This window comes from Streptacidiphilus neutrinimicus, from assembly GCF_000787815.1.
Classification (GTDB): Bacteria; Actinomycetota; Actinomycetes; order Streptomycetales; family Streptomycetaceae; genus Streptacidiphilus; species Streptacidiphilus neutrinimicus.
Genome location: NZ_BBPO01000027.1, coordinates 15,281 through 71,643 on the forward strand (window position 1 = coordinate 15,281; position 56,363 = coordinate 71,643).

At 71.1% G+C, this 56,363-nt stretch carries 54 protein-coding genes and 1 tRNA gene (1 of these 55 cut by a window edge); 29 read left to right on the forward strand and 26 right to left on the reverse strand.

Features of this window, described 5'->3' with window-relative positions:
- The coding region (locus TR48_RS40605; RefSeq protein WP_161789858.1) for a glycosyl hydrolase family 18 protein at positions 1 to 2,084 on the reverse strand (2,084 nt) is incomplete at its 3' end.
- Between the two features lie 175 nt (positions 2,085 to 2,259).
- Positions 2,260 to 2,607 carry a tetratricopeptide repeat protein gene (locus TR48_RS18590; RefSeq protein ID WP_042368653.1) on the reverse strand — a complete coding sequence of 116 codons (348 nt, stop codon included), beginning with the start codon at positions 2,605 to 2,607 and terminating at the stop codon, positions 2,260 to 2,262.
- 258 nt (positions 2,608 to 2,865) lie between these two features.
- On the opposite strand from TR48_RS18590, the gene TR48_RS18595 reads away from it, so the two are divergent.
- Positions 2,866 to 3,843, forward strand: a complete 978-nt coding sequence (locus TR48_RS18595; protein WP_042368655.1) for an isopenicillin N synthase family dioxygenase — start codon at positions 2,866 to 2,868, stop codon at positions 3,841 to 3,843.
- 75 nt (positions 3,844 to 3,918) lie between these two features.
- Here TR48_RS18595 and TR48_RS18600 read toward each other — a convergent pair whose 3' ends face one another.
- Complete coding sequence (locus tag TR48_RS18600; protein ID WP_042368658.1) at positions 3,919 to 4,644, reverse strand: MgtC/SapB family protein; 726 nt, start codon at positions 4,642 to 4,644, stop codon at positions 3,919 to 3,921.
- 69 nt (positions 4,645 to 4,713) lie between these two features.
- Entirely contained in the window at positions 4,714 to 5,133 is a 420-nt protein-coding gene (locus TR48_RS46595) for an ArsR/SmtB family transcription factor (protein WP_369405588.1), read from the reverse strand.
- A gap of 49 nt (positions 5,134 to 5,182) precedes the next feature.
- Here TR48_RS46595 and TR48_RS18610 point away from each other — a divergent pair, with 49 nt between their 5' ends.
- Positions 5,183 to 6,004 (forward strand): hypothetical protein, encoded by an 822-nt coding sequence (locus TR48_RS18610; RefSeq protein WP_201777132.1) that lies wholly within the window; start codon positions 5,183 to 5,185, stop codon positions 6,002 to 6,004.
- 94 nt (positions 6,005 to 6,098) lie between these two features.
- The gene (locus TR48_RS18615) at positions 6,099 to 6,869 is read left to right on the forward strand and encodes a CDP-alcohol phosphatidyltransferase family protein (protein ID WP_042368676.1); all 771 of its coding nucleotides are present in this window, start codon (positions 6,099 to 6,101) and stop codon (positions 6,867 to 6,869) included.
- Between the two features lie 103 nt (positions 6,870 to 6,972).
- Here TR48_RS18615 and TR48_RS18620 read toward each other — a convergent pair whose 3' ends face one another.
- From TR48_RS18620 to TR48_RS18630, 3 genes are all read right to left on the reverse strand, one after another.
- A complete protein-coding gene (locus tag TR48_RS18620; protein ID WP_042368791.1) occupies positions 6,973 to 7,605 on the reverse strand; it encodes a VOC family protein in 633 nt (210 codons plus the stop codon).
- A 114-nt stretch (positions 7,606 to 7,719) separates the two neighbouring features.
- Entirely contained in the window at positions 7,720 to 8,688 is a 969-nt protein-coding gene (locus tag TR48_RS18625) for a pirin family protein (protein ID WP_042368678.1), read from the reverse strand.
- An 88-nt stretch (positions 8,689 to 8,776) separates the two neighbouring features.
- Positions 8,777 to 9,733: a LysR substrate-binding domain-containing protein gene (locus tag TR48_RS18630; RefSeq protein ID WP_063771011.1), complete on the reverse strand. Its 957-nt coding sequence runs from the start codon at positions 9,731 to 9,733 to the stop codon at positions 8,777 to 8,779.
- A gap of 108 nt (positions 9,734 to 9,841) precedes the next feature.
- On the opposite strand from TR48_RS18630, the gene TR48_RS18635 reads away from it, so the two are divergent.
- A complete protein-coding gene (locus TR48_RS18635; protein WP_042368680.1) occupies positions 9,842 to 10,396 on the forward strand; it encodes a peroxiredoxin in 555 nt (184 codons plus the stop codon).
- Positions 10,397 to 10,405: 9 nt separating this feature from the next.
- Entirely contained in the window at positions 10,406 to 10,936 is a 531-nt protein-coding gene (locus TR48_RS18640; RefSeq protein WP_042368682.1) for an alkyl hydroperoxide reductase, read from the forward strand.
- Between the two features lie 228 nt (positions 10,937 to 11,164).
- Here TR48_RS18640 and TR48_RS18645 read toward each other — a convergent pair whose 3' ends face one another.
- The 4 genes from TR48_RS18645 to TR48_RS18660 form a co-directional block, all read right to left on the reverse strand.
- The gene (locus TR48_RS18645) at positions 11,165 to 12,448 is read right to left on the reverse strand and encodes an AI-2E family transporter (RefSeq protein ID WP_236652211.1); all 1,284 of its coding nucleotides are present in this window, start codon (positions 12,446 to 12,448) and stop codon (positions 11,165 to 11,167) included.
- Positions 12,449 to 12,754: 306 nt separating this feature from the next.
- Positions 12,755 to 13,414 (reverse strand): aggregation-promoting factor C-terminal-like domain-containing protein, encoded by a 660-nt coding sequence (locus TR48_RS18650; protein ID WP_042368684.1) that lies wholly within the window; start codon positions 13,412 to 13,414, stop codon positions 12,755 to 12,757.
- A 374-nt stretch (positions 13,415 to 13,788) separates the two neighbouring features.
- Positions 13,789 to 15,111, reverse strand: a complete 1,323-nt coding sequence (phoH2, locus tag TR48_RS18655; protein ID WP_042368686.1) for an RNA 5'-3' helicase PhoH2 — start codon at positions 15,109 to 15,111, stop codon at positions 13,789 to 13,791.
- A 262-nt stretch (positions 15,112 to 15,373) separates the two neighbouring features.
- Positions 15,374 to 16,165, reverse strand: coding sequence for an isoprenyl transferase (locus TR48_RS18660; protein WP_042368689.1), 792 nt, complete (start codon positions 16,163 to 16,165; stop codon positions 15,374 to 15,376).
- Between the two features lie 125 nt (positions 16,166 to 16,290).
- Here TR48_RS18660 and mgrA point away from each other — a divergent pair, with 125 nt between their 5' ends.
- The 4 genes from mgrA (at position 16,291) to TR48_RS18680 (ending at position 22,111) form a co-directional block, all read left to right on the forward strand.
- The gene (mgrA, locus tag TR48_RS18665) at positions 16,291 to 17,331 is read left to right on the forward strand and encodes an L-glyceraldehyde 3-phosphate reductase (RefSeq protein ID WP_304941224.1); all 1,041 of its coding nucleotides are present in this window, start codon (positions 16,291 to 16,293) and stop codon (positions 17,329 to 17,331) included.
- Positions 17,332 to 17,511: 180 nt separating this feature from the next.
- Positions 17,512 to 19,077 carry a chitinase gene (locus TR48_RS18670; RefSeq protein WP_042368691.1) on the forward strand — a complete coding sequence of 522 codons (1,566 nt, stop codon included), beginning with the start codon at positions 17,512 to 17,514 and terminating at the stop codon, positions 19,075 to 19,077.
- A 120-nt stretch (positions 19,078 to 19,197) separates the two neighbouring features.
- Positions 19,198 to 20,460, forward strand: coding sequence for an alanine racemase (locus TR48_RS18675; protein WP_042368693.1), 1,263 nt, complete (start codon positions 19,198 to 19,200; stop codon positions 20,458 to 20,460).
- Positions 20,461 to 20,476: 16 nt separating this feature from the next.
- Entirely contained in the window at positions 20,477 to 22,111 is a 1,635-nt protein-coding gene (locus TR48_RS18680; RefSeq protein WP_042368695.1) for an N-acyl-D-amino-acid deacylase family protein, read from the forward strand.
- Here the strand turns inward: TR48_RS18680 and TR48_RS18685 are convergent.
- Positions 22,077 to 23,531, reverse strand: coding sequence for a cellulase family glycosylhydrolase (locus TR48_RS18685; protein WP_042368696.1), 1,455 nt, complete (start codon positions 23,529 to 23,531; stop codon positions 22,077 to 22,079). The two genes, TR48_RS18680 and TR48_RS18685, sit on opposite strands and share 35 nt — an antisense overlap.
- Before the next feature lie 127 nt (positions 23,532 to 23,658).
- Between TR48_RS18685 and TR48_RS18690 the strand changes: the two genes are divergently transcribed.
- The 3 genes from TR48_RS18690 (at position 23,659) to TR48_RS18700 (ending at position 25,973) form a co-directional block, all read left to right on the forward strand.
- Entirely contained in the window at positions 23,659 to 24,279 is a 621-nt protein-coding gene (locus TR48_RS18690; protein WP_052442770.1) for a hypothetical protein, read from the forward strand.
- Between the two features lie 11 nt (positions 24,280 to 24,290).
- On the forward strand, positions 24,291 to 25,505 hold the full coding sequence (locus tag TR48_RS18695) for a pyridoxal phosphate-dependent aminotransferase (RefSeq protein WP_042368697.1): 1,215 nt from the start codon (positions 24,291 to 24,293) through the stop codon (positions 25,503 to 25,505).
- 66 nt (positions 25,506 to 25,571) lie between these two features.
- A complete protein-coding gene (locus TR48_RS18700) occupies positions 25,572 to 25,973 on the forward strand; it encodes an SCO4983 family protein (RefSeq protein ID WP_042368698.1) in 402 nt (133 codons plus the stop codon).
- Between the two features lie 21 nt (positions 25,974 to 25,994).
- On the opposite strand, the gene TR48_RS18705 is transcribed toward TR48_RS18700, so the two are convergent.
- Positions 25,995 to 27,830, reverse strand: a complete 1,836-nt coding sequence (locus TR48_RS18705) for a phosphoenolpyruvate carboxykinase (GTP) (protein ID WP_042368699.1) — start codon at positions 27,828 to 27,830, stop codon at positions 25,995 to 25,997.
- A gap of 200 nt (positions 27,831 to 28,030) precedes the next feature.
- On the opposite strand from TR48_RS18705, the gene trhA reads away from it, so the two are divergent.
- The 3 genes from trhA (at position 28,031) to TR48_RS18720 (ending at position 30,961) form a co-directional block, all read left to right on the forward strand.
- A complete protein-coding gene (gene trhA, locus TR48_RS18710; RefSeq protein WP_174501718.1) occupies positions 28,031 to 28,675 on the forward strand; it encodes a PAQR family membrane homeostasis protein TrhA in 645 nt (214 codons plus the stop codon).
- 82 nt (positions 28,676 to 28,757) lie between these two features.
- Positions 28,758 to 30,320, forward strand: coding sequence for an MFS transporter (locus TR48_RS18715; RefSeq protein WP_236652212.1), 1,563 nt, complete (start codon positions 28,758 to 28,760; stop codon positions 30,318 to 30,320).
- Positions 30,317 to 30,961: an acyl-CoA-like ligand-binding transcription factor gene (locus tag TR48_RS18720; RefSeq protein ID WP_063771012.1), complete on the forward strand. Its 645-nt coding sequence runs from the start codon at positions 30,317 to 30,319 to the stop codon at positions 30,959 to 30,961. The genes TR48_RS18715 and TR48_RS18720 overlap by 4 nt, the downstream gene beginning before the upstream one ends.
- A 23-nt stretch (positions 30,962 to 30,984) precedes the next feature.
- Here the strand turns inward: TR48_RS18720 and TR48_RS18725 are convergent, their stop codons facing one another.
- Entirely contained in the window at positions 30,985 to 33,000 is a 2,016-nt protein-coding gene (locus tag TR48_RS18725) for a thioredoxin domain-containing protein (protein WP_042368701.1), read from the reverse strand.
- Positions 33,001 to 33,123: 123 nt separating this feature from the next.
- Here TR48_RS18725 and TR48_RS18730 point away from each other — a divergent pair, with 123 nt between their 5' ends.
- Positions 33,124 to 33,426 (forward strand): hypothetical protein, encoded by a 303-nt coding sequence (locus TR48_RS18730; protein ID WP_042368702.1) that lies wholly within the window; start codon positions 33,124 to 33,126, stop codon positions 33,424 to 33,426.
- A 346-nt stretch (positions 33,427 to 33,772) separates the two neighbouring features.
- Positions 33,773 to 35,182, forward strand: a complete 1,410-nt coding sequence (gene gad / locus TR48_RS18735) for a glutamate decarboxylase (RefSeq protein WP_042368703.1) — start codon at positions 33,773 to 33,775, stop codon at positions 35,180 to 35,182.
- A gap of 13 nt (positions 35,183 to 35,195) precedes the next feature.
- Here the strand turns inward: gad and nicT are convergent, their stop codons facing one another.
- The 3 genes from nicT to mca all read right to left on the reverse strand — a co-directional run bounded on the left by nicT (position 35,196) and on the right by mca (position 37,503).
- On the reverse strand, positions 35,196 to 36,314 hold the full coding sequence (gene nicT, locus TR48_RS18740; RefSeq protein WP_170183542.1) for a Nickel transporter NicT: 1,119 nt from the start codon (positions 36,312 to 36,314) through the stop codon (positions 35,196 to 35,198).
- 91 nt (positions 36,315 to 36,405) lie between these two features.
- Positions 36,406 to 36,603, reverse strand: coding sequence for a hypothetical protein (locus tag TR48_RS18745; protein ID WP_439654479.1), 198 nt, complete (start codon positions 36,601 to 36,603; stop codon positions 36,406 to 36,408).
- Between the two features lie 12 nt (positions 36,604 to 36,615).
- Entirely contained in the window at positions 36,616 to 37,503 is an 888-nt protein-coding gene (gene mca, locus TR48_RS18750; RefSeq protein ID WP_042368705.1) for a mycothiol conjugate amidase Mca, read from the reverse strand.
- Between the two features lie 106 nt (positions 37,504 to 37,609).
- On the opposite strand from mca, the gene TR48_RS40610 reads away from it, so the two are divergent.
- Positions 37,610 to 38,059, forward strand: a complete 450-nt coding sequence (locus TR48_RS40610) for a DUF4307 domain-containing protein (RefSeq protein ID WP_052442772.1) — start codon at positions 37,610 to 37,612, stop codon at positions 38,057 to 38,059.
- Between the two features lie 173 nt (positions 38,060 to 38,232).
- Positions 38,233 to 38,730 (forward strand): transcription elongation factor GreA, encoded by a 498-nt coding sequence (gene greA, locus TR48_RS18760; RefSeq protein ID WP_042368706.1) that lies wholly within the window; start codon positions 38,233 to 38,235, stop codon positions 38,728 to 38,730.
- Between the two features lie 113 nt (positions 38,731 to 38,843).
- Here the strand turns inward: greA and TR48_RS18765 are convergent, their stop codons facing one another.
- The 3 genes from TR48_RS18765 to ilvA all read right to left on the reverse strand — a co-directional run bounded on the left by TR48_RS18765 (position 38,844) and on the right by ilvA (position 42,039).
- A complete protein-coding gene (locus TR48_RS18765; RefSeq protein WP_042368707.1) occupies positions 38,844 to 39,644 on the reverse strand; it encodes an ABC transporter permease in 801 nt (266 codons plus the stop codon).
- Positions 39,641 to 40,702, reverse strand: a complete 1,062-nt coding sequence (locus TR48_RS18770) for a daunorubicin resistance protein DrrA family ABC transporter ATP-binding protein (protein WP_042368708.1) — start codon at positions 40,700 to 40,702, stop codon at positions 39,641 to 39,643. The genes TR48_RS18765 and TR48_RS18770 overlap by 4 nt, the downstream gene beginning before the upstream one ends.
- A 119-nt stretch (positions 40,703 to 40,821) precedes the next feature.
- Entirely contained in the window at positions 40,822 to 42,039 is a 1,218-nt protein-coding gene (ilvA, locus tag TR48_RS18775) for a threonine ammonia-lyase (protein WP_042368709.1), read from the reverse strand.
- Between the two features lie 71 nt (positions 42,040 to 42,110).
- On the opposite strand from ilvA, the gene TR48_RS18780 reads away from it, so the two are divergent.
- Positions 42,111 to 42,581: a MarR family winged helix-turn-helix transcriptional regulator gene (locus tag TR48_RS18780; protein WP_042368710.1), complete on the forward strand. Its 471-nt coding sequence runs from the start codon at positions 42,111 to 42,113 to the stop codon at positions 42,579 to 42,581.
- 45 nt (positions 42,582 to 42,626) lie between these two features.
- On the opposite strand, the gene TR48_RS18785 is transcribed toward TR48_RS18780, so the two are convergent.
- A complete protein-coding gene (locus tag TR48_RS18785; protein ID WP_042368711.1) occupies positions 42,627 to 43,784 on the reverse strand; it encodes a cystathionine gamma-synthase in 1,158 nt (385 codons plus the stop codon).
- A 119-nt stretch (positions 43,785 to 43,903) separates the two neighbouring features.
- Between TR48_RS18785 and TR48_RS18790 the strand changes: the two genes are divergently transcribed.
- Both TR48_RS18790 and TR48_RS18795 read left to right on the forward strand, forming a co-directional pair.
- Positions 43,904 to 44,632: a nucleotidyltransferase domain-containing protein gene (locus TR48_RS18790; protein WP_152628035.1), complete on the forward strand. Its 729-nt coding sequence runs from the start codon at positions 43,904 to 43,906 to the stop codon at positions 44,630 to 44,632.
- 40 nt (positions 44,633 to 44,672) lie between these two features.
- On the forward strand, positions 44,673 to 45,734 hold the full coding sequence (locus TR48_RS18795; protein ID WP_042368712.1) for a septum formation family protein: 1,062 nt from the start codon (positions 44,673 to 44,675) through the stop codon (positions 45,732 to 45,734).
- Positions 45,735 to 45,768: 34 nt separating this feature from the next.
- Here TR48_RS18795 and TR48_RS18800 read toward each other — a convergent pair whose 3' ends face one another.
- Together TR48_RS18800 and TR48_RS18805 are read right to left on the reverse strand one after the other, a co-directional pair.
- A complete protein-coding gene (locus TR48_RS18800; protein WP_042368713.1) occupies positions 45,769 to 46,971 on the reverse strand; it encodes a L,D-transpeptidase in 1,203 nt (400 codons plus the stop codon).
- Between the two features lie 177 nt (positions 46,972 to 47,148).
- Complete coding sequence (locus tag TR48_RS18805; protein ID WP_042368715.1) at positions 47,149 to 47,472, reverse strand: hypothetical protein; 324 nt, start codon at positions 47,470 to 47,472, stop codon at positions 47,149 to 47,151.
- A 98-nt stretch (positions 47,473 to 47,570) separates the two neighbouring features.
- Between TR48_RS18805 and TR48_RS18810 the strand changes: the two genes are divergently transcribed.
- Positions 47,571 to 47,822, forward strand: coding sequence for a hypothetical protein (locus tag TR48_RS18810; protein WP_042368717.1), 252 nt, complete (start codon positions 47,571 to 47,573; stop codon positions 47,820 to 47,822).
- A gap of 366 nt (positions 47,823 to 48,188) precedes the next feature.
- On the opposite strand, the gene TR48_RS18815 is transcribed toward TR48_RS18810, so the two are convergent.
- A complete protein-coding gene (locus TR48_RS18815; RefSeq protein WP_042368724.1) occupies positions 48,189 to 49,580 on the reverse strand; it encodes a cystathionine beta-synthase in 1,392 nt (463 codons plus the stop codon).
- Between the two features lie 350 nt (positions 49,581 to 49,930).
- Here TR48_RS18815 and TR48_RS18820 point away from each other — a divergent pair, with 350 nt between their 5' ends.
- From TR48_RS18820 to TR48_RS44390, 3 genes are all read left to right on the forward strand, one after another.
- Positions 49,931 to 50,995, forward strand: a complete 1,065-nt coding sequence (locus tag TR48_RS18820; protein ID WP_084729551.1) for an SGNH/GDSL hydrolase family protein — start codon at positions 49,931 to 49,933, stop codon at positions 50,993 to 50,995.
- Positions 50,996 to 51,103: 108 nt separating this feature from the next.
- The gene (locus TR48_RS18825; protein WP_042368726.1) at positions 51,104 to 52,324 is read left to right on the forward strand and encodes an acetyl-CoA C-acetyltransferase; all 1,221 of its coding nucleotides are present in this window, start codon (positions 51,104 to 51,106) and stop codon (positions 52,322 to 52,324) included.
- Between the two features lie 289 nt (positions 52,325 to 52,613).
- Entirely contained in the window at positions 52,614 to 53,354 is a 741-nt protein-coding gene (locus TR48_RS44390) for a hypothetical protein (RefSeq protein ID WP_042368734.1), read from the forward strand.
- A gap of 254 nt (positions 53,355 to 53,608) precedes the next feature.
- On the opposite strand, the gene TR48_RS18835 is transcribed toward TR48_RS44390, so the two are convergent.
- A complete protein-coding gene (locus TR48_RS18835; RefSeq protein WP_042368736.1) occupies positions 53,609 to 53,899 on the reverse strand; it encodes a hypothetical protein in 291 nt (96 codons plus the stop codon).
- Between the two features lie 141 nt (positions 53,900 to 54,040).
- Here TR48_RS18835 and TR48_RS18840 point away from each other — a divergent pair, with 141 nt between their 5' ends.
- A complete protein-coding gene (locus tag TR48_RS18840) occupies positions 54,041 to 54,259 on the forward strand; it encodes a DUF4287 domain-containing protein (RefSeq protein WP_439654480.1) in 219 nt (72 codons plus the stop codon).
- Between the two features lie 58 nt (positions 54,260 to 54,317).
- Here the strand turns inward: TR48_RS18840 and TR48_RS18845 are convergent.
- Positions 54,318 to 54,399, reverse strand: a tRNA-Leu gene (locus tag TR48_RS18845).
- Positions 54,400 to 54,737: 338 nt separating this feature from the next.
- Here TR48_RS18845 and TR48_RS18850 point away from each other — a divergent pair.
- Together TR48_RS18850 and TR48_RS18855 are read left to right on the forward strand one after the other, a co-directional pair.
- Positions 54,738 to 55,496 (forward strand): ABC transporter ATP-binding protein, encoded by a 759-nt coding sequence (locus TR48_RS18850; RefSeq protein ID WP_042368740.1) that lies wholly within the window; start codon positions 54,738 to 54,740, stop codon positions 55,494 to 55,496.
- Positions 55,497 to 55,520: 24 nt separating this feature from the next.
- Positions 55,521 to 56,363 carry the start of an ABC transporter permease gene (locus TR48_RS18855; RefSeq protein WP_042368742.1) on the forward strand. The gene runs 1,710 nt beyond the window's last position, so 843 of the gene's 2,553 nt are visible here — the first part of the coding sequence; the start codon lies at positions 55,521 to 55,523; the stop codon falls past the right edge of the window.

Sequence of the window (56,363 nt, forward strand, 5' to 3'; positions counted from 1 at the left end):
GTCCACGGGCTGAGGCTGCCGCTCTCGAAGCCGCCGTTGGTGAGCGCGCCGGAGCCGCCGCTCGCGTTGACGGTCCAGGTGAAGGACGTCGACCCCGACGCGGTCCCGGACGAGGCCGTGACCGTCACATTCGACGTCCCCGCCGTCGTCGGCGTACCCGAGACCAGACCCGACGACGAGATGCTCAACCCCGCCGGCAGACCCGTCGCCGTAAACGTCAACGACTTCCCCGCCGAATCCGAACCGGACACCTGCACCGACGCAGCCGTCCCCACCGTCCCCGTCTGATTGCCCGGGTTGGTGACCGACACCGTCTCCGAACCGCCGCCGCTGGAGTTCACGGTCCAGGTGAAGGACGTCGACCCCGACGCGGTCCCGGACGAGGCCGTGACCGTCACATTCGACGTCCCCGCCGTCGTCGGCGTACCCGAGACCAGACCCGACGACGAGATGCTCAACCCCGCCGGCAGACCCGTCGCCGTAAACGTCAACGACTTCCCCGCCGAATCCGAACCGGACACCTGCACCGACGCAGCCGTCCCCACCGTCCCCGTCTGATTGCCCGGGTTGGTGACCGACACCGTCTCCGAACCGCCGCCGGTCGGGCAGGAGCCGGCGGAGCCGCTGATGTCGTTGACGGCCGCGTTGAAGAGCGTGGCGGCCGGGTCGAGGTCGTACAGGGAGAACATCATGAACCCGGCCAGGCCGTGGCAGTGCGCGTAGTCGGCGCGAGCCTGGATGGACTGGGAGGACTCCCCGCCGTAGAAGTTGTTGCCGTCGTAGAAGTAGGCCGAGTCGGTCACCGGATCCCAGAAGGTGTCCGACGCGTTGTTCACGACGCCGCTGAGCTCCTTGTACATGGCCACGCCCGGCACGTCACCCGAGTCGGTCTGGCCTGGTGAGCCGCCGGTCGCCGTCTGGTAGAGCCCGTGGTTGGAGCCCGCGGGCACGCCTGTCCAGCCGCGGTAGTAGAACGGGATGCCGACCGTGAGCTTGTTGGCCGGGAACCCGCCTGGGATGCCGTAGGCGCTGTCCCCGACGGTCCAGGCTCTGATCGCGTTGTCGATGCTGTACGTCTCGTTCCCGGGGGCGATCTTCGACTCCGGCGAGTTCGGGTTCGCGTAGAGCGGGTCCTGTTCGTCCGTCGGACCGGTCGCGTTCCACGCCCCGTACATGTCGTACGTCATCGCGTCGGCGAAGTTGAGGTACTGGCCGATCTGGTTCGTCTGGATCTTGCTGATCTTGTCCTGCCCGGACGGCACCGCGGCGGAGAGGGCGTAGGTGTGGCCGTCGGCCGCGCCCTGTGCGCTGAGCTCGCTGCGGAACTCGGCCAGCAGCGCGGTGTAGTTCGCCGTGTCGGCCGCCGAGTAGTGGTTGCCGAGGTGCCCGGCCGCGCCCGGGTACTCCCAGTCGATGTCGAAGCCGTCGAAGATGCCGGCGCCGGTGCCCGTGCCGCCGTAGCCGCCCTGCGAGGGCAGGTTGCCCTTGATGAACATGTCGATGCAGGAGGAGACGAACTTCTGCCGCGAGGCGGCCGTGGCGGCCACGTCGGAGAAGTACTTGGAGTAGGTCCAACCGCCGATCGACAGCAGGATCTTGAGGTTCGGGTACTTCTTCTTCAGCTCCTGCAACTGGTGGAAGTTGCCGGCGATGGGCTGGTTGTAGACGTCGGAGGTGCCGTCGACGCTGATCGAGGAGTCGAAGCTCTTCTGGTAGTCGGCGAAGCTGTCTCCGGCGCCGTCGCCCGCGTTCGGATCGTTCTCACCCGCCGGGTCCGGGTCGGTGGCCTTGGTGGTCTCGAAGCAGGTCAGGTTGCTTGGATCGATGTTCTCGAAGTCGTAGATCAGGTAGTTGAGCTTGCCCGCGATCCCCTCGGTGTCGAGGTTCTTGAGGTAGAAGGCGTTCTGGTAGATCGACCACTGGTCGAAGTAGGCGACCTTGATCCCCCCGCTGGTCGCCGCGGCGCCCGTGGTGTTGCCCGCCGCGGCCGCGCTGGCGGGCGCGCCGAGCAGCGAGGCGGCCAGGCCGAGCACGGCCGTGGCCGCCCCCGCGAGTGTGAGTCCGAACCGTCTGGAGCGTGGCATGTGCAACCTCCGTGTGGACGTGTACCCGACAGTCCATCACGTTGGTATATACCAATCCGGCCGTCAAGGGTCTGGACCAATTTGACCTGACGTTAAGTCAGAGTTAGGGAACCACTCGTCGGTTCGGCCGCCGGAGACATCAAGGGGCGCCGTCGGGCGAGGCGTCGGCAGGGGGTCAGAGCAGACTCTGGCCCATCGCCTCGGCGAGCCGCAGCTGTGTGGCCGCCTCCTCGGCTCGGCCGCCCTGACGCTCCAGCGTGCGGCCCAGCATCAGGCGCGCGTAGCCGTCCACCGGGTCCGCGTCCAGCACCCGCCGCAGCTCCTCCTCGGCGCGGCGCAGCTGCGCGGAGTGGTAGTACGCGCGGGCCAGCAGCAGCCGCGCCGCGCCGTGCGCGGGCTCCGCCTCGACGATCGGCGCCAGGATCAGCGCGGCGTCGCTGTAGGCCTTGGAGTCGAAGAAGAGCTGAGCGCGGGCGTACTCCTCGGCGAGCGCGTAGGTCTCGGTTCCAGCTTCGTAGGTCACGGGCGTCGCCTTTCACTTCTTCGAATCACGGCCCGGGTGGCTTGTTGGCCCCTGTAACGCAGGATCACACGGGGGCATTCCCTGAGAAATGTTGGCCTGATCACGTGCTGCCACACGTCGCGGTCGCGTTACGCTCGAAGCATGGTCTTGCTCGTCTCCCGTCGCCACGTGGACTTCGTCCGCGTCACGAGCATGTCCTGTCGCGCCGAGAACTGACCCCAGCGTCCCTCTGTCCCTCCGCGCTTTCCGAGGACCCTCATGTCCGTCGCCACGATCGAAGCCCTCCCCGTCATCGACCTCGCGCACGTCGACCGCGAGGCGCTGCACCGCGCCGCCCGCGACGTCGGTTTCTTCCAGCTCACCGGCCACGGCGTCAGCCAGGCCGAGATGGACGAGCTGCTCCGCGTCTCACGTGCCTTCTTCGCCCTGCCCGAGGAGGACCGGCTCGCTCTCGACAACCGCAACTCCCCGCACTACCGCGGCTACACCCGCGTCGGCACGGAGCTGACCCGCGGCACCCGCGACTGGCGCGACCAGCTGGACATCGGCGAGGAGCTGCCGCCGCACGTCCCGGGCCGGGGCGAGCCCGCCTACTGGTGGCTGGAGGGCCCGAACCAGTGGCCGACGGCCCTGCCGGAGCTGCGCACCACCGCGCTCGACTGGATCGCCCGCCTCAGCACCATCGCCGACCACCTGCTGCACGAGCTGCTGGCCGCGATCGGCGCCCCGCCGGACTTCTACGACGACGCCTTCGCGGGACATCCGCGCAGCCATCTGAAGCTGATCCGGTATCCCGGGCGGGCTCCCCAGGGCGACGACCAGGGCGTGGGCGTCCACAAGGACTACGGTTTCCTGACGCTGCTGCTCACGGACGGTGTGAGCGGACTGCAGGTGGAGGACCCGTCGGGTGAGGGCTACCTGGATGTGCCGCACATCCCCGGCGCCTTCGTGGTGAACCTGGGCGAGCTGCTGGAGGTCGCCACCAACGGGTACCTGAAGGCGACCAACCACCGCGTCGTCGGCACTCCGAGCGAGCGTTACTCCGCGCCGTTCTTCTACAACCCGCGCCTGGACGCCCGGATCGAGCCGGTGCCCTTCCCCCACGCGGCACAGGCCACCGGCGTCACCCAGGACCCGCGCAACCCGCTGCACGCGGAGTTCGGCTTCAACGAGTTGAAGGGGTGGGTCCGGGCGCACCCGGAGGTCACCTCCAAGCACCACCCCGAGCTGCTCTGATCCGACCGGCTTCGGAGCCGGCCAGAGCCCCGAAGTCGATCAGGGCGTCGAGGTCGGTCACGGCATCGGAGCCGGTCAGGCGAGAGCGGGCTGCTCGGCGTTGTCGCCGTCCGCGGTGTGCCAGTGCAGGTCGCGGACACCCGGCTCCAGCGAGAGCCGGGTGACCACCGGCTCCAGCGCCTTCCCCACCTCGCCGTCGACGTCCACCGTGGCTCGCAGGCTCGTGGTGTCCTCGCCCTCGCGGCTGGCCCGCAGCCCGGTCGGGGTGAAGCCGGCGGCGGACAGAGCCTGGAGCAGGAGCGCCCTGATGTGCGCCTCGTCGCGCCGCGCACAGCGCAGGTGGACGGTGGCGCGCACGGTGGTGTCCGGATCGCTGCCCGCAGCGGGGGCCCGGTCGAGCAGGCGTCCGGCCGGGCGCAGCACCAGGTGCACCGCCAGGACGCAGAACGTGCCGAGCCAGGCCAGCTCGAGTCGTCCGCTGGCGGCCAGGACCCCGACCGCCGCCGAGCACCACAGCGTCGCGGCCGTGTTCAGCCCGCGCACGCCGCCGCGGTCACGCAGGATCACCCCACCGCCCAGGAAGCCGATGCCGGAGACGACGTACGAGGCGACCCGGGTGGCGCTGCTGTCCCCCGCCGACACGCTGTACAGGACGAAGAGCGTGGCGCCGGTGGCGACCAGCGCGTTGGTCCGCAGTCCGGCCATCCTGGCCCGCCACTGACGTTCGACGCCGATCAGCGCACCGCAGCCGACGCCGGTGGCCAGGCGGATCAGGAAGTCGGCGGTGGTCAGGGTCTGCACGGCGCAGTCCTCCTTCGGCGTTCACACAGCGAGCGGCACCAGCCTCTCGCGTCAATGTGAACAGACCGGTCACGCGTGCGGCGGCAGGCCGCGCAGGGTGTGGTCCGCGTGGGCAGCCACCTCGTCCAGCAGTCGCCGCAGGTGCGCGCCGCGGAGTCGGTAGAGCCGGGCGCGCCCCTGCGCCCGCTGGTCGACCAGCCCGCTGATCCGCAGCTTGGACAGGTGCTGGCTCGCCGCGGTCGGCGAGCAGCCCGCCGCCTCGGCCAGCGCCGTCACCCCGAGCTCCCCCTCGCGCAGCGCCCACAGCAGCCGCAGCCGGGTGGGCTCGGCGAGCATGGCCAGGTCGGCGACAGCCGTGCTGACCTGCGCGTCCGAGAGCGGCTCGCCCGGCACGGTGTGCGCGGCATGGTGGGGCGGGTCCTGGTCGATCGGGTCCATGGGCGTCATCTTCCCACCTGCGAAGACGTCGCAGGTGGCAGTCGTGGGCATCTACCTTCCCATCTTCACGCATGCGCAGATGAGACGTTACGGTGGGAGGGTGAACACGCTTCCCGCGCTGGTCCTCGCCGCCGCCGGGGTCGGCCTCGGCCACGCCGTGATGCCGGACCACTGGCTCCCTCTCGCCGTCCTCGCCCGCACCCGCCGGTACCGGACGCGGCAGATCCTCCGCCTCTCGTTGGCCGCCGGCCTGACCCACGTCCTGGTCTCCGTCGCACTCGGCGCCGTCCTCATGCTCGTCGGGATGCAGTTCCGCACCACGGTCGCCCGCCACACCGACCTCGTGGTCGGCGGCCTCCTGCTCGCGACGGGCGTGGTGTTCCTGGTGCTGGAGCTCCTGGGCAAGGGCCACGGCCACGGCCACGGCCACTCCCACCACGAGCACGGGCACGGGCACGGTCATGGGCATCACCACCACACCCACGACGTCGACCACGGACACGCGCGCGAGCGCGAGCACCGGCACGACGACACGCACGAGCACGACCACGGGCCCGGACACAGACACGGACACGACCACAGCGCCACCGCCGTGCTGGACCGGCCGCGCACGGCGGCCATGGCCGAGCAGGGGCGCGGCCGCCGACTCGCCGGACTCCTCATCCCGTTCGGCGCCGCCGCCTCGCCCGATCTGACGATCCTGCCGGTGTTCCTGGCCGCCGGAGCCCTCGGCACCACCGCCGCGCTCGGCTCCCTCGCCGCCTTCACCGTGGCCACGGTCGGCACGATCGTGGGGCTCACCACGGCCACCGCGCTCGGGGCGCGCCTGCTCACGGCCCCGTGGATCGAGCGACGCGCCAACCTGATCACCGCGCTCACGCTGATCGGCATCGGCATTCTGGTCGCGACCGGCACCGTCTGAGAGCCGCCCGGAGGACACCCGGGCGAACAGAGCGCACCCGATCCGGAGTACGCTCACGCCCTTGTCGGACAGGACGATTCCAGAAGGGCACCCCATGTCGGTCGCCACCCCCACGCTCACCGAACTGCGGGACGTCTGCCAGCCGCAGGCAAAACTCGGGAGCCGCAACGGCGAACACTGGGCCGGGCGCCTCTACATGCGGCGGCTTTCCCTGCGCGCGACGCGCTACCTGGTCCGCACCTCCGTCACGCCCAACACGCTGACCTGGGCCATGGTCGTGGCCGGCGTGGGCGCGGGCGCGGCCCTGCTGATCCCGGGCGTCGCCGGGCCGCTGCTGGCCGCGCTGCTCTTCCAGGCGTTTCTCTTCTTCGACTGCGTGGACGGCGAAGTCGCCCGCTGGAAGCGGCAGTTCAGCCCGGTCGGCGTCTACGTGGACCGCCTCGGCGCCTACCTGGCCGACGCGGCCCTGCTGATCGGTGCGGGATTCCGGGTGGCCGAGAACGCCTCCGTCGCCTGGGTGTCCGTCGGGCTGGCCGCGGCGCTCGGCATCGTGCTGCTCAAGGCGTCCACCGACCTCGTCGACGTGGCCCGCACCCGCAGCGGTCTGGAGGCGGTGACCGAGGACGCCACCGAGGTGCGCTCGGCGCGTGTGAACTCGGTGCGGCGGCTGGCCGCCGCGTTCAAGGTTCACAGGATCGCCAACGGCATCGAGGCGTCGCTGCTCTTCCTGGTGGCTGCCCTGGTCGAGCTGGGCACCGGCGGCCACGCGCCGACCGAGTGGGCCGTGGCCGCGGTCGCGGTCGTCGCGTGGCTGATGGTGCCCGCGCACCTGGTCTCGATCCTGTCCTCGTCGCGTCTGCGCTGAGCGACCAGCCGTTGGCTGAGCGACCAGCCGTTGAGGGTCCGCGGGCCGAGGGACCAGCCGTTGAGGGTCCGCGGGCCGAGGGACGGGCGCTGAGCTTGCCTGATCAGGCGGCGGCGACCGCCGTCGACGAGGCCTCCCAGGCGAAGCCGTCCGGGTCGGTGAACGGCCCGGCTGTGCCGCCGATCGCGAGGCGGTGCGAGCCGTCGCCCTCGGGAGCGACGCCGGCGTCCTTGGCCAGCGCACGACGGCGGTAGAGCGCGAGCCTGACGGCGTTCGAGTCCCCGGCGAACTCGACGTACATGGGCCCGAAGCTCTTGCCCACGGTGAGGCCGTGCTCGACGTAGAACCGCTTGCTCGCGGAAATGTCCGCGACGCCGAGCAGCAGCACGATCGAGTCGATCCGCCGCGCGGCCGGGCCGGAGTCCTTCTTCGCGGAGGTCGCGATCTTCCAGACGGTCCCGTCGGGAGCCTGGACGACGCCGCCGTAGCCCCAGAGCGACTTGGTGACGGGCTTGAGCTGCGTCGCGCCGGCTTGCACGGCGGCGTCGAAGAGGGCGCGGACATCGGCCGGCTGGGCCACGACGAGCGACAGCGTGAACCCGCGGAAACCGCTCGTCGCGGCGTCCGAGGCGCGCAGCCGCAGCCGGTCGTCGCCCAGGCCGAAGGCGGCGGTGTAGAAGCGTTCCGCGGCCGAGAGGTCGGCCACGTCGAGAGTGACGGATTCGATGGAGGTCATGGCCGCCACGCTAGTGACGGCACGGCGGTCGGGGCTTCTCGAATCCTGCTCGATCCCGCCCCGGCGACGCCGTGCCGTATATCCGCCCTTCCGCCTACCGCCTACCGACGCGCGTCAGCGCTCGCGGCCCCGGGGCTTCAGGCGCAGGGCGGGCAACTCCGGGGCGGGAATCGGCCCGCCGTCGTAGCCGTGGACCTCGCCGAAGCGGTCGCCGGTCATCCAGTCCTCGCGGGCCTGGGCGATCTCCTCGTGGGTGCGGCCGACGAAGTTCCACCACATGACCAGCTTCTCGGCGAAGGGCTCGCCGCCCAGCAGCATCACCTGGGCCGGGCCGTCGTCCGCGCGGAGCGGCAGTTCGCGGCGGCCGCAGCCGAGGTAGAGCAGGGAGCCGACCTCCACGCGCACGCCGTCGACCGTCGCGGCGCCGCTCATGGCCAGGACGGCGTACTCGAAGTCGGGGTGCAGCGGGAGGCGGGCGTCGGCGCCGTCCGCGAGCGAGAGATCCGCTCCGACGAGCGGGGTGAAGGTGCGGCCCGGGGACGCGGCGCCGTCCAGGCTGCCGAGGATGACCGTCGCGTCCACGCCCTGGCCCTGGACCCGCGGCAGCTCCGGGTGGTGCTCGAAAGTCGGCTCGGTGAACCGGTGCTCGTCGGGGAGCGCGACCCACAGCTGCGCGCCGTGCAGCCACTTGCCGTGCGCGCGCGGCGACTGCTCCGAGTGGGAGATGGCGCGACCGGACGTCATCAGCCCGAGCTGGCGCGGGCGGACCGTCTGCACCGTGCCGAGGCTGTCCCGGTGCTCGATGAAGCCGTCGTGGAGCCAGCTGACGGTCTGCAGACCCATGTGCGGATGCGGCGCGACCTGCATGCCGGGCTCGCGCTCGATGTCGTCGGGGCCGTAGTGGTCAACGAAGCACCAGGCGCCGATCATCCGCCGGCCCAGGTTGGGCAGCAGGCGCCGGACGACGGTGCTCTCGCCCAGCTGCACGTCACGCCCGGTGAGGAGTTCACGGACCGGCTCGGCGACGACGTCCTCCCGGCCGCCGCACACGCTCGGTTGGGGCTTCAGGTCCAGGTTGCTCATGCCCGCCAGGGTATGCCGCAGGGCGTCCGACCGGGGATCACACGCCGGGGTCGGGCTGCGGGGGCAGAGGCCGGGTCAGGCGCCAGGGTCAAACGCCGGTGCCGTTCACCGCCCCCAGCACCCTGACCGGGAGTTCGCACACCGCGTCACGCAGTGACTCGGCGAAGCGCCGGTACTCCGCCGTCCTGGGCGAGGAAGGACGGTGGGCGAGGCCGACCCGACGGCCCGGCGCCGGGTCCGCGAAGCGGGTGACGGTGAGCGCGGAGGCGCGCCCGGCCTCGACGGGCACGGCCGTTGCGGGCAGCAGGGTGACCCCGAGCCCGCCCGCGACCAGCTGGACCAGCGTGGACAGGCCCGCCGCCCGGGTCGCGCCCGGCTCGGCGCCCACCTCGCGACACAGGTCGAGCGCCTGGTCGCGCAGGCAGTGGCCCTCCTCCAGCAGCAGGACGTCCAGGTCCAGCAGCACGTCACGCGGCACGTCCACGCGTCCGGCCAGCTCGTGGTCGGAGGGCGTGACCAGGACGAAGTCCTCGTCGTAGAGGGGGATGTCGACCAGCCCTCCGCCCGCCGGGAGGGCGAGCAGCAGCAGGTCGAGCCGGCCTGTGCCGAGGCCGTCCAGCAGCTGGTCCGTGCGCTCCTCGTGCACGTGCAGCTCCAGGTCCGGGTACCGGTCGCGGGCCAGCCGCAGCACCGTGGGGAGCAGGTAGGGTGCGATCGTCGGGATCACCCCGAGGTGGAGCGGCCCGGTGAAAGGCCGCCGGGAGGCCTCGACCTCCTCCGTCAGCGCGTGCAGCGCGCCGAGGACGGACTGTGCGTGCCGCGCCACGCGCTCCCCCACCGGCGTCAGCAGCACCTTGCGCGTCGTCCGCTCGACCAGCTGGACGTCGAGCGACTCCTCGAGCGCGGCGACGGCGCCGGACAGCGCCGGCTGGCTCATCCGCAGCGCGGCGGCCGCCTCCCGGAAGTGCAGGTGCTCCGCGACGGCCACGAAGGCTCGAAGCTGGGAAACACTGGGCGGGCGGCTGGTGGTGCGGGCCTTACTGATAACTTCCTCCGATCAACTCCTTCGATTCTAGCTATTTCACTGATCAATGTCCGACATGCGAGATTGACGGGGCACACCGCACGCACCGGATCCCGGAGGACACCCCTCATGCTCACCATCGGTGACCAGTTCCCCGCCTTCAAGCTCAACGCCGTCGTCGGCCCCTCCGCCGACAAGCTGGAGTTCAAGGAGATCTCCGGTGAGGACCAGAAGGGCTGGAAGGTCGTCTTCTTCTGGCCGATGGACTTCACCTTCGTGTGTCCGACCGAGATCGCCGCGTTCGGCAAGCTGAACGAGGAGTTCACGGACCGCGACGCGCAGATCCTGGGCGTCTCCGGCGACTCCGAGTTCGTGCACCACGCCTGGCGTCGTGACCACAAGGACCTGGCCGAGCTGCCCTTCCCGATGCTGGCCGACATCAAGCACGAGCTGATGAGCGCCTGCGGCGTCGAGAACGCGGACGGCACCGCCCAGCGCGCCGTCTTCATCGTCGACCCGAACAACGAGATCCAGTTCGTGATGGTCACCGCCGGCTCCGTGGGCCGCAACCCCAAGGAGGTCCTGCGGGTCCTCGACGCCCTGCAGACCGACGAGCTGTGCCCGTGCAACTGGAACAAGGGCGAGAACACCCTCGACCCGGTCGCGCTGCTCGCGGGCGAGTGAGCTGATCGCATGGCACTCGACGAACTGAAGGCGGCTCTGCCGGAGTACGCCAAGGACCTCAAGCTCAACCTGGGCTCGGTCATCGGCAACAGCGAGCTGCCGCAGCAGCAGCTCTGGGGCACCGTCCTGGCCTGCGCGATCGCCTCGCGCAGCGAGCGGGTCCTGGCGGAGCTGGAGCCGGAGGCGCGCGCCAACCTCAAGCCCGAGGCGTACGACGCGGCGAAGGCCGCGGCGGCGATCATGGCGATGAACAACGTCTACTACCGGACGCTGCACCTGCTCTCCGACAAGGAGTACGGGACCATGCGCGCCGGCCTGCGGATGAACGTCATCGGCAACCCGGGCGTGGAGAAGGTCGACTTCGAGCTCTGGTCCCTGGCGGTCTCGGCCATCAACGGCTGCGGCCAGTGCCTCGACTCCCACGAGCAGGTGCTGCGCAAGGCGGGCGTGGACCGCGAGGTCATCCAGTCCGCGTTCAAGATCGCCGCGGTCGTCCAGGCCGTCGGCGTCACCCTCGAAACCGAGGGCCGCCTGGCCTGAGGCTTTCACCGCAGCAGCCAGCTGCAGCGCGCAAGGGGCGGGGCTGTGCCGACCTGCGGCTCCGCCGCCTGGGCGCGACCAGCCCCACGGCACTCCCGCGGCCAGTTGCACCGCCCGGGGGCGCGGGGCACTGCGCGACAAGCCACGCCGAGTGGTGAGTCGCCCAGCGAGCAGGGCCACCCGCACAGGGTGCTTGCCCGCGCAGTTCCCCGCGCCCCTTTCGGTTCGCTACTCGCTTGCCGCGGCCGTCAGTGCGGCGCGAATGTCCTCGTCGACCGCGTGCCGGGCACGCAGGTAGCCGACGACGGTGTTGGTCACCGCGACCAGCGGGACCGCCACCACCGCGCCGCCGATGCCGCCGATGATGGAGCCGGAGGCCACCGCCAGGATGACCGCGAGCGGGTGGACCCGCACGGCGCGGCCGAGGATCAGCGGCTGGAGCAGGTGGCCCTCGATCTGCTGGACCCCTAGCAGCACCGCCAGCACCAGCAGCGCGGTGACCGGCCCGTGCGTCACCAGGCCGATGAGGACCGCGATGGTGCCGGTGATCAGCGCCCCGACCAGCGGGACGAACGCGCCGAGGAAGATGATCACCGCGATGGGCATGGCCAGCGGCACGCCCAGCAGGTAGATGCCGATGCCGATCGACAGCGAGTCGATGAAGGCGACGACGACCGTTCCGCGCACGTACGCGGTCAGCGTGGACCAGGCCCGCGGACCCGCGCCCGCCGCGGACACGCGGGAGCGGACGGGTAGCAGCCGCAGGCACCAGCCCCAGATGCGCTCGCCGTCGTACAGCAGGAAGTACGTGCAGAACGCGGCCAGGAACACCCCGGTCACGATCTCGACCACGACGCTGACGGTGTCGAAGCCGAAGGACGCGATCTGGTCGCTGTTGGTGCCGACGACCTTGGTGAGCTGGTTGGCGAACTGGTTGATCTGCGTGTCGGTGAGGTGCATCGGGCCGGTCTCCAGCCAGTGGCGGATCTGGCCGATGCCCTTCTGCACCTGGTCGGTCAGCTGGTTGAGATGGGTGCTGACCTGCCAGAACACGAACCAGGCGACCAGCCCGATGCTGGCCAGGCCGCCGAGGAAGGTCAGGGCCGTCGCGAGGCCGCGCGGGACGCCGTGGCGCTTGAGCCAGTGGACCGTGGGCTGCAGCAGCGCGCTGATCAGCAGGGCGGCGACGAAGGCCAGGGCGACGATCCGCAGCGTGCCGATGATCTGCAGCAGCACGTACAGGCCGGCGCCGACCAGCAGCAGCCGCCACATGCCCTCCGCGGCCACCCGCAGGGTCCACGGGACCGCCTCCGCCGGATGCGCGGGACGGGCCGGGTAGGGAGGGAGGTCCGACCGCGCCGCGACGGGCATCACCTGGGGCGGGACGACCGGGGTCGTCGTCTCGGGCGCGTGCACGTGCACGACCCGGTCGGGGGCCTTGGCCGACTCGGACTCGGCCTCGGCGCGCCGATGGGCCAGCCACCCTCGAAACGCCTGCCATGCGTTGCCCACGCCCGCCATCCCGTCCGCCCTCGCCTCCGCGACCATTCCGGCTGTGAACGCTACCTGGTGCGTGTGGCTGCAGGGCGCTCGCCCACGGGAAAGCCGTGCGACCGACCGCGGAACGGCGATGGAGGTATCAGATTTTTTTGGGCAAATCAGGAGAAAGAGGTTTAGCCCCGGAAGGCCCCGGGGACTGTCCACCACGAGGCCGTCCCGCACACGCGGCCTCTCCGTGGGAGAAGTAGGAAGCCCCCGATCGGACAGGGATCGGGGGCTTCCGCGCGTTCGTCGCGAACCGTGTTCGTCGTGAACGGCTCAGTACCAGCTGTTGGCCTGCCAGAACGACCAGGCGCCGCAGGGGCTGCCGTAGCGGGAGTTCATGTAGTTGAGGCCCCAGCGTATCTGCGTCGCGGGGTTGGTCCGCCAGTCGGCGCCGGCCGAGGCCATCTTGGAGCCCGGCAGGGCCTGCACCAGGCCGTACGCGCCGGAGCCCGGATTGGTGGCCTGGTAGTTCCAGCCGCTCTCGCGCGTGACGATGTGGCTGAAGCAGGAGAACTGCGTGGCGTTCCCGATGATCGACGCGGCGAGCGCCTGCACCGACCCGGGGCTGTAGGAGACCAGCTGCTGCCGCTGCTGGGCCGCGGCGGCACGCGAGGCCGCCTGCTCCTTGGCGCGCTGCTCGGCCGCGGCCTTGGCACGCGCCGCGTCGGCGGCCTTGGTGCGGGCCTCCTGAGCGGCGGCCTTCTGCGCGGTCACGAGCGCAGCGGACTGCTGCGCGTCACTCTGGCGGGTCAGATTGTCCGCGACAACCTGCGCCGAGCCGCCCATGGGGACTTCGGCAAGAAGGGTCGAGCCTGCGACGTCGGACACCTGGGCCGGCTTCGTCTCGCCAGAGGCGACACCGACGACCGCACCGACAGCAGTCACAGCAGTGGCGGAGGCCACTGCCATCCCCCGAACCGAGATCCGGTTCACATGGTTTCCTTCCAGCGTCGCCCGTATGGTGACCGAACGGACGAACCCCGCCCCTGACGCTGGCCTCCCCCATGCTCTGGTCACGGAAGACGCGGGCCCGTTGCTCCCCGGTCTCCCGGATCGCGATCTGCTCGGGCGGCGTGCGGCGCCATGCATGCTGCACGCGGGGCCTGACAGATCCCACACACTGCCGCACCGCAACGCGCAAGCGCAATTCTCGTTTGCGTGGCGAAGCTCACACGGCCCATACGGGCGTCAATTCTCGCCAGAACCTGGCCCACGGTCTGACGAATCGTTACGCTGCTGTGCCCTCCCGCGCCGTGGGCTCGCCACGGTGGTGCGGAAGGGCACAGTTACGAGGGATTTCGCCCGTTTCAGGGCTGGATGTCCTCCAGCATCTCGGTCACCAGTGCGGCAATCGGAGAACGCTCCGAGCGGTTGAGCGTGACGTGAGCGAAGAGGGGATGCCCCTTCAGCTTCTCCACGACCGCCACCACACCGTCGTACCGACCCACCCTCAGGTTGTCACGCTGGGCGATGTCGTGGGTCAGCACGACCCGCGAACCCTGCCCGATCCGGGACAGAACGGTCAGCAGCACGTTGCGCTCCAACGACTGCGCCTCGTCGACGATCACGAAGGCGTCGTGCAGCGAGCGGCCACGGATGTGGGTGAGCGGAAGGACCTCCAGCATCCCGCGGGAGAGCACCTCCTCGATGACGTCCGGGGTGGTCACCGCGGAGAGCGTGTCGAAGACGGCCTGGGCCCACGGGCCCATCTTCTCCGCCTCGCTGCCCGGGAGGTAGCCCAACTCCTGCCCGCCGACCGCGTACAACGGCCGGAACACCATCACCTTGCGGTGCTGACGCCGCTCGAGCACCGCCTCCAGGCCGGCGCAGAGCGCGAGCGCGGACTTGCCGGTGCCGGCCCGTCCGCCGAGGGACACGATGCCGACCTCCTGGTCGAGCAACAGGTCCAAGGCCACCCTCTGTTCGGCGCTGCGTCCGCGCAGCCCGAAGGCCTCACGGTCTCCGCGCACCAGGCGCACCCGCTGGTCGGCCGTCACCCGGCCGAGCGCCTTGCCCCGCTCCGAGGTCAGCACGAGGCCGGTGTGAACCGGGAAGTCGCGCGCCTCAGGGACGTCGAGCGGGTCGCCTGCGAACAGGCCGTCAACCTCCTCGGCACTGACGGCCAATTCAGACATTCCGGTCCAGCCGGAGGTGATCGCCAGCTCGGCCCGGTACTCCTCGGCCAGCAGGCCGACGGAGGAGGCCTTGACCCGCAGCGGCAGGTCCTTGGAGACGACGGTGACGTCGTACCCCTCGGCCTGCAGGTTCCTGGCCACGGCCAGGATCCGGGTGTCGGCGTCGCCCAGCCGGTAGCCGGCGGGGAGGACGGAGGGATCGGTGTGGTTCAGCTCGACCCTGATCGTGCCGCCCAGCTCGCCCACGGGGATGGGCGTGTCGAGGCGGCCGTAGCGGACCCGGTAGTCGTCCAGCAGACGCAGGGCCTGCCGGGCGAAGTAGCCGAGCTCCGGGTGGTGTCGCTTGGCCTCCAGCTCGGTCACCACGACCACGGGCAGCACGACCTCGTGCTCCTCGAACCTGGTCATGGCACTCGGGTCAGCCAGCAGGACACTGGTGTCGAGGACGTACGTGCGCCGGTCGTGCAAGCTCCGGCGGCTCTTGGAACTGACCACAGGGCCTCCCGGGCGAGTGGCCCCGTGCCACCCGCAGTCGCCGCGTCCTCCGGCCCCGTTGGCCGAGGTCGCGGTCTGACTGCGGTATTCCCCAGGTGTCCCATTCCATGCAGCCGGCGACATCGTGACGACCAAGATTCACCTGGCGGTGACCTTGCCCACCTGCTGTGAACCGGACGTCCACATCCGTCCCGAGGAGCTCGCGCCGAGCGGACCCCGGCCCGGGTAGGCCTTCTGGAGCCCCGTCAGCCTTCTGCGGCCGCTATCCGCCGTATCTGCGGTTGCGGGCGGCGTAGTCGCGCAGGGCGCGGAGGAAGTCGACCTTGCGGAAGGCCGGCCAGTAGGCCTCGCAGAAGTAGAACTCCGAGTGCGCCGACTGCCACAGCAGGAAGCCGGAGAGACGCTGCTCCCCCGAGGTGCGGATGACCAGGTCCGGGTCCGGCTGCCCGGAGGTGTAGAGGTGGCGCGAGATCTGCTCGATGTCGATCATCTCCGCCACCTGCTCCACCGGCTTGCCCGCGGCCCCCTGCTCACGCAGCAGCTTGCGGACGGCCTCGACGATCTCGTGGCGCCCGCCGTAGCCGACGGCGACGTTCACCACCAGCCCGGGGTTGTCCGCGCTGGCCTGGTCGGCCTCCTTGAGCACGGTGGCGGTGGAGGCCGGCAACAGGTCGAGCGCGCCGACGGGGTGGACCCGCCACCGGCCCGTCGCGGCCAGGCCGCGCACGGCCTCCTCGATGATGCCGAGCAGCGGCACCAGCTCCTCGGCCGGACGGTTGAGGTTGTCCGTGGAGAGCAGCCACAGGGTGACCACCTCGACGCCGGTCTCCTCGCACCAGCCGAGGAACTCCGGGATCTTGTCCGCCCCGGTCTGGTGGCCGTCCGCCGTGGACATGCCCGCGGCGCGGGCCCAGCGCCGGTTGCCGTCGAGCATCACGCCGACGTGCCGAGGCGCCCGGGCGCGGTCGAGGTGGGCCTCGACTCGGTGGCCGTACAGCCCGTAGACGGCACTCCGGAGCAGCGGCGTGCGCCGGACCAGCCTTCCGATGTCCATGACGACGGCCCCTCCATGTGCTCGCGCGTGCGGGGGCCACCCTACTCCGCGCCGGTTAATGTTCAGTCTGGAGACAAAACCCCGGAGCCGCCTCCCTCCCCGGACCACCCCTGGAGTACGCCCCCGTGATCCCCGCCCCCTACCAGCCCGCCGAGTCCCGGTACGACGGATCGATGCGCTACCGCCGGACCGGGCGCAGCGGACTGAAGCTGCCCGAGATCTCTCTGGGCCTGTGGCACAACTTCGGCGACGACAAGACGCTGGAGGTGCAGCGCGCCATCCTGCGCCGCGCGTTCGACCTCGGCGTCACGCACTTCGACCTGGCCAACAACTACGGTCCGCCCTACGGCGCCGCCGAGGCGAACTTCGGCCGGCACCTGGCCGCCGACTTCCGCCCGTTCCGGGACGAGCTGGTCATCTCGACCAAGGCCGGCTACGACATGTGGCCCGGCCCGTACGGCGAGTGGGGTTCGCGCAAGTACCTGACCGCGAGCCTGGACCAGTCGCTCAGGCGGATGGGCCTCGACTACGTCGACATCTTCTACTCGCACCGCTTCGACCCGGAGACGCCGCTGGAGGAGACCATGGGCGCGCTCGCGTCCGCGGTCCAGCAGGGCAAGGCGCTGTACGTCGGCATCTCCTCCTACAGTGCGGAGAAGACGCGCGAGGCGGCGGCGATCCTGCGCGACCTGGGTGTGCCGCTGCTGATCCACCAGCCGTCCTACTCGATGCTGAACCGCTGGATCGAGGACGACTCGCTGCTCGACGTGCTGGAGGCCGAGGGCGCCGGCTGCATCGGCTTCGCGCCGCTGGCGCAGGGCATCCTGACCGACCGCTACCTGAACGGCATCCCGGCGGACTCGCGCGCGGCGCAGGGCAAGTCGCTCGACCCGGACTCGATCACCGAGCAGACGCTGGCCAAGCTGCGCGGGCTGAACGAGGTCGCGGCGGCGCGCGGCCAGTCGCTGGCGCAGCTCGCGCTCAGCTGGCTGCTGCGCGACCCGCGGATGACCTCGGCGCTGATCGGCGCCTCGTCGGTGGCCCAGCTGGAGGCCAATGTGGCGGCGGTGCAGGGCGCTCCGCTGACCGAGACGGAGTTGGCCGAAATCGATCGCTATGCGACCGACGCGCACCTCAACCTCTGGGCGAAGTCCAGCGAGGGGTGACCAGGGAACCGCTGACGCGGTGACAGGTGATGCCGTGGTGGTCTGGACCACGGCATCACCTTAACCAGCCCTTAAGTCATCGGCGACACCCTTGACATGACTAATGGTCTAGTCCAACTTGTGTGGCGGGCTTCACATCCTGTCTTTCCCCGCTTCCCCCACAGTTGAGGACAGACCCCTATGCCTTCTCCCCGTACGGTCAACGCCGCGCTGGCGACCGTGGCCGCGCTTGGCCTCGGCCTGACCGGCCTGGTGGCGATCAGCGGCGGCGCGAGCGCCGACACCACCAACCTCGTGGTCAACCCCGGTTTCGAGACCGGCTCCCTGACCAACTGGAACTGCGACCCCGGAACGCCGACGGTCACCACGACCACCGTCCACTCCGGCTCCCACGCGCTCGCGGCCACCCCCACGGCCTCCGACGACGCGCAGTGCACGCAGACCATCAGCGTCCAGCCCAACTCCTCGTACACACTGAGCGCCTGGGTCAACGGCCCGTACGTCTACCTGGGCACCCAGGGCGACGGCACCACCGACGTCAGCACCTGGTCCAGCAGCAGCTCCTGGAACCAGCTGTCCACCAGCTTCAAGACCGGCGCCTCCACCACGAGCGTCACGATCTACCTGCACGGCTGGTACGGGCAGTCCACCTACTACGCGGACGACGTGGCGCTGAGCGGCGCGGCCGGCTCCAGCCCGAGCCCGACGCAGACGCCGACGCAGAGCGCGTCCCCGACGCCGACGGCCAGCTCCACGCCGACGTCGAGCCCGACCCCCACGGCCTCCTCCACGCCGACCAGCTCCCCCACCCCGACGGCCACCTCGACCGGCGGCAGCGGTGGCGGCGGCAACCCGAAGCACTGGGTGACCGGCTACTGGCAGGACTTCGACAACGGCGCGACCGACCAGAAGATCAGCGACGTCAGCTCGCAGTACAGCATCATCGCGGTCGCCTTCGCCAACGCCGACTCCGCCGGTGACGGCGGCATCACCTTCTCGCTCGACCCGACCCTGCAGAGCAAGCTCGGCGGCTACACCGACGCGCAGTTCAAGGCGGACATCGCCGCCAAGCAGGCGCAGGGCAAGAAGGTGATCCTCTCGGTCGGCGGCCAGAACGGCACCATCTCGATCACCAGCGCCGCACAGGCCACGGCCTTCGCGAACAGCGCGTACTCGATCATCCAGCAGTACGGCTTCAACGGCGTGGACATCGACCTGGAGAACGGGATCAACCCGACTTACATGGCCTCCGCGCTGCACCAGCTGGCGTCGAAGGTCGGCTCAGGCTTCATTCTGACCATGGCCCCGCAGACCATCGACGTGCTGAACTCCTCGTCCGACTACCTGGCCACCGCGCTGCAGGTGAAGGACATCCTGACGATCATGAACACCCAGTACTACAACTCGGGCTCCATGAACGGCTGTGACGGCGGTGTCTACAGCGAGGGCAGCGTCGACTTCATCACCACGCTGGCCTGCACCGCGATCCAGGCCGGCCTCAGCCCGAACCAGGTCGGCATCGGCGTCCCCGCGTCGAGCAGCGCGGCCGGCAGCGGCTACGTCTCGCCGACCGTCGTCGAGAACGCCCTGAACTGCCTGGCCAAGGGGACGGGCTGCGGCACCTTCAAGCCCAGCACCACCTGGCCGACCATCGGCGGCGTGATGACCTGGTCGACCAACTGGGACGCCAGCAACGGCAACCAGTTCGCGAACAGCGAGGGCGCGTTCACCAACGCGATGCCCTGACCGGTGGGAGCCGAGAGGCCCGGCGCTCCGAGGGGGAGCGCCGGGCCTTTCCGCGCCCGCGGCACGCTGGCAGGATGGGCGAGCACCGTTGCAAGGCGTGCAACCGAGAAGGAGCCGTTCATGGACCAGGCCGCGCTCGACGCGCTGGGCGAGACCGTCGTCGACTGGCGTTTCAAGGGCATGCCGATGGGCGTGGACCCGACCGTGAACCAGATGCGCGACGCGAAGCTCGATCTCTTCGAGGACGGTTTCGTCACCCCGCTGCTCACCCTGGACGCGGCCGCGCTCGGCCACAACCTGGAGCTGATGGCCTCCTGGGCACGGACCCACGGCCTCGCCCACGCCCCGCACGGCAAGACGCCGCTCGCGCCGCAGCTGTTCCAGCGGCAGTTGGAGCTGGGCGCGTGGGGCATCACCGCCGCGACACCGAGCCACATGCAGATGTACCGGCACTTCGGCGTGAACCGGATCTTCCTCGGGAACGAACTCGTCGACGCCGCCGCGCTGCGCTGGCTCAGCGCGGAGCTGGAGCGTGATCCCGAGTTCCGCTTCGTCTGTTATGTCGACTCGGTTCACGGGGTAGAGCTGATGGACGCGGCGCTCACGCACCGCGTCGACGTCGTGGTCGAGCTCGGAGCGGTCGGTTCACGCACCGGGGTGCGGTCCTGGGCCGAGGCGGACGAGGTGGCCAGGGCCGTCCGGGGCTCTCAGCGGCTGCGCCTGGTCGGCGTCGCGGGCTACGAGGGCACCCTGGCCGGCGTGGACGAGACGCGCGCCGCCGTCCGGGACTGGCTGCAGGAGCTGGTGAACACCGCGCACCTCTTCGACGCGCACGGGTACTTCGCCGACGCCGAGGAGATCGTCGTCAGCGCGGGCGGCAGCGAGCACTTCGACCTGGTCGCGGAGGCCCTCACCGAGAACGCGCTGGAGCTGTCCCGCCCGGTGCTGCGGCTGCTGCGCGCGGGGGCCTACGTCACTCACGACCATCTCCACTACGCGAAGATCACCCCGTTGACGGAGGAGACAGAACGCTTCCTCCCGGCGCTGAAGCTGTGGGCGCAGGTCGTCTCCCGGCCGGAGCCCGGCCTCGCGCTGCTCAACGCGGGCAAGCGGGACGTCCCCTACGACCTCGGCCTGCCGATCCCACTGCAGGTGCGCGACGCCCAGGACGGCCTGCTGCGCCGGGCCGAGGGCTTGAGCGTGACCAAGCTCTCCGACCAGCACGCCTTCGTAGCCATCGCTCCGGAGGCCCGGGTCGAGGTCGGCGACTGGGTCGCCCTCGGGCTGTCGCACCCGTGCACCGCCTTGGAGAAGTGGCCGCTCATCCCCGTCGTGCAGCCGGACGGCCGGACCGTCGTCGACTACATCCGCACATTCTTCTGATGAACCAGGAAGGCTGATGCCCTCACCCCGGACCGTCCTGCGCGGCGCGCTCGTCGTCGACGGCAGCGGCGGCGCGCCCTACCGCGCCGACGCCGTTCTCGACGAAGGCCGCGTCTCCGCGCTGCACCGTGAGGGCGATCCGGGGCCCCGGCCCGGCGGCGGCCGGGTCCTCGACGTGGACGGGCTGGCGCTCACGCCCGGCTTCGTCGACATGCACGCGCACTCCGACCTGGCCCTGTTGACCGACCCGGGCCACGAGGCGAAGGTCGCCCAGGGCGTCACCCTGGAGGTGCTCGGCCAGGACGGGCTCTCGTACGCGCCCGTCGACGACACGACCCTGGCCGGTCTGCGCCGTCAACTCGCCGGCTGGAACGGGGACCCGTCGGACGCGGACTTCGACTGGAACTGGCGCAGCGTCGGCGAGTACCTGGCCCGACTCGACGCCCGGGGCATCGCCGTCAACGCCGCCTACCTGGTTCCGCAGGGGACGCTGCGCGCGCTGGTGCTCGGCTGGGAGGACCGCCGGGCCACACCCGGCGAGCTGGACCGGATGCGGCGGCTTCTCGCGCAGGGCCTCGACCAGGGCGCGGTCGGCATGTCCTCCGGGCTGACGTACACACCGGGCATGTACGCCGACGCCGCCGAACTCACCGCGCTGTGCGAGGTGGTGGCGGCCCACGGCGGCTACTGGTGCCCGCACCACCGCTCCTACGGAGCGGGCGCGCTGGAGGCCTACGCGGAGGTCGTCGCCATCGCCCGCGCCTCCGGCTGCGCGCTGCACCTGGCCCACGCCACGATGAACTTCGAGGTCAACCGCGGTCGCGCCGGCGAGCTGCTGTCCCTCGTCGACGCCGCCCTCGCCGACGGCGTCGACCTGACCCTGGACAGCTACCCCTACCTCCCCGGCTCGACCACCCTCGCCGCGCTGCTCCCGGGCTGGGCGGCCGCGGGCGGACCGGCGAGGACGCTGCGCCGTCTCGCGGATCCCGCGGCACGGGCGCGCATCCGCGCCGACCTGGAGGTGCACGGCTCCGACGGTTGTCACGGCGTCATCGCCGACTGGGACACGGTGCAGGTCAGCGGCGTCCGCGAGCCCGCACTGCGCTCCGCGGTGGGCCTGACGGTCCGGCAGCTCGCACAGCGGGACGGCGTCGAGCCGTTCGAGGCGTTCGCAGGCCTGCTGCTCGACGACGGCCTCGGCACGACGATCCTGCAGCACGTCGGCCACGAGGAGAACGTCCGCGCCGTCATGCGCCATCCGGCGCACTGCGGCGGCAGCGACGGCCTGCTGACCGGCGACCGCCCGCATCCGCGCGCCTACGGCACCTTTCCCCGCTATCTCGGCGCCTACGTCCGGGAGGAGGGGGTCCTCTCCCTCCCGGAGGCCGTGCGCCACCTGTCCGCCAACCCGGCCCGCCGCCTCGGCCTCCCCGACCGCGGCCAGGTGCGCGAGGGCTGGGTCGCGGACCTGGTCCTGCTCGACCCGGGGACCGTCGCCGCGGAGGCGACGTTCGAGGATCCGCGCAGGACCCCGAGCGGGATCCCGTACGTGTTCGTGGGCGGCGTCGCGGTGATGGACGACGGACGACGGACCGACGCGCTGCCGGGCCGGGCGATCACCCGACGTTCGTCGACTGGGACGCCGGCGTGAGCCGCAGCGTGTGAACCGTCCCCGGCACGGGATGGGTGACCGTCAGGGCGAGGATGTGACGCGCTGGATCCCAGATGCCGGTGTACTCCGTGTCGAAGTCGATCTGCGGGCCGAACGGGAAGTCCGACGGCGGGAGATAGACCTCCGTCGGGCCGGTGACCCCGGCCTCGTCGCGGAACTGGAGCGTGAACGCGAGAATGCCCTTGTCGTAGTCGAAGGCCACCGGCGTTCCGGCGATCACCCGCGGGTACGCGGTCTGCAGGACGTCCGCGATGTCCGCGCCCTTGCCGGGCCGCTGCCAGGGCGACCACGGGCCCGGCGCGGCCGTGCAGCAGGCCGAGCCCGCCATCAGGCTGTCGAGCAGCGCCTGCACGTGGTCGACGAAGAGGTGCGCGCCGGGTGCGGTGAAGTCCGCACCCCAACCGCTCACCAGGACCGGAGCGTTCAGGCGCTTGGCGGTCCGGGTGATCTGGATGGCCCAGGAGTTGAGGAAGCGGTCGGTCCAGAAGGCGCCGGTGCCGGTGTAGTTCCCGTTCGGGTCGACCGGTGCGGGGTAGAGCTGCGGGGCGTAGCCGATGCGGGCGTCGCCGTGGCGCGGGTCCGGCAGGTAGGGCAGGGCGCTCGGGAGCCCGGTGTCCGCGGACGCGGCCTCCGGCTCGACGAAGAGCCAGTGGCCCTGGTCGACGGCGCGGACGCGGGCGATGACGCGCTCGTAGAAGGCGGCCAGCGCACCCGTCTCGAAGCCAGGCCCCTGGAGGGATCCGCCCCAGGGGCGGTCCAGCAGGTCGAACCCCACGACGGCGTCGGCGGGCGGGAGCAGTCCGCCGCTGTGCGGGAGGTGCGCGGCCAGGTAGCTCGCGATGTGCGCCCAGGCCGCGGCGTAGCGGTCCTGGAGGTCGGGGGCGTCGTCGCGGGTGTGCCAGAACTCGTCGGCCGCGTGGATCCGGGCGGCGTCCACCGCGACCGGGGCGGACGCGGTGCCGGGCGGCGGACCGTAGGCGTCCTGGGTCATCGCGAGTACCACGTGGTCGCCCACGGCGGTGTCCTGCTCGACGCGCCGGACGAGCCCGGCGAGGTAGGCGTCGTCGTAGTGGCCCGGGCTCGGCTCGACGCCGCTCCAGTGCAGCAGGATCCGGGAGAAGTCGTCCCCGAGCAGCCCGTACTCGTCGGCTGCTTCATCCGCCGGCGACGCGCTCGCGGACGCCGACGCGGACGCCGACGAGGCGGGCGCGCCGGGCGCGGACGCGGGGGCGTCGTCCGTGTTCAGGCCGTAGAGGATCAGCGCCCGGCCCCGGGCGTCCGTCAGGAAGCGCGGCGTCGTCGCCCCGACCGCCGCGGGCGTGCCGAGCCGCACCAGCAGCCCCGCCGCGCAGGCCAGGACCGCCAGTCCCGTGAGCCATCGACGCGCACGTCCGCGCACCCCTCACCCCCGTGCAGTCATGGTGATCGTAGATCCACTACCTGGAAGCGCGCAGGGAGTCGTCCTGATTCTGTATCAACATCGACGCGCACCGGCCGGTGCGCGTGCGCACGGGTAAAGTCCGGCCATGACCCCGCGCCTGGACCGGCCCCGTTCCGTGCTGCTCGCGGGCCTGGCCGCGGCCCTGCTGCTGGTGCTGGCCCTCGGCACGGGCACGGTGTGGCTGCGGCTGACGGACGCGTTCCCCTCGGTGCTGCGCGACGCGGCCCTCGGGGTGCCGCCGTTCCTGCCGGGGCTGCGCCCGGATCCGCGCGGGGACAGCACCTGGGCGTTCACCCTCTCGGAGGATTTCGCGGCACTGCTGCTGGTCGGCTCCGTCGCGCTGCGGCTCCGTCGCCACGTGGTGCGCCATCCCTACGCGGGCGCGCTGCGGCGGTTGGGCGCGGCCTGGTCCGCGGTAGTGCTGGGCGGGGCGGTCGCCGGGGTGTTCCGTGGGCTCGCGCTGGCGCGGATGACCGGCGCGGCGCCGCTCGGCTGGACGGTCCATCCGCTCGCCGGAGCCGTGGCGGGTGCGGTCTGGGGCGTGCTGCTGGGCTGGACGGTCGGCCTGGCCGCCGCGCTCGTCGGCAACCGCCGACTGCGGCAGCTGCGGCCGTCGGGCACGGCCGCCGCGCCGGCGGCGCGCCTCTCCCACGTCCCCCTCCCACATGGTGAAAATCACCGCGCGGCGGGTATGGCGAGGCACTAGGCTGCATCGGTATGCAGGTGATCCAGTCCAGCAAGCTCGCCAACGTCTGCTACGACATCCGCGGCCCGATCCTCGACGAGGCCATGCGGCTTGAGGACGAGGGCCACCGCATCCTGAAGCTGAACACCGGGAACCCGGCGCCGTTCGGCTTCGAGGCGCCGCCGGAGATCCTGCAGGACATCCTCCGCAACCTCGCCGGGGCGCACGGCTACGGCGACTCCAAGGGCCTGCTCTCCGCCCGGCGCGCCGTGGTGATGCACTACGAGGAGCGCGGCCTGCACGGCCTGGGCGTCGAGGACGTCTACATCGGCAACGGCGTCTCCGAGTTGATCCAGATGGCCATGCAGGCGCTGCTGGACGACGGCGACGAGATCCTCGTCCCCTCCCCCGACTACCCGCTGTGGACGGCGTCGATCAGCCTGTCCGGGGGGACGGCGGTGCACTACCGCTGCGACGAGCAGTCCGACTGGTTCCCCGACCTCGCGGACATCGAGTCGAAGATCACCGACCGCACCCGCGGCATCGTGATCATCAACCCGAACAACCCGACCGGCGCGGTCTATCCGGTCGAGCTGCTGGAGGGCCTGGTCGGCATCGCCCGCCGGCACAACCTGATCGTCTACTCGGACGAGATCTACGACAAGATCCTCTATGACGACGCCGAGCACACCTCCACCGCCGTGCTCGCCCCCGACCTGCTCTGCCTGACCTTCAACGGCATGTCCAAGGCCTACCGGGTGGCCGGCTTCCGCAGCGGCTGGATGACCATCTCCGGCCCGAAGGAGGAGGCCCGCAGCTACATCGAGGGCCTGACCACGCTGGCCACCATGCGCCTGTGCGCCAACATGCCCTCGCAGCACGCGATCGCCGCCGCGCTCGGCGGGCGTCAGTCGATCAAGGACCTGATCCTCCCCGGCGGCCGGCTGCGCGAGCAGCGCGACATCGCCTGGAAGATGCTGAACGACATCCCCGGTGTGTCCTGCGTCAAGCCCAAGGGCGCGCTCTACGCCTTCCCACGGCTGGACCCGAAGGTCTACAAGATCAAGGACGACGCCCAGATGGTGCTGGACCTGCTCAAGCAGCAGCACATCTACGTCGTCCAGGGCACCGGGTTCAACTGGCCCGACCCGGACCACTTCCGCCTGGTCACGCTGCCGCACGCGGAGGATCTGAGCGAGGCGATCGAGAAGATCGGCGTCTTCCTGTCGACGTACGCGCAGCCCTAGGGGCCGGGGCGTCCACGCCTCAAAACGGAATCTTCTTTTAGACAAAGTCTAAGTTATGCTGTTCGCATGTACGAGCAGCCCAAGACCCGTCCTGTCGTACGTCGGTCGCGGCAGTCCCAGACGCCGAGCACGCCCGTGCCTGCTCTCAGCGGGCTGCGCGGACAACTGGCGGGCCACCTGGCGGCGCTCCTCGACGTCACGCGCGAGCTGCACACGCGCACCGGCGACCGCGCGCTGGAGGACGCCGCCGCGGCACTGACCACGCGCATCGCCGAGATCGGCGCGTGTCTTCCGCAGCGCGCCGCCGTCGCCTACCCCGCCGGGCTCCCCGCCCTGCACGCGCAGGCGTTCGACCTGGCCGGACGGGTGCTGGTGGTGGCCGCCGCCCAGCAGGACACCCGGACGGCGATACTCGCGTGCCGCCGTATGGACTTCCATACGGCGGCACGCGAGTCGGTGATCTCCTGAGCCTCGGCTCAGGCGCTCACCTCAGCCCAGACGCTGGGTCAGCTTCTCGTACTCGTCCCACAGAGCCTTCGGCGTGTGCTCGCCGAACAGCTCCAGGTGCTCGGGGATGAGCGCGGCCTCCTGCTTCCAGATGTCACGGTCGACGGTGAGCAGCAGGTCCAGGTCGGCCTGGTCGATGCTGAGACCGTCCAGGTCGAGCGCGTCCTCGGTCGGCAGGATGCCGATCGGCGACTCGACGCCCTCGCCGGTGCCCTCCAGGCGCTCGACGATCCACTTCAGCACGCGGCTGTTCTCGCCGAAGCCCGGCCAGACGAACTTGCCGTCGGCGTTCTTGCGGAACCAGTTCACGTAGTAGATCTTCGGCAGCTTGGCGGCGTCGGCGTTCTCGCCGATCTCCAGCCAGTGGGCGAAGTAGTCGCCCATGTTGTAGCCGCAGAAGGGCAGCATCGCGAACGGGTCACGGCGCAGCTTGCCGACGGTGCCCTCGGCGGCGGCGGTCTGCTCCGAGGCCACGTTGGCGCCGAGGAAGACGCCGTGCTGCCAGTCGAAGGACTCGGTCACCAGCGGAACCGCGCTGGCGCGGCGGCCGCCGAAGAGGATGGCCGAGATCGGCACACCCGCCGGGTCCTCCCACTCCGGGGCGATGGTCGGGCACTGGGCGGCCGGGACGGTGAACCGGGCGTTGGGGTGCGCCGCCGGGGTCTCCGACGCGGGCGTCCAGTCGTTGCCCTTCCAGTCGGTGAGGTGCGCGGGCTTCTCCTCGGTCATGCCCTCCCACCACACGTCGCCGTCGTCGGTGAGCGCCACGTTGGTGAAGACCGTGTTGGCGTACATCGAGTCGATGGCGTTGGCGTTGGTGTCACGACCGGTGCCGGGCGCGACGCCGAAGAAGCCGGCCTCCGGGTTGATCGCGTAGAGGCGGCCGTCCGCACCGAACCGCATCCAGGCGATGTCGTCGCCGATGGTCTCGACCTTCCAGCCCGGGATGGTCGGCTGGAGCATGGCCAGGTTGGTCTTGCCGCAGGCGCTGGGGAACGCGGCGGCGACGTACTTGGCCTCGCCGGACGGCGGGGTGAGCTTCAGGACGAGCATGTGCTCGGCCAGCCAGCCCTCGTCGCGGGCCATCGTCGAGGCGATGCGCAGCGCGTAGCACTTCTTGCCGAGCAGGGCGTTGCCGCCGTAGCCCGAACCGTAGGACCAGATCTCCTTGGTCTCCGGGAAGTGCGAGATGTACTTGGTCTCGTTGCACGGCCACGGGACGTCGGCCTCGCCCTCTGCGAGCGGGGCGCCGAGGGTGTGCACGGCCTTGACGAACTCGCCGTCCTCACCGAGGTAGTCCAGCACGGCCTGACCCATGCGCGTCATCGTGCGCATCGACACGGCGACGTAGGCGGAGTCGGTGATCTCGACGCCGTAGGCGGCCAGCGGTGAACCCACGGGACCCATGGAGAACGGCACCACGTACATGGTGCGGCCCTTCATGGAGCCCTTGAAGATGTCACCGAAGATGGCACGCATCTCGGCGGGGGCCTTCCAGTGGTTGGTCGGGCCCGCGTCCTTCTCCTGCTCGGAGCAGATGAACGTGCGGTCCTCGACGCGCGCCACATCGCGCGGATCGGAGGCGGCGTAGTACGAGTTCGGCCGCTTCTCCTCATTGAGCTTGCGGAAGGTGCCCTTCTCGACAAGCAGGTCGCACAGACGCTGGTACTCGGCTTCAGAGCCGTCGCACCATTCGATCCGATCCGGCTGGGTGAGCTCTGCGATCTCCTGGACCCACGCCAGCAGCTTCTTGTGCCGGGTCGGGGCAGCGTTGACCTGGGCAGAGTTCTCGTTCGGCACGATCGCTCCGTTTCCCATCCGGTCGTCCTTGAACGGATGGTGAGGGGTTGAGGGTCTTCGCAGCGTATCCCCGATGTCCGAGAAGTGACACACCGCGGCCATGTGAGAACGACAACATCGCAGGTCAGCGTCACTTTGACGAGAATTCAAGCAGACCTACCAGTAGGTAACCTACGGTGCCGTAGGTATGCTTCGGAAACATGACTCCAGGGGTGGAAATGAGTGAGCTGAATTTCCCGCTGAAGCCGGCCATGCGCGGCTGGCTGCATGCCGGAATGTTTCCGGCGACGGTGGCGGCCGGCATCGTGCTGATCTGTCTGGCCACGACCCCCGCCGCCCGCGCGGCCTGCGCGGTCTACGCCGTCAGCGCATGGATGCTGTTCGGCGTCAGCGCGCTGTACCACCGCTTCACCTGGGGCCCCCGCGGCGAGGCCGTCCTGCGGCGGCTCGACCACAGCAACATCTTCCTGATCATCGCCGGCACGTACACGCCCGTCACCATCCTGCTGCTGCACGGGGCGCGGCAGCAGGTGCTGCTCTGGCTGGTCTGGGCGGGGGCGCTGGCCGGGATCGCGTTCCGGGTCTTCTGGGTCGGCGCGCCGCGCTGGCTGTACACGCCCTGCTACCTGGCCCTCGGCTGGGCCGCGGTCTTCTTCCTGCCCGACTTCTTCCGCACCGGGGGCGTCGCGGTGACGGTGCTGATCATCATCGGCGGCGCGCTCTACAGCGTCGGCGGCGTCATCTACGGCCTCAAGCGCCCGAACCCCTCGCCGCGCTGGTTCGGCTTCCACGAGGTCTTCCACGCGTGCACGCTCGCCGCCTTCATCGTGCAGTTCGTGGGGGTCTCGCTGGTCGCGATGTAAGCCGCTAGAGGCTGTCGATTGACAGCTCCTAGATTTTGAGAGTTACTGTCAGAAGACTGGGGGAACTCTCTAGGGGGCTGCCATGAGCACGGACCGGACCGTGGGCACCACAGCACCATCAGACCTCGCACCACCCGCCGGGGGCATCCAGACCAGCAGCCGCCGCTGGTGGGCGCTGGCCGCCGTCTGCCTGAGCGTGTTGGTGCTCGGCTTCGACGGCACGATCCTCAACGTCGCCCTGCCCGACATGGCGGTGCAGTTGCACGCCACCACGGGCCAGCTGCAGTGGATCGTCGACGCGTACCTCGTCGTCTTCGCCGCCGCGATGCTCCCCGCCGGGCTGCTCGGCGACCGCTTCGGACGGCGTCGGCTGCTCATCGGCGGGCTGGTGCTCTTCGGCGTCGCCTCGCTGATCGGCACGCTCGCGGACTCGCCGAACACGCTGATCGCGGTCCGCGCCGTGATGGGCCTCGGCGGCGCGCTCATCATGCCGCTCGGCATCGCGATCCTGCCGAGCCTCTTCTCCCCCGCCGAACGACCGCGCGCCATCGCCGTGATGACGGCGGGCATGGCCGTCGGCATGCCGCTCGGCCCGATGCTGGGCGGGCTGCTGCTCAACCACTTCTGGTGGGGCTCGATCTTCCTGATCAACGTCCCGCTGATCGCGATCGGCATCGCCGCCTGCCTGTGGCTGGTGCCCGAGTCGCGCGACCCGTCCGTACCCCGGGTCGACCCGCTCAGCGCCGTCGTCGGCGTGCTCGGCCTCGGCGCGCTCACCTTCGGCATCATCCAGGGCCCGACCGACGGATGGGGATCCGCCCGGGTCGTCGCCCCGCTGGTGGCCTCCGTGCTGCTGCTCGGCCACCTGGTCCGGCGCGAGCGCACGCTGCCGCACCCGATGGTCGACTTCACGCTGCTCGCCGACCGCGTCTACCGCTGGAGCACGGCCGCCTCGGTGCTGGTCTCCTTCGTGCTGATGGGCGGCCTGTTCGTGTTGCCGCAGTACCTGCAGTCGGTGCTCGGCTACGACGCCCTCGGCACCGGCGTCCGGCTCATGCCGATGATGGCCGGCCTGCTGCTCGCGGCGCGCGTCGCGGAACGGCTGGTCGCAAGGCTGTCGGTCCGCTGGGTCGTCGCCTCGGGCATGCTCGTCGTCGCCGCCTCGATGCTGCTCGGCGCCTCGACCACCACCGGCGACGGCTACGGCCGTACGGCGCTGTGGCTGGGCGCGCTCGGCCTCGGCATGGGCTTCACCATGGTCCCGGCCATGGGCGCGGCCATGGCGGCGCTCCCGGACGACCGGGCCGGCGTCGGCTCCGGGCTGCTCCAGACGCTGCGACAGTCCGCCAGCGCGATCGGCGTCGCCCTGCTCGGCAGCCTTCTGGCCGGCGGCTACACCGCGCGGCTCGACACCGGCAGCCTGCCGGAGCCCCTGGCCCGCACCGCGCGCGGTTCGGTCTCGGCCGCCCAGGCGATCGCGGAACAGCTGCACGACACGGCGCTGGCCGCGTCCGCGCACGCCGCGTTCGTCCACGGCATGGATCTGGTGCTGCTCGCGTGCGGCATCGGATCGGCCCTCTCGGCGGCGTTGATCGCCTGGCGGATGCCCAGCTCTGGGGGCGGTGCGGGAGAATCCCAGGCATGACCCCCGGCAACTCCTCCACCCCGACTACCGCCGGCGCCGAGCTCGAAGAACTCCTCGCCGCCCCGCTGGGCCTGCGGGAGCGCAAGAAGCTGAAGACCCGCCGCGCGATCCGCTCGGCGGCCTTCGGCCTGTTCACCGAGCAGGGCTACGAGGCCACGACGGTCGACCAGATCGCGGCCGTGGCGGAGGTCTCGCCCAGCACCTTCTTCCGGTACTTCCCCACCAAGGAAGACCTGGTCATCAGCGACGACTACGACCCGCTGATGGAGGCCTCCTTCCGCTCGCGCCCCAGCGACGAACCGCTGATCGAGTCCGTCCGGCAGGCGATGATCGATCCGCTGCGCCAGGTCCTCGCGGCCGAGCGCGAGGAGGTGCTGCTGCGCATGCAGCTGTACCGGACGGTCCCGGCGATCCGCGCCCGCGCCCTGGTGGAGCTGCAGCGCACCGGCGAGATGATGTGCCGCCTGCTCGCGGAGCGGACCGGCCTGCCCGCCGACGGCCTGGAACTGCGCGCCCTGGTGGCGTCGATCCTCGCCGCGTCCAGCGAGGCGGTGCAGTACTGGGCCGAACGCGGGGGCGAGGACGAGCTGGAGGACCTGCTGAACCGGGCGATCAACGCCCTTGGCAGCCCCGGCCTGTGACCCCGGGTCCAGCCCCGGGGCACTCACTCCTTCGGGGTCGCGCTCAGCCCTTCCCTGAGCCACGTGGGGTCGGTGACGGGCGCGTCGCAGGTGAAGCGGCGGCAGACGTACGCCGCCGGGGCGCCGTCGACCGGCGGCTGCTCCTCGCCCGCGACGGTGACGACCAGGCCCGGCGCGGTCGCGGCCAGGGCCGCGATCCGCAGCGCGGCCGTCGCCGGGTCCTCGGGCGCGCCCGCGAGGGCGACCTTGCGGGGGCCGTCCAGAAGGGCCTGAGCGGAGGCCAGTCCCCAGCCGACGAAGCGCGGAGCCTGTCCGGCCAGCGGCGTCACCACCGTCAACGCCCGCTCCGCGGCGGTGCGGTGACGCTCGGAGTCGGTCAGCGCGGCGTAGGACAGCAGGGCGCCCGCCGCCGCGGTCCAGCCGGACGGAGCCTCGTTGTCGGTCGGGTCCTGCGGGCGCCGGATCAGCGGCTCCGCGTCGGCGGCCGTGTCGTACAGCGCTCCTGACGCCTCATCCGTGAACCGGGTCAACACCACTTCGAGCAACTCTCCTGCGGCGTCGAGCCAGCGCATGTCGCCGGTGACGCTGTGCAGTGTGAGCAGTCCTTCCGCCACGTCGCCGTAGTCCTCGAGGACACCGGCGTTGCGGCCGGCGACGCCGTCACGGGACGTGCGCAGCAGTCGGCCGGACTCGTCACGGTGAACGCCGAGCAGCAGCGCGGCGGCGACCACCGCCGCGTCGAGGAAGTCGGGGCGGTCGAGCAGCGCGCCCGCCTCGGCGAGCGCGGCGACGGCCAGTCCGTTCCACGCGGCCACGACCTTGTCGTCGCGGGCGGGACGCGGTCGCAGCTCGCGGGCGGCCAGCAGCCGCTCGCGCGCCTCCTCGTCCGAGGCGTCGGGCTCGCCCTCCCCCGGCCACTGCAGTACGGAGGCGCCCTCCTCGAAGGTGCCCTGCGACGTCACCCCGTAGCGCTCGGCCGCGCGTCGGCCCTCCTCGTCGCCGAGCACGTCGACGAGCTGCTCGGGCGTCCACACGTAGAACGCGCCCTCGCGGCTGCGGCCCTCGGCGTCGGCGCTGTCCGCGTCGAGCGCGGAGGCGAAGCCACCCTCGGCGGTGCGCAGTTCACGCAGCAGGAAGTCCCCGGTGCCCTCCGCGACGCGCCGCGCGAGCGGGCTGCCGGTGGCCCGCCACAGGTGCAGGTAGGCGCGGAGCAGCAGCGCGTTGTCGTAGAGCATCTTCTCGAAGTGGGGCACGGTCCAGTGCGCGTCGACGGAGTAGCGGGCGAAGCCGCCGCCGAGCTGGTCGTGGATGCCCCCGCGGGCCATCGCCGCGCAGGTGCGCTCGACCAGGTCGAGCGCCGCGGGCGAGCCGGTCGCGGCGTGGTGACGCAGCAGGAACTCCAGCACCATGGACGGCGGGAACTTGGGCGCGCCGCCGAAGCCGCCGTGACGTTCGTCGAACTCCCGCCCGAGCCCGGCCAGCGCCTGGCGCATCGACTCCGGCCCCGGCAGGTCGGCCGCCGCCAGCCCCGCGTACACGCCGGCGCGGCCGCTGAGCTCGTGCACGATCCGGCGGGCCACGTCGGCGACCTCCTCGCGCCGCCCGCGCCAGGCCTCCGCGACGCCCTCCAGCACCTGCCGGAACGACGGCATGCCGTGCCGGGGCTCGGGCGGGAAGTAGGTCCCGAAGTAGAACGGCTCCCCGTCGGGCGTCAGCCACACCGTCATCGGCCAGCCGCCCTGCCCGGTCGCCGCCTGCACGGCCTCCATGTAGACGGCGTCGACGTCCGGCCGCTCCTCCCGGTCCACCTTGACCGGCACGAAGTGCGCGTTCAGGTACTCCGCGAGGCCGGCGTCCTCGAAGCTCTCGTGCGCCATGACATGGCACCAGTGGCACGCGGCGTAGCCGACGCTCAGCAGCACCGGCACGTCCCGCTCCCGCGCTGCCGCGAAGGCCTCGTCACCCCACTCCCACCAGTCGACGGGGTTGTCGGCGTGCTGCAGGAGATACGGCGACGTCGCACCAGCCAAGCGGTTCACCTCGCCAGCCTCTCACACGGGATGCGCGACGGTGGGTCGCACGGCTGGCGCGGCGTGCGGGGGCCCGGCGGCGGGATGACGATGGAGACATCACGAGGCACGAAAGGAAGGAGGTGGAACGGCATGCGCACGCTCATGACGATCCGCCTCGGCAACGAGAAGACGACCCAGGCCATCAGTGACAAGCGGATGGCCGAGTTCATGCAGACCAACCTCGCCAGGCTCCAGCCCGAAGCCGTCTACTTCGCCACCGTGGACGGACAGCGGGGCGGCTTCGTCGTGTTCGACCTGAAGGAGCCCGCGCAGATGCCCTCGATCGCCGAGCCGTTCTTCCAGGAGCTCGGCGCCGACGTGACGTTCTCCCCGGCGATGGTCCCGGACGACGTCATGCGGGGGCTCGACCCCGGCTACCAGCCGCCCGCCTGAACCCCTCGCCGCACCTCCAGGAGCAGCCCAGGCCCACGCTTCGACCTGGGCTTTTCCGCGTCCGCCGGGAGAGTCCGCTCCACCCGCGGGGCGGAGCCCAGTTGCGCGCGGGTGCGCGGGTCCGACGAACCGCCGGATCGGCCCGTCCGGCCGCCGACCCGCCCACGTTGGTGCCGGCTCCGCTGCCCTCGGCCTCCTTGCGCAGCGCGCCACTGACAGGCGTCGACGTGGTCGGTGCCGAGCCGCCGCAGGCCGGGCTCGACCGCGCGGCGTCCGTCCCCCGGAGTGCGCACGAAGCAAGCGTTTCGCCGCGCCGTCCCGGCGGGGCGTGCATAGGCTGGTCGGCATGGCGCTGCATCAGGGACAGGACAAGCAAAAGCCGCTGAGCCTCCCGCGGGTGGCCGGAGTCGAGGACCTCCTCAACGGGATGGAGGAGGCGGTGCCGAAGAACCGCCTGCCGCACCACCCGCTTCCGGCCCCGATCGCTCACCAGCTGATCCGCGACGAGCTGCTGCTCGACGGCAACGCACGGCTCAACCTCGCCACCTTCGTGACCACCTGGATGGATCCCCAGGTCACCGAGCTGATCGGTGAGTGCCTCGACAAGAACATGATCGACAAGGACGAGTACCCGCAGACGGCCGAGTTCGAGCGCCGCTGTGTGAACATCCTTGCCGACCTGTGGCACGCCCCGGAGGCGACGAAGGCCGTCGGCTGCTCCACCACCGGCTCCAGCGAGGCGTGCATGCTCGCCGGCATGGCCCTCAAGCGGCGCTGGATGCAGCGCAACCGCGCGAAGTACGACAGCGGCGCAGCTCGGCCCAACCTGGTGATGGGCGCGAACGTCCAGGTGTGCTGGGAGAAGTTCTGCAACTTCTGGGAGGTCGAGTGCCGGCTCGCCCCCATGGAGGGCGAGCGCTACCACCTCGACGCGCAGTCGGCGCTGGCCCTGGTCGACGAGAACACCATCGGCGTCGTCGGCGTACTCGGCTCCACCTTCGACGGCAGCTTCGAGCCGATCAAGGAGATCTGCGAGGCGCTGGACGACCTGCAGCGCCGGACCGGCCTGGACGTCCCCGTCCACGTCGACGGCGCGTCCGGCGGCATGATCGCCCCCTTCATCGACCCGGATCTGGAATGGGACTTCCGCCTGCCGCGCGTCGCTTCGATCAACACCTCCGGCCACAAGTACGGCCTGGTCTACCCGGGCGTCGGCTGGGCGCTGTGGCGCGACGCGGAGGCCCTGCCGGAGGAGCTGGTCTTCCGGGTCAACTATCTGGGCGGCAACATGCCGACCTTCGCCCTCAACTTCTCGCGCCCCGGCGCGCAGGTGATCGCCCAGTACTACAACTTCCTGCGTCTGGGCCGGGCCGGCTTCACGGCGGTCCAGCAGGCGTCGCGCGACGTCGCGATCCGCCTCGCGCAGGGCATCGAGGCGCTCGGCGTCTTCCGCCTGCTGACGCGCGGCGACGAGCTGCCCGTCTTCGCCTTCACCACGACGGACGACGTGACGAACTTCGACGTCTTCGACGTCTCCCGCAGGCTGCGTGAACGCGGCTGGCTCGTCCCGGCGTACACCTTCCCGGAGAACCGCACGGACCTGGCGGTCATCCGCATCGTCATCCGCAACGGGTTCACCTTGGACCTCGCGGATCTCCTGCTGAACGACCTGTCCCGGCTGTTGCCCGAGCTCCAGGCCCAGCCCAACCCGGGCACGGAGCACGGCGTGAAGCCCCGGGAGGGCTTCCACCACTGAGGTCGACGACGCGCTACTCCTCGGCGGCGACGGCCGCCGTGGAGGGCGTGCCGACGGACACGGCCGCCCACTTCTCCTCCACCCGCCCGAGGCGCCAGAAGGCCAGCGCCGCCAGCCAGGTGACGACGAAGAGTCCCACGATCACGAAGCCGACGTTGTTCAGGTCCAGCCCGGCGATCCAGCCGATCACGCCGCCGCTGATGTCCAGCTTCTCCGCCAGCAGGCCGATCAGCTCGATGCCGCCGATGATCACCGCCACGGCGACCGACAGGCCCGTGATCGTGATGTTGTAGTAGACCTTGCGGACCGGCTGCGAGAAGGCCCAGTCGTAGGCGAAGTTCATGAACGAGCCGTCGATGGTGTCCAGCAACGACATGCCGGCCGCGAAGAGGATCGGCAGGGTCAGGATCGCGTACCAGGGCAGCGAGAAGGCCGAGGCCCCGCCCGCGAGGACCAGCAGCGAGACCTCCGTCGCGGTGTCGAAGCCGAGGCCGAACAGGAAGCCCACCGGGTACATGTGCCAGGACTTGGTGACGGCCTTGGTCACCCGGCCCAGGATCCGGTTCATGAAGCCGCGCTTGTTCAGGTGCTCCTCGAGCTCGGCCTCGGAGTACTCGCCCCCGCGCATCTTCCGGAAGACCTTGACGATGCCGACCAGCACCACCGCGTTGATCACGGCGATCAGCATCAGGAAGGTCCCGGAGACGGTCGTACCGATCGTTCCCGCGACGGTCTGCAGCGTCGAGGAGCCGTTCGAGACCTGGCCGGCCAGGGCCTTCACGCCGAAGGAGAGCAGCAGGCAGAGGCCGAAGACCACGGAGGAGTGGCCGAGCGAGAACCAGAAGCCGACCGAGAGCGGGCGCTGCTCCTCGCCCATCAGCTTGCGGGTGGTGTTGTCGATGGCCGCGATGTGGTCGGCGTCGAACGCGTGTCGCATGCCGAGGGTGTACGCGGTGAGGCCCATGCCGAGGCCGAAGGCCTGCGTGCCGACCTGGTAGTGGTGCGGGGCGACGATCAGCGCCAGGACGCCCCAGCCGACGACGTGCAGGGCGACGATGAACGCCGCCATGCCCCCCAGCCGGGCCCACTCGCGCCGGGTCAGAGCACCTCTGATACGCGTGATCGTCCCCATGCCACACACCCCTCCGTGGTTCAGCTGCTGATCCACGGTAGGGGCTGCCGATATTTAGTTGCAAGTCATTCGCAATAGCGACCCTCTGGCGCTACTGCTTGACGTCCTCGGCAGGCTCCGGCTCCTCCACGAAGTCGACCTTGCCCAGCGAGCGGTTCATGGCCTTCAGGATCCACCAGGTCCCCGCGCCCAGCGCGGCGAAGACCAGAAAGCCCAGGATGCCCGGGGTGACCTTGTTCTCGTCCAGGGCGAGCAAGGCGGTGGCGGCGGGGTGCATGGCAGTGTTCACCGTTCCATCGTCTCAGGAGGCGTTGGAGATCTTGGCAGCGATCCCCTCGAAGAGGTCGCCCTCGGGAATGGACGAGTCGACCAGGGAGCGGGCGAGCTCGTAGTCCTCCGTCGGCCACACCTCGCGCTGGATCTCCATCGGCACCCGGAACCACGGCCCGTCCGGGTCGATCTGGGTGGCGTGGGCGATCAGCGCCTTGTCGCGGATCTCGAAGAAGTCGCCGCAGGGAACGCGCGTGGTGATCTCACGCGGCTTGCGGTCCGACTCCTCCCAGCGGGCGATCCACTCCTTGTAGGGGGACTCCAGGCCGCGCTCGTTCATGGCCGCGTCCAGAGCCTTGATCCGCTCCAGGGAGATGCCCTGGTTGTAGTAGACCTTCAGCGGCTGCCACGGCTCGCCCGCCTCCGGGTAGGCGTCCGGGTCGCCCGCCTTGTCGAAGGCCAGCATCGTGATCTTGTGGGTCATGATGTGGTCCGGGTGCGGGTAGCCGCCGTTCTCGTCGTACGTGGTGATCACGTGCGGACGGAACTCGCGGATCAGCTTCACCAGCGCGCCGGCCGCCTCCTCCACCGGCTGGAGCGCGAAGCAGCCCTCCGGCAGCGGCGGCAGCGGGTCGCCCTCCGGCAGGCCGGAGTCGACGAAGCCGAGCCAGGCCTGCTTGACGCCCAGGATCTCGCGCGCGGCGTCCATCTCCTTGGCCCGGACCTCGTGGATGTTCTCCTCGATCCACGGATCCCCCTGGAGCTTGGGGTTCAGCACCGAACCACGCTCGCCCCCCGTACATGTGGCCACGAGCACGTCCACGCCACGCGAGACGTACATCGCCATGGTGGCCGCGCCCTTGCTGGACTCGTCGTCCGGGTGCGCGTGCACCGCCATCAGTCGCAACTGCTCAGTCACTGCCCCTGTGCCCTTCGTCTTCGGTACAGACTCCTATAGTGACGGACGGGGGTATGCCGTTGATTCCGCGATCATGCGCGGAACCCCCGAAGGAGGCCAAAGTCCGATGGCGGATACGACCCCGGACGTACGCCCGGCCGAGAGCCCGGCCGAGAGCCCGGCCGAGCAGTTGGGCGCGAAGCCGCCCGTCGGCCGCTACGGCCGCCGCGACGAGAAGAAGGCGCGCGTGCGCGGCAAGCGCGTCTACTACGTCACCGTCGCGCTGGCGCTCGCGCTGGTCGCCGCGATCGGTTACCAGTACGTCTCCGGCAACCCCGTCAACGGCGAGGTGCAGACCTTCCAGGTGATCTCCGCCCACGAGGTGCGGATCACGCTGGAGGTGAGCAAGCCCAGCGACCAGGCCGCCTCCTGCACCGTCCGCTCGCGCGACGCGAACGGCGACGAGGTGGGGCGCGTCAGCGTCGCGATCCCCAAGGGCACCGGCGACACGCAGACGACCGTGCTGCTGAAGACCACGTCCCTCGGCACCACCGGAGAGCTCGTCGGCTGCTCCTGACCGGTGTCCCGGGCCCGCTCAGACCTCGCCTGGGACTCCTCCGGCGGCCGTCGACACCCGGGTGACGCCGTTCACGGCCCTGACTCCCGGCGCGGGAATTGTTAGGGTTGTGGTTTCGCCCGTTCCGACCGAGCGGGCGATGCTTTGTATCCCAGTACCTACGAGGAGCACCAGTGACCCAGACCAGCGACAACGTCACCTGGCTCACCCAGGAGGCGTACAACCAGCTCCGCGCCGAGCTGGAGCACCTGTCGGGTCCCGGACGCACCGAGATCGCGCAGAAGATCGAGCAGGCGCGCGAAGAGGGCGATCTCAAGGAGAACGCCGGCTACCACGCCGCCCGCGAGGAGCAGGGCAAGATGGAGCTGCGCATCCGCCAGCTCACCCAGCTCCTGGAGCGCGCCCAGGTCGGCGAGGCCCCGGCGGACAACGGCGTGGTCGGCCCGGGTATGACCATCACGGTCGCGTTCGACGGCGACCTGGACGACACCATGACGTTCCTGCTCGGCTCTCGCGAGGCGGCCTCGGGCGACATCGAGGTCTACTCCCCGCAGTCGCCGCTGGGCCGCGCGATCGTCGGCCAGAAGGTCGGCACGGACGTGACCTACGAGCTGCCGAACGGCCGCAAGGCGAACGTCAGGATCACCGAGGCCAAGCCCTTCACCGGCTGAGGCCCGCCCGCAGCTGGCCCCGTACCGCTCCCCGCCGGCCCTGCCGCGGGGAGCGGTACGTGCTTTCGTCCCCGTGCCCCGGGCTCGGCGGTCCCGGGCTCGGCGGTCCCGCCTCAGCCGTCGGAGCGGCGGTACTTGCTCACCGCCAGGGCGCGGAACACGACGATGATCAGCAGCGACCAGCCGATCGACACCGGGACGGCGTGCTTCATCGGCCACGCCGTCTGCACCATGCCCGGCGGCACGTTGCCGAACAGCTCCCGCACCGCCTGCACGGTGGCGCTGAACGGGTTCCAGTAGGCGATCGGCTGCAGCCAGCCCGGCATGGTGGCGACCGGGACGAAGGCGTTGGAGATGAAGGTCAGCGGGAACAGCCACACCAGCCCCGCCGAGGTCGCCGCCTCCGGGCTGCGCACGGAGAGGCCGATCAACGCGCCGATCCAGGAGAAGGCGTAGCCCAGCAGCAGGAGCAGCAGGAAGCCGCAGAACACCTTCCACAGGTCGTTGTGGGTCCGCCAGCCGATGAGCAGGGAGACGACCGACAGCACCACCAGGATCAGGGCGGTCTGCACGGAGTCCGCCATGGTGCGGCCGGTCAGCACCGCGCCGCGGGCCATGGGCAGCGAGCGGAAGCGGTCGACCAGGCCCTTGGTCATGTCCTCCGAGATGCCCGCCGAGGCCCCGGCCACCGCGAAGGTGACCGTCTGCGCGAAGATGCCCGCGATCAGGTACTGCTTGTAGGCGTTCGGGTCCGAGGCCGCCCCGGGGACGGTGATCGCGCCACCCATGACGTAGGTGAACAGCAGCACGAACATCACCGGCTGGATCAGCCCGAAGACCAGAACCTCAGGAATCCGGGTCATCCGGCGCACGTTGCGCTTGGCGACGACCACGGAGTCGTTCACGGCGCTCATACCCGGGCCTTCTTCCTGCTCGCCTTCCGCCCGGCCGCGCTCTGCCCGTCCGGGCTCTCCGCGCCGTCGCCCCGGTCCTCCTCTGCGTCGGACTCGGACTCGGAGTCGGCGTCGGACTCGGTCGCGTGGCCGGTCAGGGAGAGGAAGACGTCGTCGAGGGTCGGCCGGCGCAGCCCGATGTCGTGAATGAGGATCTCCCGCGCGTCCAGATCCCGGATCACGTCCGCGAGCACCCGCGCGCCGCCGGTCACCGGCACCGTGATCCGGCGGGTGTGCGGCTCGACGGTGGGCTCCCCGATCGCGTACGGGGCCAGCGCCTCCACGGCGAGGGGCAGGGCCGCGGAGTCGGTCACCACGACCTCGACGCGCTCGCCGCCGATCTGCGCCTTCAGCTGGTCCGCGGTGCCGCGGGCGATCACGCGGCCGCGGTCGACGACGGCGATGTCGTGGGCGAGCCGGTCGGCCTCCTCCAGGTACTGCGTGGTCAGCAGCAGCGTCGTGCCGCCCGCGACCAGCTCCTCGATGACCTCCCACAGGGCCATCCGGTTCCGCGGGTCGAGACCGGTGGTCGGCTCGTCGAGGAACATCACCGGCGGCCGCACGACCAGCGCCGCGGCGAGGTCGAGGCGGCGTCGCATGCCGCCGGAGTACGTCTTGGCGATCCGCCCGGCGGCGTCGGCCAGCTTGAACTGCTCCAGCAGCTCCCGGGCGCGGGCCTTCGCGTCGCGCGCTGACATCTGGTACAGCTCGCCGACCATCTGCAGGTTCTCCTGCCCGGTCAGGTACTCGTCCACGGCCGCGTACTGGCCGGACAGCCCGATCAGGCTGCGCACCTTGTCCGGGTGCTTCAGCACGTCGACGCCGGCGACAGTGGCCCGCCCCGCGTCCGGCCGCAGCAGCGTGGTGAGCACCCGCACCGTGGTGGTCTTGCCGGCGCCGTTCGGGCCGAGCAGCCCCAGCACCGTGCCCTCGGGCACGTCCAGATCCACACCGTCGAGCGCCAGAACATTCCCGAAGGTGCGCACCAGCCCCTCGGCGGAGATGGCTGCCTCACTCATCGACTGCGTCTCCCTCCCGCGTTGATCCGTGCGGTCACCCCAGCCTCGCGTAAGACGGCGGAGCCCGCATGTTCGTGCGCCGGAGTGCGTCGCGCCCCGCCTGCGCGCTCCGCCTGGGACTACGCCTGGGAGAGGACCAGGTAGCCGGCGTCGCGGAGTTCGGCGACGACCGCGGCGCAGTGCTCGGGGCCCTTCGTCTCCAGGTGGAGGTCGACCTCGGCCTCGCCGAGGCCGAGCTTCGGGTCGGTGCGGACGTGGGCGACGTCGACGACGTTCGCGTCCGTGCGCGACAGCACGCCCAGCAGGTCCGCCAGCACGCCCGGGCGGTCGTTGATGCGCAGCCGCAGCGACAGGTAGCGGCCCGCCGCCGCCATGCCGTGGCGGAGGACGCGCTGCATTAGCAGCGGGTCGATGTTGCCGCCGGAGAGGACCGCGACGACCGGCCCCTCGATCTCCGCGCCGTGCTCCAGCAGCGCCGCGACCGTGCTCGCTCCCGCCGGTTCGACGACGAGCTTCGCTCGTTCGAGGCAGACGAGCAGGGCCCGCGCCAGGGCGTCCTCGCTGACGGTCAGGACGCCGTCCGCGAGCTGGTTGATGATCTCGAACGGCACGTCGCCGGGTCTGCGGACCTGGATGCCGTCGGCCATCGTCGCGCACTTCTCCAGGGTCACCGGACGTCCGGCCCGCAGCGACGGCGGGTACGCGGCCGCGCCCTCCGCCTGGACGCCGATCACCCGCACGTCGGGGCGCACGTGCTTGACGGCCGCGGCGACGCCCGCGAGCAGACCGCCGCCACCGGCGCCGACCAGGATGGTCCGCACCTCGGGGCTCTGCTCCAGGATCTCCAGGCCGACGGTCCCCTGACCGGCCACCACGTCGGGGTGGTCGAACGGGTGGATGAAGACCGCGCCGGTCGTCTCCGCGTACTCCAGGGCCGCGGTCAGCGTCGCGTCGAAGTGGTCGCCGACCAGGCGCACGTCCGCGCCGTAGTCGCGGGTGGCGGCGACCTTCGGGAGCGGCGCGGCGACGGGCATGAAAACGGTGGAACGGACGCCGAGGGTGTGCGCGGCGAGCGCCACGCCCTGCGCGTGGTTTCCGGCGCTCGCGGCGACGACGCCGGCCGCGCGCTCGACGGGCGACAGTCCGGCGATGCGCACGTACGCGCCGCGCAGCTTGAACGATCCGGTGCGCTGCAGGTTCTCGCACTTGAGCTGGACCGGCGCGCCGATCAGCGAGGAGAGGTAGCGGCTGCTCTCCATGGGGGTGATCCGGGCCAGCCCGGAGAGCATCTTGTGAGCCCCCCGGACGTCGTCGAGGGTGATCGGCCAGGCGTTCATGGGTTCAGCCTAGGGGCCCGGCACGGATACGCTCGGAGGGCTCAGCCGAACGACAGAACGCGACGATTCCCATGTCCGATGACATCGCCCCCGAGGCCGCCCCCGCCGAGCTGTACGACCAGCTCCAGTACCAGGTCGCGATCTTCGCGCGCCGGGTCGAGCAGGCACGGATCGGCGCGCTGGGCGAGCAGCGCAACTCGATGGACCGCGCGGCGTTCCTGCTGCTGAACCGGCTCGACCGAACGGGCCCGGTGGGCGTCAAGGCGCTCGCGCAGGCCATGGGGATCGACTCGTCCACGGTGACCCGTCAGGTGGCCCCGCTGGTCGACTGCGGCATGGTGGACCGGGTGCCCAACCCGGAGGACGGCCGGGCCGTGCTGCTGGGCCTGTCCGACCAGGGACGGCGGCGGCTGGAGGAGGTCCGCAGCTCCCGGCAGGAGTTGATGCGGGTGCTGCTGGCGGACTGGCCGGCCGAGGACCGGGAGACCTTCGTCGAGCTGCTGACGCGCTTCAACCAGTCCATCAAGGCGCACCGGCCCTGAGCCTGTGCCCAGAGCCGGCGCTCCTCGTACTGCCTCGGGGCCTGGTCAGCCCAGCGCGCGCTGGAGGTCGGCCAGCAGGTCGTCGACGGACTCGATGCCGACGGACAGGCGCACCAGGTCGCTCGGCACCTCCAGCGGGGAACCCGCCGCCGAGGCGTGGGTCATCCGGCCCGGGTGCTCGATCAGCGACTCGACGCCGCCGAGGGACTCGCCGAGGGTGAACAGCTCGGCGCGGTTGCAGACCTGGATCGCCGCCTCCTCGCCGTCGCGGTGGCGGAAGGAGACCATGCCGCCGAAGGCGCGCATCTGCTTGGCCGCGATCTCGTGGCCGGGGTGCTCCGGCAGGCCCGGGTAGTACACCTGGGCGACCTTCGGGTGGCCGGTCAGGAACTCCGCGATCCGCGTGGCGTTGGCGCTGTGACGGTCCATCCGGACGCCGAGGGTCTTGATGCCCCGCATGACCAGCCAGGAGTCGAACGGACCGGCCACGGCGCCCATCGCGTTCTGGTGGTAGGCCAGCTCCTCGCCCAGCGTGACGTCGTCGGTCACCAGCGCGCCGCCGACCACGTCGGAGTGGCCGCCCATGTACTTGGTGGTGGAGTAGACGACCACGTCCGCGCCGAGCGCCAGCGGCTGCTGCAGGTAGGGGCTGGCGAAGGTGTTGTCGATGACCAGCAGGGCGCCGGTGTCGTGCGAGATGTGCGCGAGGGCCGAGATGTCGGCGATCCCCATCAGCGGGTTGCTGGGCGTCTCGACCCAGATCACCTTGGTGTTCGGCCGGACGGCCGCGCGCACGCTCTCCGGGTCGTGGGTGTTGGCGACGGACCACTCGACGCCCCAGCGCGTCAGCACCTTGGAGAAGAGGCGGAAGGTGCCGCCGTAGGCGTCGTTGGGGATGACGATGTGGTCCCCGGGCTTGGTGACGGTCCGCAGCAGAGTGTCCTCGGCGGCGAGGCCGGAGGCGAAGGCGAGGCCCCTGCGCCCACCGTCCAGCGCCGCGAGGTTCTCCTCCAGCGCGGTGCGGGTCGGGTTGGCGGAGCGGCTGTACTCGTAGCCGCCGCGCAGCCCGCCCACTCCGTCCTGCTTGAAGGTGGAGACCTGGTAGATGGGGGTGACCACGGCCCCGGTCTGCGGGTCCGCCTCCTGCCCGGCATGGATGGCCAGGGTCTCGAAGGCGTAGTGATGCTGCTCGTGCTCGCTCATGAAGCCTGAGCGTAGTCCGCACCTGCGATGACCGCCCGTTTCCCCGGCTTTCTGGCGGCTTTTGGCCCCCCGGTAACCCCCGTGCGACGGCGGGGTCGGCCCGGGCACACTCTGCGTCCATGACAGGAAGCACTCCAGGGGTGACCACCGGGGCCGGCGGCCGTGGCCTGAACGAGGACGGCACCATCGCCCGGGAGGGGGCGCGGGACCGGGTGGCGCCCGAGTTCGCGCCGGTCGTCGAGGCGACCAGGTCGCGGATCCTTTCGGCCTTCGGCGATCCCGACGCGGGCGCCTCGCGGCTGCACAGCGCCTACTTGTACGGCAGCGTCCCGCGCGGCACGGCCCTCCCGGGGCGCTCCGACCTCGACGTGCTGCTCGCGCTCCGGAGCGCGCCCACGGCGGAGGACCGCGCGAGGACCGAGGCGCTCGGGCGGTCCGTCGACGCGGACTTCCCGCAGATCGACGGCGTGGGCGCGCTGCTCTTCGACACGGCCACCCTGCTCAGCGAGCGGGAACGGCACGACCTGGGCTTCTTCGTCGCCTGCCTGTGCACCCCCCTGCTCGGCAAGGACCTCGCCGAGCGGCTGCCGCGCTACCGCCCCACCTCGCTCCTCGCTCGGGAGACCAACGGCGACCTCGCCCGCCTGCTCCCGCTCTGGCGCGAACGCCGCGCCGCGGCGACCACCGACGCCGAGCTGCTGCGCCTCGCCCGCCACGTCGGCCGCCACCTCACCCGCACCGGCTTCACCCTGGTCATGCCGCACTGGGGCGGCTGGACCAGCGACCTCGAGGAGTCGGCCGACCTGTTCGGCCGCTCCTACCCGGCGCGCAACGATCACTACGGATAGCCGTTCGAAGCGTCGCACCCGATCGGCTACTCTCGCGCGGGTGACCCAGACCCCGCCGCCCTCCGCCTCGGCGCCGCAGGCGTCCCCGTACCCCGTCGCCGCGCCCCCGTCGGTCCCGGCGGCGAAGCTGAGCGCGGCGGCGGTGTGCGCGCTGGTCGCCTCGGCCGTCGCGCTGGTGCCGGTGGGCGTCGTGCTGGGCATCGTCGCGCTGTTCCGCACGCGGCGACTGGGGCAGCGCGGTCGTCGGCTGGCCGTGGTGGCGCTCTCCCTGTGCGCCGCGTGGACGGCGATGGGAATGGTGGCGATCATCGCGACCGCCACGGTGATCGGATCAAGCCAGGGCCCGCTCACCACCTTCGGCGCGGGGACGTGCTTCACCTACCAGGACGGCGTGGACACCGCGCAGGGCGTGGACGTCGTCTCCTGCTCGGACCCGCACGACGGGCAGATCGTCGCCGACCACGGCCTCGGCTCCGGCTACCCGGGCCTGAGCGCCGCATCGAAGGAGTCGGTGCTGGGCTGCCTGACCGACGCGGCCCACGCGATCCCCGACGCGGGGCGCTTCGGACCGTCGACCAGGCTGAGGATCTACTACCCCAGCCAGGACAGCTGGGACGGGGGCATGCACTCCGCTGTCTGCGTGCTGACGAACCCCGACCGCTCCGCGCTGACCGGCGACGCACTCGCCGCCCCGGGGCTGACCCCGTTGCAGCGTCAGGTGCTGGGGCTCACCAACGAGTCGGTCCTGCTCCGGATCAAGCTGCACGACGTGCCGCAGGGCAGCTGGCAGATCGCCGGGGCGCTGGAGCAGCGGCTGGGCGCGGCCGACCGCGCGGAGAGCGCGGGCCTGGGCGCGCTCGCGGCGAACCCGCCGCAGGGCACGACCTCGGCCCTGCCGCCGCTGCTGCGCGCTCTCGCCGCCGCGGACGCGACGGAGGCGTCGCAGGCGGACGCGGCCTCCGCGGCGGTCACGGGCGCCGACGCCTGGCAGGCCCTGATCGACGGCGGCCGCGTGACGTACGCCCCCGCGGCCGCGGACTATCAGGAGCTGCGCGAGCCGCTGGGCCTGCCCCAGCCGGGCGTGCAGCCGACGGGCGTGTAGCCGACGGGCGCTCGCGCGCCGCTCTTTCGGAGGGTCAGACCGCGCTGCCGGACTTCCAGGTGGCCCAGTCCAGGTTCCAGCCGTTCAGGCCGTTCGCGGCGTCGACCGTGCGGTCGCCGGAGTTGATGACCTCGACGACGTCGCCCACGATCGAGCTGTTGTAGAACTCCGCCGCGGGGGTGCCCGGGTCGGAGGCGCCCCGGACGTCGTGGAGGCCGACACAGCCATGGCTGGTGTTGACGTTGCCGAAGGTGCCGTAGGACCAGTAGTTGCCGTGGATGAAGGTCCCGGAGTTGGTGAGCCGCTGCGCGTGCGGGACGTCGGGGATGTCGTACTCGCCGCCCAGGTTGACGGTGCGTGAGTCCATCCGGGTCTGCAGCAGCTTCTCGGAGATGACCATCTTGCCGGCCCACGTGGTGTGCTCGGGGCTGCCGCCCGAGATCGGGAAGGTGCTGGTGACCTTGCCGTCGCGGGTGACGGTGAGCTGGTGGCTGGCGAGGTCGGCGACGCTGGTCTGACTGCGGCCGACGGTGAAGGTCGCGGACCTGCTCTGGGTGCCGAAGCGGCCGTCCGCACCCTCGACGTCCTTCAGGGCGATGGTGACGCTGACCGTCGTGCCGGGCTTCCAGTAGTGCTCGGGGCGGAAGTCCAGCCGGGTGTCGCCGAACCAGTGGCCCACGATCTCGACGGGCGGTTCGGACTTCACGGTGATGGCCTTCTGTACCGCGGCCTTGTTGGTTATCGCGTTGTCGAAGGTGAAGGAGACCGGCATGCCGACCCCGACCGTGGCCTTGTCGTCGGGGGTGTACACACCGACGAAGGACTTCACGGGCTTGCCGGTCGTGAACGCGGACAGCGTGGTCGCGGTGGTGCCGGCGGTGTCCTTGGTGACTGCGGCGATCTTGTAGCCGGCACTGGAGGAGAGCGGGGTGGCGCTGGTCCATCCGGTGCGGTCGGCGGTGAGCCGGCCGGCTATGTGCTTGCCGTCGGGGCCGGTGAGGGTGACCGACTCCAGCGTGCCCTGGGCCACCTGGACGGTGACGGGGGCGGTCATGTCGACGCCGGTCGCACCGTCCTTCGGAGTGACCGTCACGTTCGCCTTCGAGGCCGCGGGCGAGGCGCCGCCGGAGCCCTTGGTGCCGGAGCCCGACCCCGTGCAGCCGGCTATCAGCAGCACCGGCGTCCCGACCATGCCCGCGACCACGGATCGCCGGGTCCAGTTCGCTGCTGTCGCCATGGCTCACTCCTGCTCTAGGGGTCACGCGCTGGTGCGCTTATCACCCTAAGCAGGAGCGCCGATAACGCCCAATTCGGACGTCTCGGACACCACTCATCTGGCGGAAGGTCAGAACGCGCGGGCCGACCGGAACCTCGTCCGACCTGGGATCACTCCCCCGTCACTCCTCCGGGCCCGTCACTCCTCCGAGCCGGCCTCGAACGGCTCCCAGTCCTCTGTCTCTGCGTCGTAGTCGACGGGCTGCGTCTCCCAGCCGGCCTCGGCCAGCTCGACACCGGGGATGTTCTCGAGCATCGCCACCGGGTCGATGAAGTGCGCCACAGCACCGCTCGGGTCGAGGTTGATCGCCTCGAGCGCCTCGGCCCGCTCCTCGTCCTCCAGGTACTCGTCGTTCTCGACCTGCTCCAGCGCCGCGGCTTGCAGCGCCTTCTCGTCGACGATCTCGGCGATCAGCTCGATCTGCAGCCGGATGTAACGCGGCGAGCCGCTCTCAGTAGTCATGGGCCGAGCCTATCCAAAGGCCGTCAAAGGTGATTAGCATCGTCCGGACCAGCGCGAAGCAGCCGTCGTCACGGCCGTCGTACGTAGTAGGAGCGCCCGTGGGTCGCCGTCATCTCACCGTCACCGCCGTCGCCGCCGGCATCGGCACCGCACTGACCCTCGCGGTGGGGCCCTACGCGACGTCAGGCGCCTCACCGGAGGCACAGGTTCACACCTCGGCGAGCAGCGGCGCCGCGTTCACAACGGCCGGTTCGGCGCGCACCGACGGCACGCCCTACCTCGTCGGCGGCGCGGGTTGCCTGCTGGCCGGGGCCGGCCTCGTGGTCGCCCGCCGCCGGGCCGCGCTCTGACGGACGCCGAGGCCCTCGGCAGGACCCTCGCACGCGGGAGACACCGCGCGTGGAAACACCAGCAGGGCCGGCCCGTACGGGCCGGCCCTGCTGTCTCCGAGCTGTTCCCCCACCCGGGAACGCGGAGCTGGTGCCGCGGGGCGCCGCACCCCGTCATGACGACGGGGGCGGGACGACGGCGATCCCCGCGGGCTGGACGCGGCCGGCCGGGTCAGGGCCGTCCGACGCGTCCTGGTGACGGCGGAGTCAGGGAGCCGCTCCGTTCCCCACTGTCACCACGCTCGGCTTCTCGCCGTTGACAAGAACAATGCCGGAGCGTTGTTAACCGCATGCTGCCGGTACGTGACGCCTACGTACCAATCGGACCTACTTACGCGACATGAAGGCGAGCAGGTCCTGACGGGTGACGATGCCCTGCGGCTTGCCCTGGACCAGCACGACGGCCGCGTCGGCCCGCTCGAGCACGTTCATCAGGCTGCTGACCGACTCCATCGAGCCCACCACCGGCAGCGGCGCGGACATGTGCGTGCCGATCGGGTCCTCCAGGCTGAAGCGCTTGGCGAACAGGCCGTCCAGCAGGTCGCGCTCGACGATGGAGCCGATCACCTCGCCGGCCATCACGTCCGGGTGGCCGGCGCCCGGCGAGACCACCGGCATCTGCGAGACGCCGTACTCGCGCAGGATCTGCACGGCCTCGCCGACGGTCTCATTGGGGTGGACGTGGACGAACTGCGGGATGCCCTCGTGCTCCAGCGCGTCCTTGCGGGCCAGGACGTCGCCCACGTGCGCCTCGTCGCCGCCCTCCTCCTGGAAGCCGTAGTCGCGCATCCACTCGTCATTGAAGATCTTGCTCAGGTAGCCGCGCCCGGAGTCCGGCAGCAGCACCACGACGACGTCGTCCGGACCGAGCCGCTTGGCGACCTCCAGCGCGGCCACGACAGCCATGCCGCAGGACCCGCCCACCAGCAGGCCCTCCTCCTTGGCCAGCCGCCGGGTCATCTGGAAGGAGTCCTTGTCCGAGACCGGCACGATCTCGTCCGCGACGGTGCGGTCGTAGGCGGTGGGCCAGAAGTCCTCGCCGACGCCCTCGACCAGGTACGGGCGGCCGGTGCCGCCGGAGTAGACCGACCCCTCCGGGTCCGCGCCGATGACCTTGACCCGGCCCTCGGAGGCGTCCTTCAGGAAGCGGCCGGTGCCGGAGATGGTGCCGCCGGTGCCGACGCCCGCGACGAAGTGCGTGATCCTGCCCTCGGTCTGGTCCCAGATCTCGGGGCCGGTGGACTCGTAGTGCGAGGCCGGGTTGTTCGGGTTGGAGTACTGGTCCGGCTTCCAGGCGCCCGGCGTCTCGCGGACCAGGCGGTCGGAGACGTTGTAGTACGAGTCCGGGTGCTCAGGGGCGACGGCGGTCGGGCAGACCACGACCTCGGCGCCGTAGGCGCGCAGCACGTTGATCTTGTCCGTCGAGACCTTGTCCGGGCAGACGAAGATGCACTTGTAGCCCTTCTGCTGGGCCACGATCGCCAGACCGACACCGGTGTTGCCGGAGGTGGGCTCGACGATGGTGCCCCCGGGCTTGAGCGCGCCGGAGGCCTCGGCGGCCTCGATCATCTTGATCGCGATGCGGTCCTTCACCGAACCGCCGGGATTGAAGTACTCCACCTTGGCCAGGACGGTGGCGGAGATGCCTTCGGCCACCTTGTTCAGCTTGACCAGGGGGGTGTTCCCGACCAGGTCGATGATCGAGTCGTGGTACCGCAACGGGGTCCTCCGCGGTGTAGCGGTGTGAGGGAAATATGCGGAGCGCACGGTTTGTCGACTCCACGGGTGCCAGCGTAATGCGGGAGACTCGGTCGCAGGGCGCGGGCTGCCCCGGTCCCCGCTGTCTTCGGCGACGCGGACGCACGCGGAGGCGGGGTCGGGGCGTGGTGCGGTGGGTGACGGCGGGGTCTCGGCCGATTTGGCGCGAATGCCGCTGTCGCGGCCGAAACACGAGCGCGTCCGCGAACGTTACCGGGTATTGACGCAGTGATGCAGAAGCCCCGGGTCCGGTCGGAACCGCCACGAGCGGGCCCGGCCGGGGCCCGGGCCCGACCCACTTGGGGGTGGTCATGTCACGAGCACGAGTTGCCCGACGCATCGCCGCGGCCGCGGCGTACGGCGGTGGCGGGATCGGCCTCCTGGGTGTGGGCCTCGTGGGTGTGCTGCTGGCCGAGGCCAAGATCGCGGAGCACCAGCTGGACACCCTGAAGGGCGAGCCGCCGCGCGCCGACGGCCGCTACGGCATGGCCTTCGCCGCCGACGACGCCCGACCGCTCCGGTTCGCGGTCCTCGGCGACTCCACCGCGGCCGGCTTCGGCGTGGATCGCGGCCGGGAGACTCCGGGCGCGCTGCTGGCCGCGGGCATCGCCTCGGTCGCCGAGCGTCCCGTCGACCTCTACGTGGTCGCCGCCAACGGCGCGACCTCCGAGGACCTGGCCCGGCAGCTGGAGGTGCTGCTCAGGATGACCGGCCCCGAGGGCCCGGAGCTGGCCCTCATCATGATCGGCGCCAACGACGTCACTCAGCTGACCAAGCGCGCCACCGCGGTCCGCCTGCTCGGCGACGCCCTGAAGCGGTTGCGCGCCGGCGGCGCCGAGGTGGTCGTCGGCACCTGCCCCGACCTCGGCACCATCGAGCCGGTCCGGCCGCCGCTGCGCTGGCTGGCCCGGCGGGCCAGCCGCCAGCTCGCCGCCGCGCAGGCGATCACCGTCGTCGAGGCGGGGGCGCGCAGCGTCTCCCTGGGGGACCTGCTCGGCCAGGAGTTCCGCGGCCGCCACGAGATGTTCGCCTCCGACCGCTACCATCCCTCCGCCCAGGGCTACGCCACGGCCGCGATGGCGATGCTGCCGACGCTCTGCGCGGCGCTCGGCGTCTGGCCGGAGATCCCCTCCGAACAGCGCGGCGAGGGTCTGCACTCGCTGGCCAAGGCCGCCGCGGTCGCCGCCTCCCACGGCGGCACCGAGGTCGCCCCGGCGGGCCACTGGGCCCAGTTGCTGCGCCGGGCCCGTCGGCCGCTCAGCGCGGTCGGCAACGGCGCGAGCCCCGAGGGCGGCGACCACCCGGCCGAGCCCGGGACCGGGGGCGGCACGACGCCCGTCGACCCCGCCCTGTCTACGTCAGACAGCTCACAGTGACGGAGCGCTGACGACGCCCCTACCTGGGAGTAGCTTTCTGGCAGGCCTGTCTCCGCGTATGCGCGGCGGGCCTGCCGGCCGCCCCCTTCCGCATCTCCAGGAGCCACGATGCCCGAAGCCGTTATCGTCAGCGCCGCCCGTTCGCCGATCGGCCGGGCCGGGAAGGGCTCGCTCAAGGACGTGCGCCCGGACGACCTGACCACGCAGATCGTCGCCGCGGCGCTGGCCAAGGTGCCCGAGCTGGACCCGCGCGAGATCGACGACCTGATGCTGGGCTGCGGTCTGCCCGGCGGCGAGGCCGGCTACAACCTCGGTCGCGTCGTCGCCGTGCAGCTGGGCATGGACCACCTGCCGGGCTGCACCATCACCCGCTACTGCTCCTCCTCCCTGCAGACCACGCGCATGGCGCTGCACGCGATCAAGGCGGGCGAGGGCGACGTCTTCATCTCGGCCGGCGTCGAGACCGTCTCCCGCTACGTCAAGGGCAGCTCGGACGGCCTGCCCGACACCATGAACCCGCTCTTCGACGCGGCCCGCGCCCGCACCGAGGCCCGCGCGGCCGGCGGTGCGGACAGCTGGCACGACCCGCGCGAGGACGGCCTGGTGCCGGACGTCTACATCGCCATGGGCCAGACCGCGGAGAACCTCGCCCAGCTCAAGGGCGTCACCCGCCGTGACATGGACGAGTTCGGCGTCCGCAGCCAGAACCTGGCCGAGAAGGCCATCGCGGACGGCTTCTGGGCCCGCGAGATCACCCCGGTGACGACGCCGGACGGCACCGTCGTCAGCAAGGACGACGGCCCGCGCGCGGGCGTCACCCTGGAGGGCGTCGAGGGCCTGAAGCCGGTCTTCCGCCCCGACGGCCTCGTCACCGCCGGCAACTGCTGCCCGCTGAACGACGGCGCGGCCGCGCTCGTCATCATGTCGGACACCAAGGCCCGCGAGCTGGGCCTGACCCCGCTGGCCCGGATCGTCTCCACCGGCGTCTCCGGCCTCTCCCCCGAGATCATGGGCCTCGGCCCGGTCGAGGCCTCCAAGCAGGCCCTGAAGCGCGCCGGCCTGTCGATCTCCGACATCGACCTGGTCGAGATCAACGAGGCCTTCGCCGCCCAGGTGATCCCCTCCTACCGGGATCTCGGCATCGACCTGGACCGCCTGAACGTCAACGGCGGCGCGATCGCGGTCGGCCACCCCTTCGGCATGACCGGCGCCCGGATCACCACCACGCTGATCAACTCGCTGCAGTGGCACGACAAGCAGTTCGGCCTGGAGACCATGTGCGTCGGCGGCGGCCAGGGCATGGCGATGGTCATCGAGCGGCTGAGCTGAGGCCCGGGCCTCTCATAGGAACTTCACGATGACCCGTTTGGGCCAATAGCGGACGGGTAAGGGTTGGGTCACGTTCCGACGCGACCCAACCCGATTTCTTTATCTTCCCCTCATCTTCGGTCGACAGAGCGCGATCCTCCGGTCGCTTTCCGTAGAGAATTGTCCTCCGGAAAAGCTCGACAATGTCGGACGTCACAGATGAAAAGGGCATTACGCCCTGCCGGGATTTGCCTCGGTGCGGCACTGTTGGGGTGACCGCCTGTTCAGATCCTCGCAAGGGGTGCCTCCCGTGACCGTCCTCCTTCTCGCTGTGCTCGCGCTGGTCACCGTGCTCGCCGTGACCACGCTGCTTTCCGTGCGTGCCCTGCGGCGCCGCCTGGAGTCGGACCTGGAGTCCACCGTCCGCCGCGCCGTCGCCGTGGCACTCGCCGAGGACCGGGAGCGCGAGATCGCCGAGGCGCGCAGCTTCTGGGCCGAGCAGGAGGCCCGCGCCGCGGAGGATTCCCTGACCCCCGAGGACATCGAGGCCGTGGAAAGCCTCGACGCCCTTGTGGCGGAGAACACTCTCTTCCTGCCGGCCCCCCGCGGATTCATCGACGAGTCCGGGGAAATGGATCCGGAGTTCGCGGACGCGCTGCGTTCCGCACTCGAGGAGATGATCACCGAGGGCGACCGGGTCGCCCGTCCCAGCCACCCCGCCGAGCCCGGCTTCATCCCGCAGCCGACGCCGACCCCCGAGTGGACCGACCTGCGCCTGCTGGAGCTCGTCGAGGTCGGCACCGTCCTCAAGGACGTCCGCCCCGGCCCGATGGGCACCCTCGACGTCTACGTCTTCGAGGACGAGACCACACTGTGCGTCGCCCCGGGCGACGCGGGCACCGGCGCTCGCATCCGCGAGGCGGTCGCCTCCGGCGTCGCCGTCCGCCTCCTCGGCACCTCCCGCCTTCCGGGCGCCCACGCCCTGACCTTCGCCCTCTCCGACGACGAGACGGTCTACGTCCTCGCGGACCGGGTGGTCGCCAGCCTCTGAGATCCGCGTTCCGCGGATCCGCCCCCGCGCGTCAGCGCTGCTGCCCGGAGTGGGCCTCCCGGCAGGCGCGGACCGCATCGGCGTCACGGCGCCTTGAGCTCGCGGGCGTGCACGGTGAAGTGCCGGACCGCCGCGGGCAGTTGCCGCCGCCGACGCACACATCAGTCCGATGGCAGGTCGACGTCGTGGCCGGGCACGGGACGTGACGGCGAGCATGTCTGTGTTGGCGTGGTCTGCCCCCCGCCGGGGTTCGATCAGCGAAGCTCCGCGATCGCCTTGAGCGCGTCGGCGAGGACGCGGTCCGCCTCCGGGCCCTCCGACGCGGTGAGCGTGAGCGCCAGATCGTGTGCCGCCACCGCGATCTGGTCCCCCACCACGAACGCCCCGGCGTCGGGAATCTCCGCCGTCGCACCCGAGGCCCGGGCCAGGGTGCGGGCGAGCTCCAGACCCGCCGGAGCCTGACGCGCGAGCGAACTCTGCGGCATCGTGCGGAAACGGTCCGCCAAACGCTCGGCGGCGGCGAGAAGTGGTGTGGGATCGGGCATGCACCGAGCGTATCCGCGCATCGTGGGTGAGAGCACGCGCGGCCGGGTACGGGAGCACTCGACGCCGACTGTTGCCAAGCCCCGGCCCCTGCGGCACAGTCGTGAAACGGACCGCTCTACCGGAGGCGCCCAGTGACCCTCATGTACTCCGCAGAGACCCATCAGAACCTGATGTCCCGGATCCCCGCCGTGACGGGCCGGAGCATCGACGACTGGCTTCGCGCCGTGGCCGAAGGCCCGGGGCTCCACCGCTGCGAGGAGAAGATCGAGTGGCTCCGGCGCGAGTACGAGATCTCGTACGGGTACGCCAAGGCGCTCGTCCACGAGTTCGACCTGCGTCGGGCCGCCGCGCGGATGTAGCGGGAAGCTTGCGGGTCCGCGAACTGGCCTGAGCATGTCAGACCAGTTCGCGGACCCGTGCCCGGAGCCGGACTCGAACCGGCACGGCCTCCCGGCCAGCGAGGTTTAAGCTCGCCGTGTCTGCGTTCCACCATCCGGGCGTATTCCCGAGGCAAAGCCTATCCGGAGCTGTGCACCGCTCGTGCACAGATGTCGGGAAGTTGGCCCATTTTACCGAACTCTGACAATGCGTCAGTGCAGCTCGCAGGGGGCGTGCGCCCGGCGCGCAGGCACAGCACGGAGTGCTGCCCCTGAGGGTGACCCTGAGAAGGGCCCCGAGACGTCCCCGAGGAGTCGGAGACGGTGTCATACCGGGGAAGGAGCACCGGTCCGTGCTTCGGGCCGACTTCCGGGCCGGTAACGGCGGAGAGGATGAAGAGGCGGTGGCAGCACCGCACTTCATCCTCGAACAGCCCGTTCCGACCCCCGGAGTCCCACCGTGACCACCACCGCTCTGCGCACCGCCGCAGCCCGAGCCTCGGACCTGTCCAAGGTCTACGGCTCCGGAGACACCCGCGTGACCGCTCTGGACCACGTCTCGGTGGAGTTCTACCGGGGCGAGTTCACCGCCATCATGGGGCCGTCGGGCTCCGGCAAGTCGACCCTGATGCACTGCATGGCGGGCCTCGACAGCGTCAGCTCCGGCTCGGCCCGGATCGGCGAGGTCGAGCTGAACGGCCTGAAGGACAAGGCGCTCACCAAGCTGCGCCGGGATCAGATCGGCTTCGTCTTCCAGGCGTTCAACCTGCTGCCGACACTGACGGCGCTGGAGAACATCACCCTGCCCATGGACATCGCCGGCCGGAAGGCCGACAAGGCGTGGCTCGACCGGGTGATCGCCACCGTCGGCCTGGCCGACCGCCTCGGCCACCGGCCCAGCCAGCTCTCCGGCGGCCAGCAGCAGCGCGTCGCCTGCGCCCGCGCGCTGGCCTCCCGGCCCGAGATCATCTTCGCGGACGAGCCCACCGGCAACCTCGACTCCCGCTCCGGCGCGGAGATCCTCGGGTTCCTGCGCTCCTCCGTGCGCGAGCTGGGCCAGACCATCGTCATGGTCACCCACGACCCGGTCGCCGCCTCCTACGCGGACCGCGTCATCTTCCTCGCCGACGGGCGCATCGTCGACGAGCTCCAGGCCCCCACGGCCGACGGCGTCCTGGACCGCATGCGCCGGTTCGACGCCAAGGGCCGGACCAGCTGAGCGACGACGGGGATCCAAGAGCTCATGTTCAAGACCGCACTGCGCAACGTGCTGTCCCACAAGGGGCGGCTGCTGATGACGATGCTCGCCGTCGTCCTGGGCACGGCCTTCGTGGCCGGCACCCTCGTCTTCTCCGACTCGGTCAGCACGGCGCTGAAGAACAGCCTCTCGCACAACTACGACAACGTCTCCGTCCGCGTGGAGAACAACGCGGCCGGTGAGGACCGCCGGGCCCAGGACAACACCAGCGGCGCGAAGCCGCTGACCGACGCGACGCTGCGGCAGATCCGGGCTCTGCCGGGCACCGCCTCCGCGACCGGCACGGTCGAGGGCTTCGCCGGGATCTCCGACCCGAACGGCAACCTGATCGGCGGCCGCGGCGAGACGCAGGGCGCCAACTTCAGCCCCGGCGCCGACGGCACCGACACGCGCTACCCGATGGCCCAGGGCTCCGGCCCGACCTCCGCCACCCAGGTCGCCGTCGACCAGCGCACCGCCCGGAAGAACGGCTTCAAGGTCGGCGACACCCTCCGCGTCGCCGTCAACGGTCCGGTCATGCGGCTGACCGTCTCCGGCATCTTCACCTCGGACGACCCGGCGCTCAGCTCCGGCGGCTCGCTGGTCCTGTTCGACACCGCGACGGCCCAGCGGCTCTACACCGGGCCGGGCCAGTACGGGTGGATCGACGCCCTGGCCAAGCCAGGCACCAGCCAGAGCGCGCTGGAGTCGCAGATCGAGCGGGTCGTCCCGCACAGCGACAACATCACGCTGCACACCGGCGCGTCCCTGACCGCCGACGCCAAGCAGATGGTCGAGGACGACTCGAAGAACATGAAGACGGCGCTGCTGTTCTTCGCCGGCATCGCC

Coding starts and splice junctions, on each gene's coding strand:
- gad (WP_042368703.1), top strand. CDS start 33,773: ATGGCGCTGCATCAGGGACAGGACAAGCAAAAGCCGCTGAGCCTCCCG.
- TR48_RS18680 (WP_042368695.1), top strand. CDS start 20,477: ATGCCCTCACCCCGGACCGTCCTGCGCGGCGCGCTCGTCGTCGACGGC.
- TR48_RS18780 (WP_042368710.1), top strand. CDS start 42,111: ATGTCCGATGACATCGCCCCCGAGGCCGCCCCCGCCGAGCTGTACGAC.
- TR48_RS18700 (WP_042368698.1), top strand. CDS start 25,572: ATGTACGAGCAGCCCAAGACCCGTCCTGTCGTACGTCGGTCGCGGCAG.
- TR48_RS18825 (WP_042368726.1), top strand. CDS start 51,104: ATGCCCGAAGCCGTTATCGTCAGCGCCGCCCGTTCGCCGATCGGCCGG.
- TR48_RS18620 (WP_042368791.1), bottom strand. CDS start 7,605: ATGACCTCCATCGAATCCGTCACTCTCGACGTGGCCGACCTCTCGGCC.
- TR48_RS18705 (WP_042368699.1), bottom strand. CDS start 27,830: ATGGGAAACGGAGCGATCGTGCCGAACGAGAACTCTGCCCAGGTCAAC.
- TR48_RS18765 (WP_042368707.1), bottom strand. CDS start 39,644: ATGAGCGCCGTGAACGACTCCGTGGTCGTCGCCAAGCGCAACGTGCGC.
- TR48_RS18675 (WP_042368693.1), top strand. CDS start 19,198: ATGGACCAGGCCGCGCTCGACGCGCTGGGCGAGACCGTCGTCGACTGG.
- nicT (WP_170183542.1), bottom strand. CDS start 36,314: ATGGGGACGATCACGCGTATCAGAGGTGCTCTGACCCGGCGCGAGTGG.
- TR48_RS18730 (WP_042368702.1), top strand. CDS start 33,124: ATGCGCACGCTCATGACGATCCGCCTCGGCAACGAGAAGACGACCCAG.
- TR48_RS18615 (WP_042368676.1), top strand. CDS start 6,099: ATGTCGGTCGCCACCCCCACGCTCACCGAACTGCGGGACGTCTGCCAG.
- TR48_RS18805 (WP_042368715.1), bottom strand. CDS start 47,472: ATGACTACTGAGAGCGGCTCGCCGCGTTACATCCGGCTGCAGATCGAG.
- TR48_RS18690 (WP_052442770.1), top strand. CDS start 23,659: ATGACCCCGCGCCTGGACCGGCCCCGTTCCGTGCTGCTCGCGGGCCTG.
- TR48_RS18835 (WP_042368736.1), bottom strand. CDS start 53,899: ATGCCCGATCCCACACCACTTCTCGCCGCCGCCGAGCGTTTGGCGGAC.
- TR48_RS18785 (WP_042368711.1), bottom strand. CDS start 43,784: ATGAGCGAGCACGAGCAGCATCACTACGCCTTCGAGACCCTGGCCATC.
- TR48_RS18770 (WP_042368708.1), bottom strand. CDS start 40,702: ATGAGTGAGGCAGCCATCTCCGCCGAGGGGCTGGTGCGCACCTTCGGG.
- TR48_RS46595 (WP_369405588.1), bottom strand. CDS start 5,133: ATGCCCACGACTGCCACCTGCGACGTCTTCGCAGGTGGGAAGATGACG.
- TR48_RS18695 (WP_042368697.1), top strand. CDS start 24,291: ATGCAGGTGATCCAGTCCAGCAAGCTCGCCAACGTCTGCTACGACATC.
- TR48_RS18625 (WP_042368678.1), bottom strand. CDS start 8,688: ATGAGCAACCTGGACCTGAAGCCCCAACCGAGCGTGTGCGGCGGCCGG.
- TR48_RS40610 (WP_052442772.1), top strand. CDS start 37,610: ATGGCGGATACGACCCCGGACGTACGCCCGGCCGAGAGCCCGGCCGAG.
- TR48_RS18720 (WP_063771012.1), top strand. CDS start 30,317: ATGACCCCCGGCAACTCCTCCACCCCGACTACCGCCGGCGCCGAGCTC.
- ilvA (WP_042368709.1), bottom strand. CDS start 42,039: ATGAACGCCTGGCCGATCACCCTCGACGACGTCCGGGGGGCTCACAAG.
- TR48_RS18635 (WP_042368680.1), top strand. CDS start 9,842: ATGCTCACCATCGGTGACCAGTTCCCCGCCTTCAAGCTCAACGCCGTC.
- TR48_RS18800 (WP_042368713.1), bottom strand. CDS start 46,971: ATGGCGACAGCAGCGAACTGGACCCGGCGATCCGTGGTCGCGGGCATG.
- TR48_RS18670 (WP_042368691.1), top strand. CDS start 17,512: ATGCCTTCTCCCCGTACGGTCAACGCCGCGCTGGCGACCGTGGCCGCG.
- trhA (WP_174501718.1), top strand. CDS start 28,031: ATGAGTGAGCTGAATTTCCCGCTGAAGCCGGCCATGCGCGGCTGGCTG.
- TR48_RS18595 (WP_042368655.1), top strand. CDS start 2,866: ATGTCCGTCGCCACGATCGAAGCCCTCCCCGTCATCGACCTCGCGCAC.
- TR48_RS18715 (WP_236652212.1), top strand. CDS start 28,758: ATGAGCACGGACCGGACCGTGGGCACCACAGCACCATCAGACCTCGCA.
- TR48_RS18660 (WP_042368689.1), bottom strand. CDS start 16,165: ATGGACATCGGAAGGCTGGTCCGGCGCACGCCGCTGCTCCGGAGTGCC.
- TR48_RS18790 (WP_152628035.1), top strand. CDS start 43,904: ATGACAGGAAGCACTCCAGGGGTGACCACCGGGGCCGGCGGCCGTGGC.
- TR48_RS18840 (WP_439654480.1), top strand. CDS start 54,041: ATGTACTCCGCAGAGACCCATCAGAACCTGATGTCCCGGATCCCCGCC.
- TR48_RS18820 (WP_084729551.1), top strand. CDS start 49,931: ATGTCACGAGCACGAGTTGCCCGACGCATCGCCGCGGCCGCGGCGTAC.
- TR48_RS18640 (WP_042368682.1), top strand. CDS start 10,406: ATGGCACTCGACGAACTGAAGGCGGCTCTGCCGGAGTACGCCAAGGAC.